Source organism: Atopobacter sp. AH10 (assembly GCF_003664595.1).
Taxonomy (GTDB): Bacteria; Bacillota; Bacilli; order Lactobacillales; family Aerococcaceae; genus Atopobacter.
On the sequence record NZ_QXPZ01000032.1, the window covers coordinates 1 to 57,671 of the forward strand.

The window sequence follows — 57,671 nt, forward strand, 5'->3', positions numbered from 1 at the left end:
CAAACACCATAAAATTAGGATTTGTACGACTTAAGCTCGTTATTGGTTGGGGAATTCAGGATTAGAACAAGAAGGCTACTTAGACTGCTCTATTATCGATTTAAAAACATCCCAAAATTAAAGCTGACCACAGTAGCAAGTAAAAAAATATCCCCCTAATAGTGAACTACCCCCTATCCGTTCAAGATAGGGGGTAGTCCATTTATTAAGGGAAGAACCTTTCAAAGAAGTTATCTCTATTAAAATTTAGCTTCATCACCTAGTTTAATCCGCAATTTTTCGAGCATGTCAACTGTCATCTTATCGAGATCATACTTAGGAGAGAAGTCCCATTCTTCTTTAGCACAAGATACATCGAGGGAATTTGGCCAAGAGTCTGCAATCCCTTGACGAACAGGGTCTACATCATAATCCATGGTAAAGTTTGGCATCACTTTTTGAATCGATGCTTTGATTTCTTCTGGTTCGAAACTCATAGCAGAGATATTGAAAGCATTCCGATGTTTCAAGCGAGATGGATCTGCATTCAGCAAATCTACAATAGCATCAATAGCATCCGGCATGTACATCATATCCATTTTCGTTCCTTTACCAATAAAGGAATCGTAATGTCCCTTCTTCAAAGCTTCGTAGTAAATATCTACCGCATAGTCCGTCGTCCCACCACCTGGCAAGGTCTTGTAAGAAATCAAACCTGGGAAGCGAACTCCACGTGTATCTACTCCAAAACGTTTATGGTAGTAATCACAGAGCAATTCGCCAGAAACTTTGGTCACCCCATACATAGTTGTTGGGCGTTGAATGGTGTCCTGTGGCGTGTTATCAGCAGGAGTAGATGGCCCGAAAGCGCCAATTGAACTTGGAGTAAAGAAGAGCAGCTTTAATTCACGAGCAACTTCTAAAGCATTTTCTAGCCCACCCATATTTAAGTCCCAAGCAAATTTAGGTTTAGCTTCAGCTACTGCAGATAGCAAGGCTGCCAAGTGAACCAAGGTATCTACATGGTTATCTTCTGCAATCTTCTTGAATTTCTCATAATCTGTTACGTCTAAGATTTCAAAGTGCCCTTCAGTTAAAATAGGGCTCCCAGCTTCTGGTTGTCGAACATCAGTTGCAATAACATTTTCAGCGCCTAAATCTTTGCGTAAACGTTCAACTAATTCTGAACCTATTTGGCCTAGGCAGCCAGTGATCATTACTTTTTTCATGAAGAAAGCTCCCTTCTATTAAATGAGCTTCAATTCTTTACCGACTTTTTCATAAATAGCCACTGCCCGATCCAGCATTTCTTTTGTATGAGCAGCGTTAGGCATATTACGTACACGACCAGTGCCTAATGGTACAGTAGGGTAAACGATTGGTTTAACGTATACGCCTTCTTCAATCAAACGAGCCGCAAATTTTTGGGTCGCATTTTCATCTCCCAGAATAACTGGTGTGATAGGGGTTTCAGAATTTCCAATATCATACCCAATCTTCTTCAATTCTGCCTTGAAGTAGTTAGCATTATCCCATAATTTTTCAACAATAGATGGATTTTCCATCAACATTTCAATGGATTTCTTAGCTGCAGCTGCTGCCCCAGGAGTTAAAGAAGTAGAGAAGAGGAATGGACGAGCTTGGGACTTCAACCAGTCAATTAATTTTTGAGAACCAGCTACATAGCCACCAACAACCCCAACTGCTTTAGAAAGGGTACCAATTTGCATATTGATGCGTTTTTCACAGCCAAAGTGTTTAACCGTCCCATGTCCATGACCCATAACGCCTGAACCATGCGCATCATCAACATAGCTAATTAAGCCGTATTCTTCACAGATATCTGCAATTTCTGGAATCTTAGCCAAGTCCCCATCCATTGAGAATACCCCATCAGTAACATACATAATCTTCTTATATTCGCCACTTTCAATAGCAGCTTTAGCTTTTTCGCGCAAATCGTCCATATCTTGGTGTTTTACACGAATAATCTTAGCGCCAGATAGACGGCAACCATCTATGATAGAAGCGTGATTCAATTCATCAGAAAGGATAGCATCCCCCTTCTTCATCACTGCTGGAATAGCCCCCATGTTGCAGTTGAATCCAGATTGGAAGGCAATAGCCGCTTCTGTTCCTTTAAATTCTGCTAATTTCTTTTCTAAATCGATGTGAATTTGCAAGGTCCCGTTAATCGTCCGAACAGCCCCTGCACCGACCCCATATTCTTCAGTTGCTTTGTTTGCAACTTCAATGAGTTCTTCACGAGTTGCCATGCCAAGGTAATTATTGGAAGCTAAGTTCACCAACTTTTTACCTTCAATTTCAATTTCAGGTCCGTTAGCGCCACTGAGCACATCAATGGTGTTATAAAGGCCTTTTTCCTTTAAATCAGATAGACTTGTGTCTAAAAATTCTTCCAAATCCATTGCACGCATATCGATTCCTCCATTACTCATTTTATTAGCCAAGATCACCAGCAGACAGTCACTGTTAACGATCAGCTAACCATGAATAGAATACTCTAACTTGTTACCGTTTTCAAGCTATCAAATCAAAAACTTCACAATTTAATAAACTTATAAGTTTTCCGAAAAAAGTCCACTCCCTAATCTTTTATTATAGCGCTAGGAATACTAGAATACTCCTATCACATTTATGCTATTTATAGCCTTATCTTTTATGAGAAAATTAATTTTTGCTCATACTCCAATCTTAACTTTTCAACGCTTATCTTTCCTTATTTACCCTCAACTAGAATTTTTCGATATTTACTTCTATCTTTTCTTATTTTGCCTTCTTCCATGCTATAATGACAGTATATTTAGGAGGTAAATCATGCCGTTCGAAAATCCCAGACGTTTAATGGCCACAGCTATCTTGGCCGGCCGTATTTTGATGGAAAATAACGCCGAAACCTATCGTGTAGAAGAGACGATTACTCATATCCTTTCTGTTGGACATTTTGAAAGTGTCGAAGTCCTAGCAATTGGTTCAGGGCTCATTGTGACCATCGATGACCCTTCCATCTCTTCTTTAACAAAAGTCAAACGCTTGAGAAAGTTAGAAACCAATCTTTCTAAAATAAACCAAGTGAATCGCATTTCTCGCTTACTTGCAGAAGGTGAACTGACCGTTAACGAAGCCTATCTTAAACTCCTACAAACCGATATGAAATCCTTATCCGACCGTGTCAAAGACTTTGGCCTCCTTGCCATGATTGGCGGTTTCGCTATGTTCTTTAGCGGTCAAATCAACGAAGCCTTAGTCGCCGTCCCTTCTGGTTTATGGCTACTTCTCGTCAACCGCATCTCTAGGCGGCTTCATATCAATGAGTTTATCTCAAACGTTTTAGCTGTTACCTTAATGTCTACGAGCATCATTCTTCTCCGGTATTTCCTACCCTTCCAGTTCGATGAAGGATTAGCTATTGTCGGGATCATCATGCCTCTTGTCCCTGGAACAGCTATTACTAATGCTATTCGTGATACGCTAAGGCAAGATTATTTATCCGGTTCTACCCGTATGGCAGGAGCTTTTGTCACTGCACTATCTGTGGCTATTGGCGTCGCCTTGGCTTTCTTTTTAACGAAAGGAGTGGTTTAGATGACTATCGTTCTTCAAATTCTTGGCGCTTGTATCGGTTCTTTCTCGGCTTGCCTCGTCTTTGAAGCACCTAGGACTTCATGGACCATCAACGCCCTATTAGGCGGAATTGGTTGGGCTATTTATTTATACCTAGCTAACAGTTTTTCTGTAGCTGCCGCCACCTATATGGCCAGTCTCATCGTTGCTATTTGGTCCCATCTAAACGCTAGGTGGTTCAAAGCCCCAGTAACCGTCTTTTTCATCCCTGCCTTCTTTCCTTTTGTACCAGGTGCCGGCATGTACCGTACCGTTTATGCCTTTATCAACTCAACCGTTTATGCTGGATTACAAGAATTGATCCAAACTTTAGCGATTGCCATTATGATAGCTTTAGCCATCTTTACTTCCGATGCTATGTTCAAAGTTTTGAATCAATATTTTCCTATTAAATTAAGCAAATCTAAATCCTAAAGTCATTCCCATACAAGCTAAATCCCCCCAAAATTTATCCAATGCTCAAAAGGAATGGTGGACAAATTTTGGGGGAATTTAGGATACAACTAAGTCTCTACTCTAGCTAATTCAAATAAGCGAGTATAAAGGTTGTTCAATCAACCTCTATACTCGCTTTTTATTTTGTCAGAGCCGAAGAATCCAAGCTCTATCTCTTCTATTTATTCTAAAGAATAGATCCAGCTTCTTTTTGGCCGATTCTCTTTTTTTGATAAAGATAGATACCGTAACTAATCAGAAACCAAGCCAAAAGAACGATCGCATCATGCAAACAGTGCGACTTATCCCCGTAAAAAGCTGCTAACCAACCGCTTAAGGGTAAAAGTTGAGCCAGTTCTTTTAGGATAGGAGGATACTGGTCTATCGGAATAAGTGCACCACTTAAAACTAAGGCAGATCCTGACAGGAGATTGCTCATAAAATACGGATTTTCCATTCGCCAAGCTATAACAAAAGCTGCAAAACCTAGAACTAATCCGGATAACAGTAAGAAAGGTAAATACATCACTGCCTGTAGTAATAAGTCAATCCCTGCTCCAAAAAGGCCTAAAAGGGCAAGGTTAATCAAGGATAGTGCTAAGGAAACTACTGCAGAAACAAAGATCTGACTAAACCAATAATAGGAACTCCCCCCTAAACTAATCACATACCTATCTACCCCTCTAAAACGATTGTCCACCAAGAGGCCAGATAGGCTGGACATAGCCACCATACAGGCCGAAACAAGCACGGAACTAACAGCAACTTGGTAAGAAAAATCTGACGCATATTGGGCATAAATTAAGGCTAGAAGAAGAACATCTATCATCGGCAGTAGCACAAAATGGAGCAGACGACTAGCCCAAGTCTCTAAAATGTCTATAGAAGAAAACACAAGCTTCATAAGCCTATCCCTCCCAACTGACCACTTTTACGTGCTTCACGGAATAAATATCTCGATAAAATAATACTCCCTGCCCCCCATAGAAAAAGACTAAAGAAATAAGCAGCCAAATCAACGAAAGAAAATCTCCCTGAAGAAGTCAGCCATTGAATTGGTAGCGAAATAGGGATGACAAAGTGCCCAATTTTTTCAACAATCATCCACTTTCCTGGCAAATGGAATAGACCTGAGAAAAATAAGATGGGCAAGGTGACGATATCTTCATAGACCAAAGCTCGTGGCGTTAACACAAAAATACCTGCAATAGCTAAATCTAAAATTACCGCTCCTATCCATAGAGCCAAAACAGCGCCTACGAAAGCTAGAAAAGAAGCAATCGACACATTTAATCCCATTATTGAGCCCAATAGATAGGCCAATGGAAAGGGGAGCAGGCCGAAACTAGCTGCTGGAATGACTACTGCGGCTAGGGATAATTGATCACTGATCCGATTATTCAATAAATACAATAAGGTGCCTTGAGAGCGTTGAAAACCAATACTTCCACAAGCGGTCGTCCCACAAGACCATAAACCAAAAACTGCCGCACGCCTCCATAAATACGGATCATCCAAAGTCCCTCCAGCATAAGCAGCTAGATATTGGAGCAAGAGCAAGGAAACCGTAGACGTTAACATCAACCACACAAAATAGGAATTTCTAGAAAAAAGTTTTAAATGAAAAGCGACAATTTCAATAAAATTTTTCATTGGCTCACCTCTACTTCCGGCGTAGTTTTGGAGCTAAAGCCAAGTAGGACTCTTCTAAAGTCGCCGGACGATCGATATGACTAACTTGAGAAAGTCGAACAATGGAGTCAATGTCACCTTCGTGGAAAACCTCTCCCGCACCGATTAAAACAACTCGATCAGCCAAAGCTTCCACTTCTGTCATCGTGTGGCTAGTCAATAATACAGGTATTTGCTCTTCATCTGTTAAACGCCGAATAATCAGCCGTATATTTCTAGAAATCTCCACATCCAGTCCACTCGTTGGTTCATCAAGAAGCAGGACGTCAGGACGACCTAGTAGCGCTCTCGCAATATGCAAACGTTGCCTCATCCCTCTTGAAAACTCACGAACCTTCTTTTGACGAACATCTTTTAACTCCACTAATCCCAACACACGGTCTACTTCGCTGATTCGTTCCTGTTTACTTAACTGGTTTAATCTGGCAAAAAAGTGTAAATTTTCCTCTGCACTCGCATTGCCATAAAAGCCCAATTCTCCCCCTAGAACTAACCCAATTCTATGCTCTTTTCTCGACTGCTCATTCAACTTCTCATCATCAATATAAATTTCCCCTGCATCTGGAGTCAATAAGCCCGCAATCATTTGGACTGTCGTCGTTTTACCTGCCCCATTTGGACCAAGCAAAGCCACAATTTCTCCGGAGTGCACCTTTAACGAAATATCTTTAACAGCTTGGAAAAGTTCTTGCCCTTTCCCAAAACTCTTCTTTAAATGTTCTAAACTAATCCTTGTCATCTTTATCCTCTTCTCGCCATCTATAGCGACTCACTTGCTGATTTTTATAGAATCCCTTAACAGGATCTGAATAATCTTCCTCCTCTATTTCCTATAGAGAATATGGCACACAAGTTAGCAAACTTTTAACGGCTATTAGCTATTATTTATAAGAAAGACTAGAAAGTTCTTTCTATCTTCTTTTTCCTTAAAACGGCATAAATCTTAGTTAGTATTTTCTTTCATCACACGATCCTTATGTGCTTTTTTGAGCGCTTTATAGGCTTTCTTTGAGCCCCGCAGTAAATCTTTATCTTGCTTATAATCTTTATAGGCCATAAACAAGCGTTTCATATCATAATTTTCCGGATACAAGTCTTTTGCCGCAATGCTCAACTTCACCCGCTTCTTTAGGACTTCTTTTTTGTCCCCATTCACATCAACCCAAATGTAATCCTTTTTATCTGACAAGCGATAAACAAGGCCAAAGTTTTGGCTATCATTCAAATAAACCCGATCACCTGGATGAAAGTCCTCTAGATTTTCAGTCTTTATTTCTTCATCTTCACTATTGATATAATCAAAATTCTTCACTGGGGCATGATTCTCATAATCCATCAATAAATCACTGTAAGCAAACTCCTTTGCTCGATCGATAATCTCTTCTTTCAAATGCACTTTATGCGCCAGCCAAAAGGCATTACTTTCCCCTGTTTCCCCCATCATCAACTGATAACTTGGTTCAAGGGTATCCATATTAAAACCCATGGCAGCCGTTTCAAAAGCTGGATGTTTTTGAGCAAATTCCTTTATTTCCCCATAGTGGGTTGATGTTATAGAAAGGCTTCCCTTTAAATAAAAGCTCTCTAACAAGGCATTGGATAAAGCAGCGCCTTCTTTAGGATCAGTTCCGCTCCCAATTTCATCAACCACTATTAAGCTATAAGGACCGGCTTCTCTTATATACTCTGCCAACTCAGTCAGATGTGCTGAAAAAGTACTCAGAGAATTGCTAATGCTCTGCTCATCCCCAATAGAGACAAATATTTGCTGAAATACAGGCAATACCGTTTCAGATCCACATGAAATCAACAATCCAGACTGAGCCATCAGTTGAGCTAAGACTAAAGTTTTCAACACAATAGTCTTACCACCTGCATTAGGTCCTGTGACCACTAAAGCTCGATTGCTTTTCCCAATATGCAAACTCAAGGGAACTGGATTTTTTAGGTAAGGGTGACAAACACGATCTAATTGCACATAATCATCTAGGCGTATCTTTGGTTCTTTCCCATCCATCTGCTTAGCTAATTTAGACCTTGCCATAATCGTTTCAAGAACAACAATTGCTTCTAAACTTTGTTCAATCGGCTGTATATATTGATAAATCTCATCCGACAAGTCTGATAAAATTCGGTAAGTTTCTGCCTGCTCCTGTCCTCTTAAATCCGTCAACTCTTGGCTTATTTTTGAGATAGAAAGAGGTTCCATATAGACGGTTAAACCCTTATTTGATTCTTCCACTAAATGACCTGGGAATTTATTCTTAAAAGAAGCTTTTACTGGTAGGGTATATTGCTCATTTTTCTTGACAACTATAGCTTCCTGTAATAAAGATTGATAGCGAGGATCCTTAAGCATTTTCTTTAAGCGATTCTGAACGTCGTCCTCTTTTTGGCGAATAGCCAGGCGTATTTTTTTCAAGGTACGACTAGCCTCATCGTTCAATCTTCCCCCACGAATTTTGCTATACACAGCTTCTTCTAAGTTAACATATTCGCCAATGACTTGAGCATAGCGCGACAATATAGGCACTAAGGATTGATTTTTTTCAAAGAAACGTTTCCCCATACGGCAAGATCGTAAAAAATCAGCTAACTGAAGTAATTCCCCGCACTCTAACACATAGCCTTTGATCAACTTATTTAACAAATGATGGACATCAGCTAAGCTCAAAAAAGGTAAATGTTGCCCACTATTTAATAACTGTAGTCCTTCCGATGTTTCAGCTAATCTTTTTTGGACAATTTTCGGATCTGTAGATGGCTTGAGATCCTCTAGTTGGCGTTTCCCCTCTTGCGATTGGGCTAAATGAGATAAGTCGGACAAGACTCTATCAAAGTCAACTTTATGATATAAATCATTCGTGTTTTTGATATAATAATTCAACTCTTAATCTCCTTATAATATGCCATGTCAAACCCCTTAGATATTCTATCCGAAGTAGACTCTTGTAGAGATTTGAAAACACCTTGTGCGCTCTTAATATCTCCAAGGGAATAATAGCATGCCATTAATATCTTTTTCGTCTCCATCATTGCAACTAGCTCACCAATCACTTCAAATTGCTGTATATCTTTTTTTACATAAGACATCGACTGGTCATAATCTTCGCCCAAATAACATACATAAGCTAAACAAGCCAGTATTTCTGCCATATAATTAGGGCATAGTCTTTCTGTTTCATCTAAATTATTGATTAACAGTTTCTTGGCGTCGTCTATTTTCTGATCAGCTAGCAATAACTGTGCCTTATTTATAATAATTTGATTACGATATCTAGCCACCATATCAAATCTATCCGCCGGCACATCTTTATCTTTAAGTATTATATCACATAACAAAAGAGCATTGTAATTACTTAACTTTATCCCTAAATTCGTTGCGTGACTATCATCAGCATTATACAAATCATATAACCCATAAAAATTATCCAGCAATAACGCTAGAATAGCTCTATCTAGTTGCGTTAACCCATCAGAATTATTAAGTGTATCAGTTAAACTATTCTCTGTTAAATCAATTCTCCCAAATCGTTTCAAAGCTGCAACAGCCAGTCTAAAATAAGCCATTTTTTGAAAAAATAGACTCTCATTAGGGCATCTTGTCGCTACCTTAAACAAATCTAAGGCTCTCTTATCCTTCAAAACTGACAGAACTGTCGCCGAATAAATGTATAGGTCATAATCTCGCGATTGTAAAATATCATTATAACGAAGATTAATCACTTTAAACAAGCATCCATAATCTCCCAGCAGTAAGAAAGCACCATCCATAGCGTCTGCAAGCTTTTCTAGATCAATAGTCTGCAAATCTTTCTCTACTTTTTCAAGATTAAAGGGTTCAAAATATTTTCTCTTGATGATCAATTGATACATTAAACTTGGACTATTCATTTCTCTTACCCCCAAATCATTCAAATAAAAGGGGCAATCAACATCTCTCTCGATAGCACAATTTCCATTTAACAGTGCTTCAAATGTAGCTAATCTTTTCCTATATGTTATTGGTATTTTGCCTATGTCTTGACTATCTATTATTTTCTTTACACGATCAAGTAGATACATCTCTATCACCATTTAATCCAAACTATGCTATTTTTGTTTCCCTTAAAACGTTGGGGGCTTATTATTTCCCCTTTGTTTTATCTTTCCCATGATTCCATGCCATAAGCATGTGTTTAATGGTTCCTTTAACATCTTTTTGCACGGATTCAATCATTTGTTTCATTTTAGCATTTTCTTTTTCTTTCATCATAATTCACTCCTCAATTTATAATGATTACATTCTAATCCCTTCTTAAAATTATGTCAATCATTTTATCTTATCTTTCTTTTTATTCTATTAGTTTATATTAATCCATATATTATTCTTTATTGCTATAGCTAGGCTAGGGAAAAACTATTCTAGCCAAGGCGAACAATACTTTTGAATATAAACATACGTTTCGATTCCAATAAAAAAAGGGCGCCCAAACAATCAAAAGATCGTTTGACGCTCTTTTTTGTTAAGAGAGGACTATGTTAGTCTTTCCTCTCATCTTTTTCTAAGCTCTAGTCCAGTCAGCCTCTAGACTAGAGATAGACCTTTCATCTATCGAGATTACTATAGAGTCATTTGCTCATTCTTTGAAATCTTCATAAACAAGAGCAACGAAGCTACCGTCATTGCTGTGAGCGTTGTCGATAGAGCAGCCGCTATCCCATAATTCCCTCTTATAACTTCTGTATAAATCGCTACTGTCATTGTCTTTGTATGAATGTTATACAAAAGAATTGAAGTTGATAATTCTGAAATCATCGTCACCCATGAAAGAATAGCACCTGAAATGATCCCTGAAAGCATCATCGGCACCGTAATTTTCAAAAATGTATTGACCCGGCTAGAGCCTAAACTTTCAGCGGCTTCTTCAATACTTGGTGAAACTTGCCCTAAAGCAGCTACTGATGAGCGAATGGTGTATGGCAAACGACGAATAGCTAAGGAAATAACCATGATAGTTGCCGTCCCAGTGATCATCATAAAGCCTGATCCTAAGATGCCGGTATTAAAGGAAGAAATAAAGGCAATCCCTAAGACCGTCCCAGGGACAATATAAGGTACCATGCTCAAACTATCGATAGCTGTTGTTAAAGGGTTTCTCCGTCTTACTGCTAAATAAGCAATTAAAGTCGCCAAAACGACTACAACAGCTAAAGCCATTAATGGAATCCTGATGGTGTTAAAGATAGCCGAGCCCATCCGACGATAAGCTTCTTCATACGAATGAAGGGAGTAACCTGGCACAAATACCATCCCTGATGTTTTAAGGAAAGAGGTATAGATAAGATAAATTTGTGGCAGGATAGACAGGAAGACTATCCCATAAACATAAGAACAAATAGCTATTCTTTTCCCTTTTGTAACTTGTTTAGCTTGTATAGGATGCAAGGCATTCATGCTAAAACTAAAACGACGAGCGAGATAGCCTTGTAGGAAAAAAATAGTCAAGGCAATGAGAATTGAAATGATGGCTAAAGCTGAAGCAAAAGCTGCATTACCCCCTACTTCACTAACAAATTCCGTATAAACTAAAACAGGAAAAGTTCGATAACCTTCACCAATCAGCATGGGTGTCCCGAAATCAGCAAAAGCTCTCATAAAGACAAGCAAAGCGGCAGCTAACAAGGTCGGCATCAACAATGGTAACAGAACCTTAAATACACGTTTTAACCCTGTTGCTCCCATGCTTTCTGCGGCTTCTAAAATAGAATGGTCGATACTTTTAAATGCCCCCGAAACGTATAAAAATACCAAGGGAAAGAGTTGCAAAGAAAAGACCAAAACGATTCCCCAGAAGCCATAAATATTAATTTGAGGAAAGTGGAGGCTATTCATTAAAAACTTTGTTATAACGCCACTTCTCCCTAACAACAGAATCCAAGAATAAGCTCCAACAAAAGGAGCTGACATTGAAGCGATAATAATCGCTATTTGTAGCCATTTTTTCCCTTTAAATTGATACATCGCAAAAAAGTAGGCTAAGCTTGTCCCAATCACTAAAGAAAAGAGTGTAGCCGTGAGAGACACTTTAAAGGAATTCACTAGAGTGGAGAAATAATAAGGTTTTGAAAAAAATAGGGCAAAATGATGTAAGGAAAAGGAACCTTTCAGGAAAAGTGCCTGCCCTAAAATAGTCACGATAGGGTAGATCAAGAATATAGCATAAAGCAAGAAGATTATTCCAGAAGCCCCTGTCCATATAGTCAAACGTTGGCGATCAGACTTCATGAACCTCGCCTCCTAATAGATTTCTTGTCCCATCTAGTGTAAAGACATTAATCTTATCCGCATTAATACTTAAGCGGACATGATCTCCAGGTTTAAAATCTTCTTTAAAGGAGGATTCTTCACAAACTTGAACCTTCTTAGCAAAAGGAATATCCATATAATATTCTGTGTTCAAACCTAGATAGAGACTATCAATAATTTCTGCTTCAATTGGCCCATCAGGAGACCGAACAAATTCTTCTGGTCGAATGCTTACACACACTTTTTGATCTATCTCGTGATCTAAATCTGGGAAAGCTAATAAATAGCTATCAGAGAATTTCAAATAAGCCTTTCCTCCCTTATGAACTAATTCAGCACTTAAAATATTCGTCCTCCCAATAAAGGTTGCCACAAAAACATTGCTAGGCCGGTGATAGAGTTCTTTCGGCCGTCCGACTTGCTGGATTTTCCCATGATTCATGACAGCAATTTGGTCAGATATCGCCATAGCTTCCTCTTGATCGTGAGTCACATAGATCGTCGTAATTCCCACTTCATGTTGAATTTCACGAATGGCTTGTCGCATATCCACCCGCAATTTAGCATCCAAATTAGACAAGGGTTCATCCATTAATAAGACATCTGGATGAACGGCTAAAGCCCTTGCTAAAGCGACCCGTTGTTGCTGTCCACCGCTCAATTGATCGGGTTTACGGTCACGATAACTATCAATTTGCATTAATTTAAGGTACTTATTCGTTTCTTGCTCTAGTTCTGTTTTAGAAACCTTTTTTTGCTTTAAACCAAAAGCCACATTGTCCCTAACAGTTAAATGAGGGAAAATCGCATAGTTTTGAAAAACCATGCCAATATTTCTTTTCGACGGTTCCATTTCATTGATCCTTTTCCCTGCAAAGTAAAAATCCCCAGCTTCGATCGAGTTAAAACCTGCAATCATCCGAAGCAAGGTCGTTTTACCACAACCAGAGGGGCCCAGTAAAGTAAAGAGGGCCCCATCAGCTACATGCAGGTTGAGATCTTCAATGACCGTTTGCCCATTATAAATTTTCTTGGCATGGTCTATCTTGATATCACTCATTTTACCTGCCTCCTATTTGTTGGATATAGATGTAAAGATATCATTATAGTGAGATAAGATTTCTTCCTTGTGTTGGATCACATAGTCATAATCTTCATTAATTGTATTGATCTTATCCATCGGCTTCATGTTCTTAGATGTCTTGGCATCCTTTCTAACTGGACGGTTAGTCGTTGATGTCCCTAATGTGTCTTGGATTTGCTTAGACACAATAAAGTCGATAAACTTCTTAGCATTTTCTTTGTGTTTGCAATCTTTAATGATAGCTGCACTTGCTGGTAGGAAAACCGCTCCTTCTTTAGGGTAGATAATTTTAACATTAGCCCCATCATTGAGCAATTTTACACTCGGATCTTCATAAGATAGACCAACAGCCATTTCTCCATCAGCTACTGTCTTATACACATTAGAAGAACTAGAAGAAATCTTCCCATCGATTAAAGTAAAGAGATCTTTGACATACTTCCAAGCCTCATCCTTGTCATATCCACCTTTAGCCGCAAGAATATTGGTGAGTTGGGCAAAAGCACTAGAAGAATTGGCTGGGTCAGCTGTAGCAATCTTTCCTTTCAAATCTTTGTTTAAAAGATCTTCATAAGAGTTAATCTTCATCCCCTTGGTCAAGTCAGGATTAACAATTAAAACAGACCCATCTAGGCAGTAAGGCGTCGAATACCCTGATTTATTTTGGAAATCTGGCAAAATATTCTTATCTTCTTTAGAAACATACTTTTCAAACAAATCTTTACTTTGGGCATATTGCGTATAAGAGCCACCGAAAATAACATCCGCGACAGGTTTCCCTTTTTCACTTTCAATTTTCTTAAAGAGTTCCCCTGTACCTGCTTGAATTAACTCTACCTTAATCCCATATTTTTCTTCAAAAGCTGGAATAGTTGCATTAATTAGCCCTTCCGAATTTGGCGAATAAACCACTAAAGTATCTTCACCTTTTTTCGCTTCAGGAGTTTTTGCTTCTTTAGTTGATTGACCAGAGCAAGCTGTTAAACCAAGTAAAGCTACACTCGCTAGTAACATATGACGCCATTTGAATGACATAAATTTCCCCTCCTTCATCATTGTGCCTTTATCATACGACAATAAAAGCGTTTCCATAATAGATTATTCTCTACTAAATAGGTAATATTCTCTACAAAAAAAGAACTTGCTCTTAGCTAGCCTAACTAGGCCTAAATCTCTTTCCTAGTAGGCCTATTCTAACTAACAAGTCCCTTTTCCCATCTGTTTATAGTCAGATCATTAATTCCTCTTACAAACGCTCACTAACAAGTAGTATTTTTCTTAAAACTAGAGACCGATACATGCGTGTAGCGTTTAAAGACTTTATTGAAATAATTTTCGTCGCTAAATCCGACCGCCTCTGCTAACTCGTAAACCAAAAGATCAGGATTTTTCCACAACAAATCTATCGCTTTGCAAATTCTATACCGATTCAAATAGTCATTGACGGTAAGCTTTAAATCCTCTTTAAAGCATTTATAGATATAGCTTTCTGAATAACCTAATTCCTCTGCCATATGTGCTATTGATGCCCGTCGACCATAATTGGATTGGATCCAGTCCAATACCAAACGACTAATTTCTCTCTCTTGATTCAATGACTCGACTGTGGGCAAAATTTCCGATAAAAGATCATCTCCTATCCGTCCATTTTCTGTAGATTCTTCTTCCCCCTTAAATTGAGCCACTAGATCTAGTAAACTAGCCACTACTTCCTCCATTTGGATCGGTTTGCTAATAAACTCTCTCACCCCATAATGCATCGCTTTTTTAGCATGCTCAAAATCACTAAAACCAGATAAAATAATCTTTTCATAAGAGCAATCCTTGGTAGCTTCAAACATGGCAAAAGCATCCATTCTCGGCATACAAATATCCGTTAAGACAACATCTGGTTCTACTTTCCGAATTGCCCGTGCCCCATCCTCACCATCCTCGGCAAGATAGACCAGTTCAAATCCTAAATGTTGATAATCGATCGCCCGACTGAGCCATAAACGAATTAAGTGTTCATCTTCAACGATGATCAATTTTTTCATCATAAGTCAATCCTCTTTTCACCTTACTCCGCTTAGGCAGACTTGCACTAAGCCTCACCATCGTCCACTCATTCTCTTTTTTAATCTGCCACTCGGCTCCCTCAAAAGCGAGTTGGAATCGTTTAATCGTATTCACTAAACCATGGTGTGTTTCTTTTTCGTATAAATGCTCTTTAAGTTTCTCCACCGCTTGTTTAGAGAAGCCGGGTCCATTGTCTAGGACTTCAACATATAAACGATTCTCTCTTTGATAAATATTTATATCAATCTCTAAATCATTTCGACTAGCCAGCCCATATTTTAGGGCATTTTCAATAAGTGGTAATAAGAAGAGTCTAGGGACAAGTAAACTATTCAACTCCTCTTCCAGCGACAAACGACTCTTTAAATGGTCAAAACGTACGTGATAGATCGATAAATAATCCTCTATGATTTCTAAATCTTCACTCAAAGGCGTATCTGTTCCTTCAGCACTGACACTGTAACGCATTATTCTATTTAAGGCAAAAATCAGCTTTTCTGCAATTTCCGGAGCAAAAGTCATCGTAACCCGAATAGTTTCTAAAGTGTTATATAAAAAATGAGGATTAAATTGCGCCTCTAGCATTTTCTTTTCAAACAAGAGGGATTGCCTCTCAACTGCCAGTAAGCCCTTATATAATTTATTGATCGCCTCTATCATCTTATTCAGTTGATCCGCCAAATATTCAAATTCATCCCCACTTGTCATCTGAATACTATTTTTACGTCCTGATGTTACCAATTGGGCTTCTTCTACCAAAGCTGCCATTGAAGTAGACTGCCTGAGAGCTAATCTTTTCGATAGACTTGCTGATTTAATCTTCATAATTCCAAAAGTCAACAAGGTCAGTAAACTCATCCAGAAGAGGAGTAAGGGTAAATCATAACACCGCCAATAGGTATAAGCCAGCAACCCCTCTTTCAGAGCGGTCACTTGACTCAGCATTAAAGGCTCTCTCAAGTTTATTTTGATGGAACTCGAAAAAGCATCCGCTTTCACTTTTCCAAGTGGTTCCTTGATAAATTCATCCGAACTTTTGCTATAGACATGATCTAATTGATCCGCGATGATAAATTGGCTCACCTCAGTTGGTCTATGGGACAAAAAATCGTTTCCATTTAAAAAAAGGAATGTATAACCCAAAAGTTTACTCTTATATTGCACGGGGCTCGCTAAGACTAAGTAAGGGCGATCCTTTCCTAAATGCGTCACTCGCATCAATCTACCCTTCCCACTAGCTTGTTCTACCAAGGCATTCAGATAGCTAGAAGGAACCACCGCATCGGCCCAGCTATTATTGCTCGACCACTTTCGTTCGCCTTTCTCATCCACTAATATCAGCTCACCACGCTGATCCTGCCGCATCAACTCTTCGTAAAACCTAGAAAATAATTCTCTTTCAGCCCTTTTACCCAAGAGAAATTGTGGCATAATTTTCTCATTCAAATCGTCCACTAAACGCCAAGATTGTTCCTCTACTCTATTGAAGGTTTGGATTAAGTGGTCTGTTTCTTTGCTTAGTTGATAGTTTTGAATAGCAAAAACAAAAACGGCCAGTGCCAACAAAATGCCACTGGTAAACCACAAGGTCAGCCTACTTAAAACAGCAGTTAAATCTTCTTGAAGTTCTTGTCGAAATGTCCGTCGCATATGATCACCTTTCTAAAGAGATGTTATGCCTATTTACCCAATTGTCGCTTCATCCACCATCTGTATACCTTTCATCTAAAACTCTCCAGCAACTCTAGTTTGATCCTTTTTTTATGGCCTAGTTTCCTTTTGGACGATGAGATAAAACATACTAGACATTGGATCCCGTCAAAATCATGCACTAGATTCCCTTAAATTAGACTAGTTCGCTTGCTCTGCACTCAGTTTTTCAACCCTTTCCATAAAAAAAATTCCCCTTTACAGGAGAATTTTTTTAGCAGTTATCCGCTAGTTTTAGCTAGGCGCATCAAAGCGATGTGCTTCAACGGCCCCAGCAGGAATTGAACCTGCGACACCACGTTTAGGAAACGTGTGCTCTATCCGCTGAGCTATGGGGTCATTTCTTTTGAGAAGATAACTACTGTCTTATCTTACCACATTTCCCCCAAGCTTGTCACCTAAGCTTATAACTTAGTTGAGCACATCCAATTCCAAATGGTCTTTATGCGTCTCCAAATCCAGCAAAATAACCTCTATACGATGGCGCAATGAAAATAGTTTATCTAAGACACTATCTGTTGGCTGATTATTCTTCAAATCTAGCTCCATAGCATAAAATAAAGGCCAAAACTCATCTCGATGGTGGATGTCTGTGATGAGATTGATTCCCAAATCAGCAATATCCTCCACTTCAACACTAAAAATTCTTAAGTGTAACTTCAACAGCTCAAATGGATGATCTTCATCAAAAACTTCTTGACTAGGTAGATCATTTAGATGACGATGTCTTCCAAAAAAACGCTCTGGTTTACTTGGCAAAGCCTTAGCCAAAAGATTTTCTATTTCATCTAGTGCGTCTTCTCCCTTACGTAAAGCTTCGTAAAAATTTTTAAGCAATAGGAGTTCCTCTGACCGTCCATCCCCTTCTTCAATCGCTGGATTGATATCTCTGGCAATAAGCTTTTCTTTTTCGGCTTGTTGCAAATTTTCCAATTCTTCCCGATCATCTACTAACATCTTATAATGACCAGCTAAACGATTCAGCTTTAATCGAATTTCATTGACTCGTTCCTTCTGACTTTTAGAATTTTCCCTTTTCGCCTTCGCTCGAGCCACACGATAGTGTTGTTCTTCTTCGCTCAATTTCGCCCTATAGTGAGCCAGCCTGCGATTGAGCTTTTGAATGGAGTAAACTATCTCTTGATATTTTGCAAGTAGTTCGTCCATTAGCCTAGGCTTTGAGCGCTGTGGCTAATTCTTGCGCTAAGTTTTCGAGTTCTTGGCGGGCTATATCATCGGGGTTCAAGTTTACTTTCACAACATTTCCCCCACGTTGTGCTCCTGTTTGCGCCAAACGTTCATCGAAATCTTCCACAGCTTTGCAGAAATGGTCATAGAAAGTATCTCCAGAGCCAACCACTCCATAAATTTTCCCAGAAAGGTCTGCTTCTTCCAAATCTTCATATAAATCCAGCATTTCATCCGGAATTTCCCCATCACCATATGTATAAGTTCCCACAATACAAATATCTGCATCATTGAAATCTTCTACATCTGCCTGAGTAGAATTCTTCATCTCCACCTCAATACCTTGTTCTTCTAAGGCATCGGATAGAATGTCGCAAATTTCCTCTGTATTTCCTGTCAAACTAGTATAAATAATCAAAGCTTTGGCCATTGTTAGTTCTCCTTTTCCTTTAATACTTGAATTTCTTTTTCAAGTTCTCTCATTTTTATCTCTTGTTCCTTCGTTTTCTCTTCCAAATTTTTGAGTCGGCGATACATTTTGGGGTAGCCCGCTAAGTCTGAAGTAGGCTTATCCTTATTTAAGCCATTCATCGCCCCCATTAAACAATAAAGGAGCAACACAATGACTAAAATGGTTAACCAAGTGTTCCCTCTCAGTTGTTTTGCCAAGCGTTCTTTTAGTTCTTTAATTTCTTCCTGGCTTAACAAAGGCGTTTGAGGCGACTTATCTTGCATTGCCTAACCTCCTTCATACAAAGTTTCTACAACTATTCTATCATATTATAGAGTAACTAGAACTAGTCGATCCATCTTCTCCTAAAAACTTCTTTCTCGCTCTCTTTCCCAGAAATTACGCTTTAACTCCCCTTAACACCTTTAGACATCTAGTCTTTTTATAAAAAATCACTCTAATTTGGAAGGGGAAATTGCAGCTGGATCTTTAGGCAACTAGTCTTTTTATAAAAAATCAGTCGTTAGGCAAGAAAAAAGAAGCCTAATATTCCCCAACAAGCTCCTATGAAAATAGTGGAAACTACTGGGGATAGACTTCTCTTCGTCCTTATTAAGATCCTTTTCTACAGGACATTGACTCCTCTATTGGCATGCATTTTACTTCTTCAATCCACTCATCTCTAAAACTAATTCCAAAAGACTTACTCTCCGTCTCCCTTTTCTAGAATGTGGAAGAGATCGTCAACTGTCAACTTTGCCTTCTCTTCTTCAGAGAAATGACGGATCAATTTTCCTTGACTCAAGACGAATAATCGGTTGCCATAACTCACCGCATCTGACAAGCTATGGGTGATCATTAAAGTTGTTAATTGGTGACGTTTCACCAAACGATCTGTCAAAGTCATTACCAAACGCTGGGTTGGCGGATCCAAAGCTGCCGTATGCTCATCTAGAAGTAGTAAATCACTTTTAGCTAGAGTCGCCATCACTAAAGCCACCGCCTGACGTTGCCCACCAGATAGATGCTCCATTGGGACGCTCAACCGTTCCTCAAGCCCTAAGCCCAATTCTTTCAAGCGTTCTTTATAAATAGGGAGATCTTCTTCTTTGACCGAAGCCCTTAAACCACGTTCTTGCCCTCTCTTATGAGCGATTGCCATATTTTGAGCCATCGTCATCCTTGGTGCCGTTCCTAAAGCAGGATCTTGGTGCACACGACTCATCAATTTAGCCCGTTCAAATTCTTTAAGACGGGAAACATCTTTGCCAGCCACTTTAATTTTCCCTTGATCTGCTTGCAATTTACCTGCTATGACATTCATTAAAGTAGACTTCCCAGCCCCGTTCCCTCCAACGATGACAGCAAAATCGCCTTTGTTAAGCGTCAAATTCACATCGATCAGGCTTTTACGCTCTTGAGGTGTATTCGGGAAAAAAGTTTTTGAAATGTGTTCGAGTTGCAATAGAACTTCGCCCAATTTTAATGCCCCCCTTTCTTTTCAAATTCTTTTCGAATAACTGGTAAGGCTAAACATAAGGCAATTATCGCTGCAGAAAAAAGCTTGAAATCATTCGCATCGATGACCTGTAAAGCAATAATCAAAGCTAGAAGGAAGCGATAGACAATAGATCCAATAACAATACAGACTAGGCGAACACCAAAAGTGACATAAGGGAATAATACATCCCCAATAATAATCGAAGCTAATGCCACAACGATCACACCAATACCCATATTTACGTCAGCAAAACTACTCTTTTGCGCCATCAAGCCTCCGCCAAGAGCAATAATCCCATTAGCTAACATCACGCCAAATATCTTCATTCGATCGACAGGAATCCCCTGTGATAGCGCCATTTGAGGGTTATCCCCCGCCGCAATCAAGCCTTGTCCTAACTCGGTTTGGAAGAAGAAATACAGAGCCAACAAAATCAACGCTACCGTCACAAAACCTAACCACAAAGTAGCATACGGCAACAAGGATTGATGCTGGGTCAAATATTGAATCAATGTCTTTTTGCCCAAAACATTCACATTCGGCCTTTGCATCACTTTCAAATTGATCGAATACAAAGCGCTCATGGTCAAAATTCCCGCTAAGAGACTAGGGATTTTCAGACGAGTCATTAAAATACCCGTTACTCCCCCAGCTAAGAGGCCAAAAAAGAAACTAGCCAGGAGAGCCAGCAAAGGATGGATATTGTTCACAATACAAACCACCGAAATAGCTGCTCCAAGTGGAAAGCTCCCCTCTGTTGTCATATCTGCCATATTTAAGATTCTAAAACTAATATAGAGGCCGATCGCAATAACACTCCAAAAGATTCCTTCCGTCAGAGCAGATAAGATGATCTGTTCCATAATGAACTCCTTCCTTACTTGACTTATTCGTTCACCATTACCGCATCCTTAGCGATGGATTCTGGAATTTCAATGCCAAGTTCCTTAACTTTCTTTTTGTTGATATAAGTTGTACCCTTGTCCGCAACTTGAATAGGGTAATCCGCAACATTCTTTCCTTTTAAAACATCTACTACTACTTTAGCAGTTAAACGACCAATTTGGTATTGGTCTACACCCATCCCCATTAAACCACCATCTTTAACCATGGTATCCGCAGAAGGGAAAACTGGTATTTTCGCTTGGTCTGTTACTTGAACCAAAGTAGCCATGGCAGAAGCAATCCCATTATCAATTGGCACGTAGATTGCATCAACTTCAGAGGCCAATTGAGTAGCTACTTGATGAATATCTGTCGTATTCGTCACAGATTTAACGACTGGCAACAAACCCAATGCTTTCACTTCTTTTTCTGCTGTTTTAGCTTGTGCCACAGCATTGTCTTCAGAGGATGTGTATAAAATCCCAATTTTCTTAGCTTTCGGAAGGACTTCGTGGATTTGACTGATTTGTGCTTTAATATTCACCCGATCGCTAACCCCTGTCACGTTTTTCCCTGGATGGTCTTCAGACTCAACCAATCCAGCTTGCTCTGGGTAAGTTACCCCTGATAGAATAATTGGTCTTTCTGTTTCTTTACCTGCTAATTGTTGAGCAGCTGGTGTAGTAATCCCCACCACCAATTTTTTATCCTTAGTTAACAATTGTTGAGCCATGGTTGACAAGTTTCCTTGATCTCCTTGGGCATTTTGAAAGTCAATCTTGATCGTCTTCCCTTCTTTATAACCCGCATCAGCCAATCCATCAACAATACCTTTCTTTATAGCATCCAAAGCTGGGTGAGAAACTAATTGCAAAATCCCAATAGTTGGGATATTCTCTTTCTTTGCCGTCTCCTCTTGTTTTGCGTTTGTCTTTGTCATGGATCGATCCGCTAATTTAAGGCCAAAAAGCGAAACAAGTAAAATAAGAACGACAACAATAATTCCTAATACATTAGATCTTTTCTTCATTTGATTTTCCTCCATTATTACGCTTAAACTCAGCAACTTTTTCATTCATTTAGCCTTTGAGGGGCGATACAAAAAAAGACCGCTTGTGCGGCCTAAGAAAAAAGACCGCCATCTATGCGGCCTTACAACTTGTCGCATAGAAACCACCCTCAAATAGGTTGTTTCTATGCCATATATCATGGTGAAACAACCCGGTTCTATGCGCTTTGCCAGTATTGAGATGTCATTGCTTGCAATTGTGGCATTGTGGGTTGCTCCTCTCCTTAAAAGTTATTTACATGATATACCTTTGATCCCTTAAAAGCAAGAGGCTTTTTTATTTTTGTAAAAAAGATCGTTTTTTCTGCAAATACCTATTCTTTCTATCAAGGGATTTCCCATCCGTCACTTCTTCCTTTTATCCATCAAAAGCTTTCCCATCCGTCACTTCTTCCCTAACTGCTCACTTAGCTTTATTTAGCCACTTTATCTGGGACTAATTCTTTATCCATTAACCATATAAAAAAGATCACAAAAAAGTGGACGCAGGCAAACATGAGACTTAACTGAAAGTATGGCGCTAGAAAAATCTTTTGGATCATCGCTAAGAAACGATGAGGCTCTAAAAGAAGATCCCAAGAATTAAAACGGAAAAATCTTCCTAAGGTGACTGCCCAACCTGTTAACATACTTACCGCTGTTAGGAAGGTCAGGGAAGCCAATAGGGATTTGACTCGCTTAAAGAACCACTCATGAACAGTGTTAAGCGAATAGTAACTCAACATCATCCCAATAAAAACAGCTGAAACAAGTACTAATAACCTACTCCAAATCAAAGGACTAGTGACATACACAATCTTGCCAGCTTGATCAGTGTAGTAAAAGACATCATTTTGCAAATGAATCAAATCGGTTACCAGATAGAAGGCATTAGGATAAAAAGCTAACCAAGCAAAAAAGAAGGCTCCTTTATGCCAGCCACTAAAGCGATCAGATGTCGCTAACCTTGCCAGTAGGTAAGGCATAAACGCTAAGAAGAGATTCCAAATCAAATAGCGTTGACTCACTCCAGTCGAATAACCTATCCACAAAATCCCCACTGTCAAAAGCAGCATATAGGCCATCAATATCCGTCTTCCTATCATTTTCCGTACTTCCCTTCAACCCCCACAAAATACTTTATCTATTCTTAGGTCTAACGAGATTATAGGGTTACTTATCCCGTATACACTTTTCTCATTCACTCTAGTTTTATATGAAGTATTCTGCACGCTTTTCAACTATCTATTTATTTTATCAAAAGATCCTTCATTTTCCTCCCTTTCCCTTTTAAAAATCCAAAGTTTTTTTCTCAAGCTTCTCTTCCACTAAAAAAAAGAACCCGCTATCATTTCCTAGACTTTATCCTCTGTCAGAAACTTGATTTTCCCCTTATTTTCGCTATAATTATTCTTATGTGGAGAATTACCCAAGTCCGGCTGAAGGGGACGCACTCGAAATGCGTTAGGCGTTGAATAAACGTGCAGGGGTTCAAATCCCCTATTCTCCTTATACTATCTCACTTACGGTCAGATCTTTCTGATCGTTTTTTTGTAAACTCAAAAACACCCCTAAAATCTCCCTAAGCTCACTAAAGAGTGCTTCCAGATTTTGGAGGTGTTTTTTCTACCTTGATTCCCTAAACTTCACATATAGGCATACTTTTCAAAAATTCCATACAGTAGCCCAACATGATAAGTGTTCAGTAATCAAGCTTCTTCTCGTCATACGATATGGTGGACTTGCCATGAGATAACCCTTAAGCAATCCCTTACTTACCTTGAATCTCTCCATCTTTCAAAAAATGGTAAATAGGTTCCTTACATTCTTTATCAAATTCCACAGACAGATCGTAATCCTCAAAAAACCACTCGTCCCCACTTTCGATGAAGAAGGGAATGCCATCACGTTCAATCAAAGCGACTGGATCCTTAGCTTGATCAACTACCACTGCTAAAGAAAATCCTTCATGTACCGGACTAGTCCCATACACTTTTCCTAAAAAGCGGACACCATATCCTTCTACTAAACCCATTTCTTCCTTATAAAATTCAACCGCTTCCTGTGCAATACTCAATTTCATCTATTCACTTCCTTTTTGACTCTTCTTCATTTTAATCATAGAGGATAAAGAGATACTTTACCACTTGTTCGCTCATTCTTATGTGAATGAGCTGACTCTTAACTTCTGGCTCATTGATCAGCAAATGATCCCGCTTCACTCATCCATCCTTTTTTCGGAACAACTTGTCGCTTTAGCTTTTCCATTTCCCAATCTCCTACTCACACTTTCCCTCTCAGCCCCTCTTAAAAAGGATAAAAGTTTTTCACTTATTTTAATTGAGAACCGTTCTCTTTTCGTTTTGCTTAAGCTTTATTCATTTCTCTTACAAACGTAAATTATATTCTTTATCTCATCTCTTTTTTATGTATAAAACTCCTATTTTTTTAAATGAATACTCATTCATTAACCCTGCTTAATTTCTTTATTTAGAAAAAAGTCTTGATTCTATGCGGTTTTTCTTGCTTATTTAACATGTTCTATTGAGAATCGTTATTATTCTTTTTAGAATTAAGTTGACTTAATTAAAAAGTTTAGTTATGCTAATCAAGGAAATTCTCCTAATTCAGGTTTTACGACAAAGGAAGTGAAAAAATGATTGAGTGTCAAAATGTCTCCGTTCGTTACGGTAACGACGTCAAGGCATTGGACAGTGTGTCCTTTAAATTAGAAGGTCCTAGCATTACCGGTATTATAGGGCCAAATGGTGCGGGTAAATCTACCCTCTTGAAAGCCATTTTACACATCATCCCGTCAACTGGCAGTAGCCAAATCGACGGTCAGCCATCTAACAGTCAGTTAAAAAACGTTGCCTATGTTGAGCAAAAAAGTGCTATTGACTACACTTTCCCCATTACAGTGGAAGAATGTGTTTCTCTAGGAACCTACCCACAAGTAGGCTTGTTCAAAAGGTTAAGCCGGAACGAATGGCATGAAGTTCACGACGCCTTAGAAGCAGTCGGTCTAGAAAAAATGGCTAGTCGTCAAATCAGCGAATTATCAGGCGGACAATTTCAACGGGTATTGATCGCTCGTTGCTTGGTTCAAGATGCCTCTCTGATTTTTCTTGATGAACCTTTTGTTGGTATCGATTCAGTCAGCGAAGGAATTATCATGGACATTTTGCGCAAACTGAGAGATGCTGGCAAAACGATTTTAATTGTTCACCACGATTTAAATAAAGTACCTGATTATTTCGACCAAGTATTGATCCTAAATCGCGAATTGATCGCTATTGGTTCGACAGAAGAAACCTTCACCAAGGAAAATCTTCGTGCGGCTTATGGTAATCAATTATTATCCATTGGAGGTGAAGCTAGTGATCGCTAATTTTATCCAAGGCTTACACGACTTCCATTTCTTACAAAATGCATTGATCACCGCCTTAGTGATCGGAGTGGTTTCAGGTGTCGTCGGATGTTTTATCATTTTAAGAGGTATGTCCTTAATGGGAGATGCAATTTCCCATGCCGTCTTACCAGGTGTAGCTATTTCCTACATTTTAGGGATCAACTTCTTTATCGGAGCTATCGCTTTTGGTTTATTAGCTTCTATATTGATTACCTTTATTAAAGGGAACTCCACCATAAAAGGCGATACGGCTATCGGGATAACATTCTCGTCATTCTTGGCACTTGGTGTTATTCTGATCGGGATAGCTAATAGTTCAACCGACCTTTTCCACATTTTGTTTGGGAATATCTTAGCCGTTCAAGACCAAGATAAATGGATTACTATCGGCGTATCCATCGTCGTTATCCTCGTTATTGTTCTTTTCTTTAAAGAACTCTTGTTGACAAGTTTCGACCCTTTAATGGCCAAAGCTCTAGGGATGCGCGTAAATTTCTATCACTACTTGTTGATGATTCTTTTAACATTAGTTTCTGTGACAGCAATGCAAAGTGTAGGGACTATCTTGATTGTGGCTATGCTCATTACACCAGCTGCAACAGCGTTTCTCTATTGCAATAGCTTAAAGAGCATGATGATCTTATCAGCTTGCTTAGGAGCCTTTAGCTCATTTGTTGGTTTATTCCTAGGCTACAGCTATAATATCGCCGCTGGATCAAGTATTGTCTTAACTTCTGCTGTACTTTTCTTAATCAGTTTCTTTATTTCACCAAAACAAGGCTTCTTAACAAAATGGAAAGGTAGAGAATAATATGTCAAAAAATAGTTTCAAGAAAACATTGTTGAGTATCTTATCTGTCTTTGCTTTAGTCTTCTTCTTGGGCGCTTGCGGTAAATCAACCGCCACAAGCACTGATAGTAAAGATGCTAAAACGGAAGAACAAGGGAAAAAGCTAAAAGTTGTAACCACTAACTCCATCCTAGCTGACATCACTAAAAATATTGCTGGGGACAAAATTGATCTTCATAGTATCGTACCAGTTGGGAAAGACCCACATGAATACGAACCTCTCCCAGAGGACGTGAAGAAAACTTCCCAAGCTGATGCCATCTTCTATAACGGGATCAACTTGGAAACAGGTGGTAATGCTTGGTTTAATAAACTCGTAAAGAACGCTAACAAGGAAGCTAACAAAGACTATTTCGCTGTTTCTGACGGTGTTGAAGTTCTTCACTTAGAAGGGAAAGAAGAAGCTGGTAAAGAAGACCCACACGCTTGGTTAAACCTTGAAAATGGGATCATCTATGCTAAAAACATTTGCAAACAATTAATCGCTAAAGATCCAGAAAATAAAGACTTCTACCAAAAGAACTTAGACGCTTATGTCAATAAATTGTCTGAATTGGATAAAACAGCCAAAGAAAAATTCAATAATATTCCAGCAGAAAAGAAATTGATCGTCACTTCAGAAGGTTGCTTCAAGTACTTCTCTAAGGCTTATGGTGTGCCAAGTGCCTATATCTGGGAAATTAACACTGAAGAAGAAGGGACACCTGATCAAATTAAAAACTTAGTAGAAAAACTACGCAAGTCTAAATGCCCATCCCTCTTCGTGGAATCTTCTGTTGACGACCGTCCAATGAAGACCGTTTCTAAAGACGCCAATATCCCAATCTATGCCAAAATCTTTACAGACTCTGTTGCAGAACCTGGTAAAGACGGTGACAGCTACTACGCTATGATGAAGTGGAACTTAGATAAGATCGCTGAAGGTCTTGCTAAATAATTGGCACTATTCCGTTAGTTTCCTCATAAGTTCAGAGCTTCTGTACCTTACTCCTTTTAAAGCTATAACTCCACAAAATGCCCAAATCTAATGCAGGAGCTCTAACCGACTTACCCCCTCTATCCCACAATAGAGGGGGGTTTCATTTTGCTTCGGCTAAGTAGGAAGACCATCAGGCACTTTGTATAAACAATCCTTCTAAAGAAGAGGAGCGACTTTTTCGTAAGCAATCGATAACCAGCTACATTTAATCTGTAATATAAAAAAACACTCCCCGGAAGGAGAGCGATTTTTTCTTCAAATTTTACCCACAACAACATTTGACGAAGTACTAAATTTTACCAACAACAAAATTGGACAAAGTGCCCAAATTTACCCACAACAGCATTTGATAAATTGCCAAAAAAAGACCCCCTAAGTTGGATATTCTATTCCAAGATTAGGGGGTCAACTCATCTCTAGAGAGCTATAGATAAGTGTTTACTTATTTATTCTTTTTAGGAAGTAGGACGTTCAACATTAATGCCCCAACAACACCGCCGACTAACCAAGCAATGATGTATTGCAATGGATTAGTTACACCACCAACGGCAACAGCGAACAAACCACCGTGAGGAACTTTAGAGACACAGTTAAACATCATGCTCAATGCCCCAGCTACACCAGCACCAAGAGCTAAAGATGGAATAACTCGTACTGGGTTAGAAGCAGCGAATGGAATAGCCCCTTCTGTGATAAAGGCAGCGCCCATTACATAGTTCACAAAAGCTGAAGAACGTTGTTGTTCATCCCATAAGTTCTTATTGAAAGTAGCTGCTAAAGCAATAGCTAGAGGTGGTACCATCCCACCGACCATAACAGCTGCCATCACATTACTACCAGCACCATTAGCTGCAGTAACTAAAGCTGTACCAGTAACATAAGCGGCTTTGTTAATAGGACCACCCATATCGATAGACATCATCCCACCAACAACAAAACCAAGCAAGAAGGTATATTCTTGTGGAATAGCAGAGATAGCACCTGTCAAACCGTTCATAACGGCACCCATTGGCCCATTCACAACAAAGAGCATCAAAGCCCCCATGATAGCCACACCAAGAACTGGGTAAATAAAGATTGGTTTCAACCCTTCAAGAGATTTTGGCAACCAGCTAAAAGCTTTTTGCAAGAATTTAACAATAGCCCCAGCTAAGAAACCTGCAACCAAAGCGCCAAGGAAGCCAGAAGAAACAGCATCTTTAAAGACACCTGTCCCGCCTGCATAAGCAGCCATTACACCTGGGTTAGCAAACACACCACCCATGAAACCAATAACCAAACCTGGACGGTCAGCAATAGATTGTCCGATAAACCCAGCTAAGATTGGTAGCATCATCGCAAAGGACAAACCACCCATCAAATTAATGGTTTGAGCAATTGGGTTGTAACTTGCATGATCAGGGTTTGCTGAGTTAATCCCCCAGATGAAGGAAACAGCGATTAAAATCCCACCAGCTACAACAAATGGTAACATGTGAGAAACACCATTCATCAAGTGTTTGTAGAATTGGCGTCCTAGAGATTCGTTCGCTTCATCAGATTCTTCAACACTTTCGCTCGCACCTTGATGGTGGTAAATATGAGCATCTGCTTTTGCTGCACGTTCCACTAATTCATCAGCCTTGTTGATCCCATCAGCAACTTTGGTGATGATAGTTGGACGTCCATCAAAGCGAGCCATTTCAACTTGTTTGTCAGCAGCAACGATAATAGCAGTAGCTTCTTCGATATCTTTCTTGGTCAATTTGTTGTTAATACCGCCTTGACCATTTGTTTCAACTTTAATTTTGTAACCCGCTTTAGCTGCGGCTTGTTTCAATTTTTCTTCTGCCATAAAAGTATGAGCAATACCAGTTGGGCAAGCAGTTACAGCCAAGATATATACATCATCTTTAGTATCAGCAGTTTCTTCTACAGTAGCTTTAGTTTCTTCTTTTTCTTCTTCATAAGAAGCGAAGATAGCTACCACTTCTTCAGGCGTTGTAGCCTTCAGTAAAGCAGCCTTTGCTTCAGGCTTCATCAATATGCTAGATAAACCTGCTAGAGCTTGTAAATGTTCATTACCACCACCAGTTGGTGCTGCAATCATAAAGATTAATTTAGCATCTTGTCCATCAAAAGAAGCCCAATCAATCCCTGCTTCACTTTTACCAAAAATAATGGCTGCTTTTTCAATCGATTCATGTTGTGCGTGAGGAATGGCAATTTCATCCCCAACACCAGTTGTAGATTGAGCTTCACGTGCTTGCAAAGCTTTCACATAAGCTTCTGTATCGCTAACGCCTCCTGTTTGATGGAAGCTATTAGCCAAGGCTTGCAAAGTTTCATCTTTGCTAGTGGTCGTCAAATTCATGATCATAGCATCTTTGACGAATAATTCAGATAATTTCATTTTTCTCTTCCTTTCGGATTGTTTCTGTTCTCCACTTTATTTTACTCGTTGAACAATGATTTCTTCTTTTAGTTGATCAATCAAGCTCCTTTCTGCGATACCTACCGAAAAGGCTGTCGCTGAGCCACTAGCTGTACCCATCCGCAAACTTTCAGCAAAATCTTTGCTCTTTTGATAAGTAGCCATGAAGCCAGCCAGCATAGAATCCCCTGCCCCTGCTGAGTTGATGACCTTCCCTTTCGGAACATTGGAGGTATAGACCTCACCATCTTCTGTCAAGAGGAGGGCTCCATCACCCCCACGAGAAACAAGAACATGGCGTGCACCCTTGTCTTGTAACTTCTTTGCATATGTCACGATGTCATCTTCAGTATCCACCGGAGCTTGGAAGATTTCTGCTAGCTCGTGATGGTTTGGTTTTATCAAAAATGGACGAACCGCTAAACATGTAGTCAGTAGATCCTTGTTCGTATCTAATACGAAGCGAGCGCCTTTTTCTTGGCAAAGACGACCTATAGCCAAATAAGCTTCTTCATCTAGACCTGGTGCGGAATTTCCTGCCAAAAAGACCACATCTTCATCAGTCAATCGTTCTTCAAAGTAACGATACAAATCTTGAAAATTTTCTTTGGAAACAAGTGGCCCTGCCCCATTAATTTCTGTTTCTTCATCAGATTTTAACTTGATATTGATCCGTGTGGTTCCATCGACTTCTACAAAGTGTGGGGTTACCCCTTCTTTTAAAACTTTTTGTTGGATGAAAACTCCACTAAAGCCACCTAGAAAACCAGTAGCCGTATTTTCAATACCTAATCGGTTGAGAATAAAGGATACGTTAATCCCCTTCCCACCTGCAACATATTCTTCACCGCTAGAACGGTTCAAATCACCTAACTGACAGTTTTCGACTTGAATAACCATGTCCACCGCTGGATTAAATGTGATGGTATAATACATGGATTAAACCTCCTTAATAGTTGTTCGTTTAGCTAAGGCGCGTAAAGATTCATCTGCTCTTAGGTCTGTAATGATCGTGACGTCTTCAACATCTGCGACATGGCAAAAACTTACACAATCAAACTTACTCTTGTCCGCTAACACATAGCTTCTTGCTGCTTGACGAATCGCTAACTTTTTAATGCTGGCTTCCTCAACATCTGGTGTCGTCAGACCATAATTTTCATCGACTCCATTCATCCCCATAAAGGCTTTATCAAAACGGTAGTCCGATAATTGCCTAATTGCCTGAGAGCCTATAATCGCCTGAGTGCCCTTTTTAATCCATCCTCCAATTAGAACAGTTTCGAAGCCACGCCGACTCAGCTCATCTGCTTGGGCTAATCCATTGGTGACGACCTTTAAATTTTCTGGAAGATAAGGAATCATTTCTAAAGTCGTTGTCCCAGCATCGAGATAGATCACATCATTATCCTGGACCAATTGCGCTGCAGCCTGGGCGATACGTTGCTTTTCTTGACGATAGTGACTTGCTTTTTCCCCCATCGTCGGTTCGTCGGTTAAGCCAAACAGTCGCTTGGCTCCACCGTGAACACGTATCAACTGCCCCTTACTTTCTAAGATGGACAGATCACGACGAATAGTGGATTCCGAAACACGCAAACGATCTACTAGCTCTTGAACTTGTACTGTGGGAAAATGTTTCAATTCTTCAAGAATTTGCTGGTGCCTTTCTTCTGTAAGCACTCCCATCACCCTTTCTATGGACAGTTTACACGATCCTATTGACCATTTCAATCACATACGCTCATTTTCAGTCATTTTCATTCATTTTCAGTCATTTTCATTCATAGGGCTTTTATTTTTCACCTATCTTCATTCGTTTTAGGCCCTGATAAATTAGCATTTTCGAGCTATGCAATCCTTTTCCCTTCGCCGAGAGTGATTTGCTTGTTATCTTCTTTTTCAATCAAAAAAAGCATCCTAAGCCCTCACCATCCAGTTGGTCAGATCCCGCTTACGATGCCTTTAAAGGCTAATATTCCCTTTTCATTTCTATCAACTATCTAATTTACTCTCTTTTTAGTGACTACAGCCAAGCCATCTCCTAAAGGAAGTAAACTCACATTCAACTCTTTATTACTGGTTAATTCATCCAAGAGGAGATTGAGTTTTCGATGGATTGTTTTTACCCGATGTGGAATAGTCGTGATCGGATCAACCACTGTTCCACCTTGGAATATATCATCGATCAAAAGAATGCCATCCTCAGATAAAAGGCGTAAACAATCTGGCAAAAAACTAATATATTTTGCTTTAGCTGAGTCCATAAAAATCAAGTCATATGGGCCTTCTAGCTTAGGAAGGATTTCTTCTGCTTGGCCTTCCAGCAATTCAATTGGATACTTATCTCCGCCGATGTTTTTCCGGGCTTCTTCACTCATCATAGGATTACGTTCAATAGTAGTTACTGGCGCATACTGAGCCATTAGCTTGGCTGAAAAAGCTATCGCTGTCCCCACTTCTAAAATATTTTTTGGTTGTTCGTGCTCTACCAATTGATTGAGATAGGCTACAGTTTCATGTGGAATAATCGGCACTCGTCTTTCATTGGCATTCCTTTCCATTCGATCCAAATCTGGCGCCAAACGAGCTAACTTATCTCGCATATAATGGACGACCTTTTCCATCACGATTGGTCTATCTAACATTTCGTTTAATTTTCTTACCAAACAAGTCTTCCTTTCTTCTATGAAAAAACTGCCAGGGAGGACAGACCTCTAAACTGACAGTTCTCTATTATTCGTCGGCTTTTGTAGAGGATGGGCTTTCTTCCCCATTTATCCCTACTTCCATTTTGGCCACAGATATTTTTTTAATCCGACCATTTTCCATCACCATTGGCGTCAAACTATAATCCCCAACCTGAACTTCTGCCGGTTCATCTTCATCAGGAAAATAGCCTAATCCTTCCAACATATAACCTGCCATAGTATCCACTTCATCACTATCAATCTTCACTTCAAAGTAGCGTGCAAAGTCTTCAATGGTCATGCGCCCATCAATAACATAGTGATTCTCATCAATTTCACGGCATTCGTCCGATTCTTGGTCATACTCATCTTCAATATCCCCGACAATTTCTTCGAGAAGATCTTCTAAAGTCACCAAGCCCTCTACTCCACCATATTCATCACGAAGGATAGCCATGTGTTGGTGTTCTTTTCGAAACTCAATCATCAAGTCATCGATGTAAATCATCGATGGGACAAACAATGGCTCATTCATAATCTCTTTGATATTAATCGCATCAAAGCCTTTTTCTCGTCCTGCTTTAAGAATATCTTTTGTATGAATAACCCCGATCACATTATCTTTATCCTCTTCAAACACTGGCAAGCGAGAGTAAGGACAATTCAAAATAATTTCCATATTTTCCTGAATGCTGTCTTCACAATCAAGCATCAAGGCATCTGTCCTTGGCACCATAACTTCCCGTGCTAGTTTCGCATCTAAAGATAATACCCCTTGCATCATGGTAAATTCTTCAAGGTCAATAGCTCCATCATTTCGACTATTCGCCAATAGAGCTTTCATTTCATTTCGCGTTAATTTTTCTTCCTTCTGGCTAAACTCAATTGGCGTAATTTTCTTTAAAAGTCCTGTCGATACCGATAGTAACCAAACAAAAGGCCGGAATAGCTTTTGAACCACAAGGATTACCCCAGAAGCCGATAAGGCAATCTTTTCTGGCATCTGTAAAGCTAACTGCTTCGGATACAATTCTCCAAACACCAAAGATACATAGGATAATACCATGGTGACAATCACAGTAGCTACTTGCGAAGCAGCCGGAATATCCTTTAAGAGTGGTGTTAATCGGTGGACAAAGGTCGTCGCTGCGGCAGCACTAGAGAAGAATCCTGCAAAAGTAATGGCCACTTGAATGGTGGCTAAAAAGTCATCCGCTGCCCCTAGTAATTTCATCACACGTTTAGCCTTCTTATCCCCCTCTTGGGCTAATCGACTCATGCGAGGTTGATTCAAGGATACAAAGGCTATTTCACTCGCCGCGAAAAAAGCATTTAACAAAGTCAAAATAGCAATAATTAGCAATTGCATACTCAGGGAACTGGCCCCAGGATCATGCTCCATATAAAGTACTCTCCTTTAGAATAAAACCGATCCCTATCAACAAATGTAAAACAGGGATCCTATTTCCATATTATCGAAAAATAGGAAAAAAGCAAGCTAAACCCCCGAAAGATTTTAACCTTTTTAATAGCTTTTCTCCTTTTTTAATGTTAATATAATTTATGAAAGATTATTAAGAGAACTATCTCGTACTTATCATTAAAGGGGTGGATAAAATATGTTAATTCGCGCTTTAGCCGTTCCAAAGTCTCAATTGACTACTGTTTCTGAAAATTGTACGCTCGAAGAAGCTTTGCACATTTTAGAAGAATCAGGATACCGCTGCGTGCCAATTCTGGATGAAACTGGGTCTATTTTCCGAGGTAACATCTATAAAATGCATATCTACCGCCATAAAGCAAATGGCTTAGACATGAAACTACCCGTTACCTATTTGCTAAAAAATGCTACCAAGTTTATCCGGACAGACTCTTCCTTCTTCAAAGTTTTCTTCACCATTAAAGAACTTCCTTATATCGCTGTCCTCGATGCCAGCAATAAATTTTATGGCATACTTACTCACAGCCGTATGCTCAGCATGCTTCAATCCTCTTGGAACGTCGATAACGCTAGCTTTGTCCTAAGCATTCTTTCTTCTGGTGACAAGGGAGAATTGGTCAACATCTGTAAAATCGTCAATAAATACTCTAACATCGCTAGCTGTATTACTTTAGACTCTGCAGAAAACTCTAGAACTATTCGCCGTGCTATCATCACCTTGCCACCTGATGTAGACGAAGAATTGCTGGATAATATTGTTAAAGCTCTTGAAAAGAAAGAGTACTCTGTATCCGAAATAGAAGACTTGCGGAATTAATTGAATCTTTCAAGAAAGAAAAGCTCAGGAGAAAATTTCCTGGGCTTTTTCCTTTAGCTATAAAATCCAATCGTCATACTATTCGCCTAACGACCCCTTTTACATTCCATCTAGAATTCTTGGTGTTTAAACCAATCCTTGTCTGGATGTTCGACCCAAACAAATTTACCATGCTTAAATTGAATATGTCCATTTAAGAAGGAATTTTCTTTCTTCTCTTCTCCAATAGTGGTCAACTCAGCATGTCCTGGCATCAAAATAAAGTCATCAGGGAGCGGTGAAAGATAGCGCTCAATTCCTCGCATTAAAGTTTCAAAATCTCCATCTTCAAAATCGGTACGTCCAACAGATCCCTTAAAAATAACATCCCCACAAATAGCAAAGTTTTCATCGTCAAAGAAATAAATGACCGACCCTGCTGAATGCCCAGGTACATGTTCCATCCTGACTTTAAATCCATCAATAGCGTACACTTTCCCCGTTTCTTCTATCAAGATATCCGGTTCCCTTTGACCAGCTAGAGCTAACTTTGGAACATCTAAAGGATGCATATAGACTGGTACTCGATAATAGTCTCTCACTTCCTCTAGGCCTGAGATATGATCATGATGACCGTGAGTAATTAAAATAGCTACTGGTTTCAAGCCATTATTGTCAATATAATCAATGATTTCATCCGGATGACCTCCTGGATCAAAAATCAAGGCACGTCCTTTTTCCTCTTCTGACACGATATAGCAATATTCTCCGTAGTCTCCGACTTTTAAACGCATCATTTCCATCGAAAAGCCCCCTTTATCCGACTATTTTTTTTAAGTCTAGTCTTTTCTTCTAGCAAGAAATTTGAAGCTATTGACCAGACGCTAAACCTAGTCTTCTTCATCTCTCTATCTATCCATTTCATTCACTAATCAAGATGACATTTTTTAGTTCTATCTTTCTAGCTTTAGTCTATACCCAAAAAAGTCTGACTTCAATCCTCTAAAGCAGCTAGTCGCTGGGCAAAAAATTTGCCTCAATAGTTTGGCTAACAAAGGCTCCTCCTTTCTTTAGCTGTTCCCTATTAAAAAAGTCCAACAAAAAAAGCGTACCCCTCCCCTCATCTTTAGACCTGCTTTCAAGTTTGACATTTTAGTCTTAAGTACTTGACCATCAGTCCTAAAGGTAAGCTAGCGATACGCTTATTTTATTATTCACTTTTCCAAAAGCTAAGGATTTCCTCCTAAATATGCCTTAGTTTAAAAGACGGGCAAAAGAAATTTTACGATCCAAGATTGGCATAATAAAGGCTCCGACACCCATCGTCACTACTTCCCCTACTGCTACAAAGAAATAGCTTTCCCAGAAAGGTAAATGCAGAGCTAAATGCAATTCTAAGCCGATCATAAAGCTACAAAGCCCAAAACTTAGTGCATTCAATAATAATTGGTCTCTTGTCTTATCTCTCAGTTTTATCAAGACGGTCGTTAAAGCTAAAGATAAAGCAGAATGGCCTACCCCGAAAATGAGATCATACCAACCAAGTCCACTTGAAAACATAAATAAGGCATTTGAAAGGAAAACTCCCCCTAAAATTCCATAAGCATATTTACGATCCCAGATGATCAAATGATTTAAAATTTCTGCTAAGCGAAATTGTACAGGCCCAAATGACATAAAGCTGAACACTGAAGTCATAACGACATATAAAGTTGCCACAAGGGCATTGATAGTTAATTGTTTAGTTGATTTTGACATATAATCCTCCTAGTTTTTTTACGTGGGATGGTTGATGAACCACGGTCTTTCGACAGATTTTAGATCTATCCCTATGTATTCTTAAGGAAACCATTCTTAATTTTTTTGGAAAAGTAGTCGCTACTTCTCTCCTAACTACACTAGTTAGAAAAGAAGTTGCTATTCCAGCCGATTAGATATAGCGGTGTGGCAATCGTGGGCCAAAGAGGGTCAGTACTTCATAAGAAATCGTTCCAGATGCCTTTGCTAAATCTTCTGCTGTTACCTCTTCTTGCCCGTTTCGTCCCATCAAAGTAACTTTTGTGCCAACAGGGTAATAGTCTGGCAAGCGAACCATCATTTGATCCATGCATATACGTCCTGCCACCGGACATTTCTTCCCATCAATGATAACTGGGACATTCTTATAAGCACGCTGCCATCCATCTGCATAACCAATAGGTAGGGTTGCTAACCATTCATCTTCTTCAGCTACATATTCTGCTCCATAGCCGACAGATTCACCTTGATGCAGTTTTTTCACCATGACAATTTCTGTCGCTAAAGACATCACAGGAGAAATTCCCTCTAAGGCATTTATATCCTCTCCTGCTGGGCTATAGCCATACATGGCAATACCCAAACGAACAGCATCTGTTTCAAATTCAGGGTACCACATCCCTGCTGCAGAATTATCAATATGAATGCGTTCTACCCTTTCACGATAAGGGGCTACCAAATCACAAAAACGCCTATATTGTTTTTCTGTAAAGGAGCGATCCTTGGTATCTGCCTTGGCTAAATGAGTAAACAAGCCTTCCCATTTCACATATGTTTGCTCTTTTAGTAAATCGCTAATTTCTGCTAATTCTGTTTGAGTGCGCACACCGATTCGCCCCATACCAGTGTCTAAAGCTACATGCACTAAAAGTTTATGCCTAGCATCTTTATCGACCTCTTTGATGGCCTTTTTCAGCCATTCAACATCTGGAACAGTTAAACGAATTCCCCATTTTTGGGCTAAAGGAATGGCAGACGTATCTGTCACACCAAGAACAAGAACCGGCAGATCGATCCCAGCCTTATGCAGCTGAACGCCTTCATCCAAGGTGGCCACACAGAACAAAGTCACCCCCGCTTCTTGCGCAGCTTTTGCGATCTGTACAGCTCCGTGTCCATAAGCATTCGCCTTAACAACTGCATAAATTTCCCTTTTAGGATCTACAGTTTCTTGCAATGCTTTGACCACTTGGATGTTTTGTCGCACTTTACCGAGATCTACCGTTAACTCAGCCGGGCGGTGTTTTGATTCCATTTTGTCACTCCTTATCCTTTTTCAGAAGCTATCCCTACTTGCGTTTTTGGATCGTAAAACCTAGGCCTTTTCGTTTTGGAGATTGATTTTTTCCCTTAGTCGAACGTTGGCTTCTTCCTTCATTCAACCTAGCCTTAGTATCTTTCTGACCTTTTTCATGATATTGGCGCCGATTCTTTTGGCGTCTTGATCGTTCCCGATCTCCCTTTTGGGCAAAATTTCTAGGACCTTTTTTCCCGTGTCTTCTAGGCAATGGCTTTTCAGGCGTAATCGTCACCTTCACAGCTGTCTTATCTTTTGCCATAGTTCGTAATAAGGCAGAAGCCAATTCTTCTTGTGTATATTGCTCGCAAAGGGCTCTTATTTCTTCTTGGTAATAATGTGGCACTTGGTCGTCCATCAATTGACTAATTTCTTCACGTGCACTTGCTAATTGTCCCTTAAAGGCATCCTTATCCGTTGGTGGTCGCATTGGCGTCATACGTGTTTTAGTTAGGTCTTCAATGACTCTCAAGTATTCCATTTCATTAGGATTAACAAAAGTAATGGACATACCTTCTTGTCCTGCTCTACCCGTTCGGCCAATCCGATGAACATAACTTTCTGGATCTTGAGGGATATCGTAATTATAGACATGCGTCACCCCAGATATATCCAAGCCACGAGCCGCTACATCAGTAGCTACTAAAATATCTATAGCCCCTTCTTTAAAATCTTTTAGGACTTCTAAGCGACGATTTTGTGGCAGATCTCCATGGATTCCCTTGGATTGGTAGCCTCTCATCGCTAAGCCTCTCGCTAATTCGTCAACCCGGCGTTTCGTCCGGCCAAAAACAATGGTCAAGTCTGGTGTTTGGGCATCCAGCAAGCGAGTCATTATATCAAACTTTTCGTATTCTTTAGCCTTAATGAAGTATTGGTCAATCAAGTTAGCCGTTAATTGTTTCGTTTTGATCGCCACATGTGTTGGATCCTTCATGAAATGAGTCCCAATCCTTTTGATTTCATCTGGCATGGTGGCAGAGAACATTAAGGTTTGGCGTTCGCTAGGGAGGGCTTTGATAATGGCTTCAATATCTTCTAAAAAGCCCATGTTCAACATTTCATCTGCTTCATCTAATACCAAGGTATGCAAATGATCCAGTTTGATGGTTCCTCTACGGATATGATCCAATAAACGGCCTGGCGTTCCCACTATAACTTGTGGGCCTTTTTTCAAGAGTCGAATTTGCCGTTGAATATCTGCCCCACCATAAACGACTTGAACTTCCACCTTAGCTTCTTGACCTAAACGATAGAGTTCTTCTTGGGTTTGGACAGCCAATTCGCGTGTTGGCGAAATCACTAAGCCTTGCACTTGCCTTTGCCCACTAACGATGTGTTCTAATAATGGTAGTCCAAAAGCTGCAGTTTTACCTGTCCCCGTTTGAGCTTGACCGATAACATCTTTGCCCTCTAAGGCTAAGGGAATTGTTTTTTCTTGAATCGGTGTAGCTTCTTCAAAACCCATCTCCTGTACAGCCTTTAACAAGGCCTCTTTTAAATGTAAGTCTTCAAATTTCAATCAATTTACTCCTTTATCTATACTGTCTTTCTTTAAGAGAGTGAAAAAGTATCCCCTAGCCTTTACAAAAAGAGCTAGTGATCTGTCACATCTCCTTCGACCCTTCCTATTAAAAGGGCTTCATTAGTGATAAAAGAGGCCACCCAATCGTGGCCTCGAAAAATCTTACCTTGATCTTATTCATCTATTGCTCTTAAGGATTCCACAACAGGTAACAAGCCTGTTCCAAAACTTGCTTTAAAAAGAATATCGTCTCCAGCTTGTAGATCTTCTTTTAATAAGCGGATCAATGCAGAATGGTCATTTTCTATATAGCTGATCCGATTCTCTGGCCATGTTTCCACTAAAGCCTGACGGAGGTTATCCATTAATGGGCCAAAAAGGTAAACATGGTCAATTAATTCAGGATCCAATACTTTAGCCATATCCCGATGATATTGTGCCGCGCCTTCACCGAGTTCTCTCATATCTCCTAAGACAACCATCCGACGCCCTTTATGGTCATTTGCCTCAGTTTCTTGGAAGCCTTTTAAAATAGCAGTCATAGAGGTTGGACTAGCATTATAAGCATCGTTCAACAAATTAGCGCCATTAACTCCCTTGAGCCATTCATTTCTATTTTTGGTCAAATCAAAACCGGCCAATCCTTTACGAATCGCTTCAGTAGATAAATTCAAACACTTCCCTAGCAAAATAACGGCAGAGGCATTTGACACATTATGGCGTCCAAGGACCGGCAAGCTGAATTCTTCTCCATCCACGGTAAAACGCGTTTCATGCTTCTTCAATTGTATATTTTCTGCCCAAAGGCTTGCTTTTTCAACACTTGCCCCTTCTAAAGCGAAGGTGAGTTGCTTCAAACGGGATGGAATAAAAGGAGGAATTAAGGGCTCATTTGCAGGATAAATGATCGTCCCCTCTTCCATCGAATCGGTAATGCTCGCCTTTTCTTTAGCAATTCCTTCTCTAGTTTTCAGCTGCTCTATATGACTTTCCCCAATCAGGGTAATCACGGCAAAGTTGGGTTGAGCTATTTCTGTCAGAACGTGCATTTCGCCTGCTTCACTAGTGCCCATTTCAATCACTAAGACTTCTGTGTCTTCAGGCATATCTAAAATGGTTTGTGGCAAGCCGATTTCATTGTTGTAGTTTCCTTGTGTCTTATGAACTTTATAGCTGGTTCCTAGAACACTTGCGATCATATCTTTCGTCGTTGTTTTACCATTGCTGCCCGTAATACCGACTACGAGTGGATGAATTAATTGACGGTAATACCGCGCTAGATCTTGCATGGCCAATAATGTGTCATCCACAATTATCGAGCAAGCCCCTTCAGGAGCATCAGCTACTTTACGACTCCAGAAATAGGCACTCGCCCCATTCTTAATCGCTTCTTCAACATAATCATGCCCATCAGTCCGTCCCCCAATTAAAGGGACAAACAAACTTCCCGGACGGCATAAACGAGAATCAAAAGTAACATGATTAATCCAGTCAAAGCAATGGGCAGATTGATAATCAATCGCTTTAACTGCTTTCACAATTTGGTTGATCTGTAAAGCTTTCACTCTTTATTCACCTTCACTCACATCTGAACGTGTTTGGTGCAAGGCATTCTTTTGTTTGAAACGTTTGATCGCTAATTCAATCAAGTTTTCGATCAAGTCATGGTATTGCAAACCTGTCACTTCCCAAAGTTTTGGATACATTGAAAATTTCGTGAAACCAGGGAATGTGTTCACTTCATTGATATATATTTCATCATTAGCTGTTAGGAAGAAGTCGCAACGTGCTAAGCCTGATCCATCAATCACCTCAAAAGCTTCTTTGGCGTATTGGCGGATCTTTTGACTGATTTCTTCAGAAATAGGAGCAGGGATGATCAATTTAACATCGTTGTTAATATATTTTTCATCATAGTCATAGAAGCCTTTTTCTTTACCTAATTCCCCCACAACGGAAGTATGGATATCTTCATGACCTAAAACAGCACACTCTACTTCCCGAGCTTCGATCCCTAATTCAATGACAATACGGCTATCAAATTGGAAGGCCAAGTTAATGGCTGCCGTTAGTTCGTCACGATCATTTGCTTTAGAAATCCCCACTGAAGAACCTAAGTTAGCTGGTTTAACAAACATAGGGTAGACCAAACTACCTTCACACTTCCCATAAACAGAAGTTGGGTAATTATCCCATTCCCACTTAGTAATTGGCACAAAAGGCAATTGAGGTAAGCCAACTTGTTGGAAAAGGTACTTCGTCACAATCTTGTCCATCCCACAAGCACTAGCCAATACCCCACAGCCAACATAAGGAATACCTAAGACTTCAAGCAAGCCTTGAATAGTCCCATCTTCCCCATAAGGGCCATGTAAGCATGGAATAGCCACTGCATCCTCTTCTTGTAGAACAGCTGGAGAAACGACTTGGCCACGACCTTCTTTACTCAAAACCATTTCTTCTGAACTAGCAAATGGAGCCGTCCGTTCTTCCCCTTTAAACCAGGTTCCAGCTTGGTCAATAAAAATAGGAACCATCACGTGCCGTTCATAGTACAACTCGTTTTGAATAGAAAATGCAGAAAGGACAGAGATGTCTCGTTCTGCGCTTCGTCCACCGTAAATTAAGAAAATTTTCATACTTACTTCCCTCCAACTTATCTCCTACATCATCATTAATAAGGCGAGCGTATTTCTTCTACCGTCCAAGTTAGTCTTTGCCGATCATATTGCAAGAAGAACTCGGGGTCTCGGTCATGTGACAACTGTTGAAAATCTTCGGTAAAGAAAATTGGAACAGTCACTTTGCTCTTATCAGCTGTTAACTTGTTAAAGTCTAATAAGACACCTTCACGAAAAAGATCCGCAAATTGAGAAAAAACCTCTCTAGACATTAATGGAATCTCTTCTTCAGAAAAAGTAAATGGCCAAGGTCGTCGCACTAAACGACGAACTTCTGACACGACATACTCATTAACCAAGCTATTGAACTCTTCTGGTTGCCGTTGATAGATTTTGTAACAATCATCCGCTAAAACCAATAAAGTCCAATTATTCTGTAATTTGTAAAAAAATGGTGAGCGATACGGTTGCCCCACATGATTCATGTACAATATTTCAGAAATTTCCAAAGGGGTCAATTGTTCCAATAACTCTCGAGATTGGTAATCAATCCAACTAACCGGATGAATCTTTTTGCTCGCCACATCTTGAAGGAAGCTTTTCGTCGCTTCTACTGAGTCCAATATCGTAAACTTAGTGTAAGGGTCTATCACCCCTATGTTGCGAACTTTTTCCAGCAACATTATCTTTTGAGGAAGTAAGACTTCATGCTCTAACAATACATTGTGTAAAGGCAACCCTTTTACCAAAGTTTGGTGGCTTACCATATCATAATGTACGTATAGCGTTAACATTCGTCTCCCTCCTTTTAATTAATTTTACACCTATACCCTACAAGGAAGTCCTTCTTCCATGTAGATGAACTCTTCATATCAAGATGTCAACTCATATATTGTACCAAAAACTTATTGCTATCTAAAGATTTTTAAGAAAAAAGAGACAGGTCACTGTCTCTTCGCTACTAACAAAGGAAGCTCACCCACGAAGACTAGAGTCAACTTCTTTCACTGATTCCTTAGAATAAAAAAGTATATCCATCTAGGATTTTCTATCTTACATTTGTTCTAAACGCTTAATTCGGTTGGCTGTTGATGGGTGAGTGGAAAAGAGATGATCTCTTTCCTCTCCGCGCCCTTTCGCTCCAGGAAACATAATATACATCCCTTCAGAACCCGCTGGCACTTGTTGCATCGGTTCCGATTGAGAAATTTTCTTCAGAGCCGAAATCAACCCTTGAGGATTTCTTGTCAACTCCACAGCACTTGCATCCGCTAGATACTCACGGTTTCTAGAAATAGCCATTTGCATAATCGCTGTCATTAACGGAGTCAGTATGAGCAAGAGGATGGATAGGATTAAGACAATAGCTCCACCCCCATCTTCCCGATCATCTGATCTTCGTGACCGTCCTCCACCAAAATAAGCCATTCTTAAACTGAACTGACTGAGGAATCCAAGGACTGCCCCCAAAGCAACTGCCACTGTTTGTAACCTGATATCATAGTTTTTAATATGAGAAAATTCATGAGCGATAACCCCTTCTAATTCCTCACGATTCAAACGTTCGAGCAAGCCTGTTGTGACAGCAACAGCTGATTTTTCTGGAGACATACCAGTCGCAAAAGCATTTGGAGAAGGATCATTAATCACAAACATCCTTGGCATCGGTAGATGTGAAACAATGGCCATATCCGAGACGATATTATAGTACATAGGGAAATCGTCCTTTTCTTTTACTTCTCTTGCCCCATTCATCGCCATAACAATAGCTGTTGAGTTGGCCACCATTACTAGTGTATAGGCCAAGCCAGCAATGACCGCTAGAGCAATACCTGAAAGAGCGTTATCCATATACAGACGCCCTACTGCTCCACCTACTAATACAAAAAAGACCAAATACATGGCAACGACAGCAAATGTCTTCCGCTTATTCATAGCAATTTGTTGCCTAAACATGGTCTTCCCTCCTTCTCTCTTGACAACTTATTCCACTTCCTATTTTTACTAGACACAAAAATTCCTAAGCTAGAGAGGATAGCCTTTATATAACTATCCGAGTATACGCCTATAAAAGCCTATCGTCTCAAAGGATAAAGCTACTTGTGACTTAAAACTTAAAATTGTACTTTTGGCACTTGCCGTTCTGCTTCTTGTGCTTCCAATTGTTTTTCTTCTTTAAAATTAAATAGACTAGCAATCAGATTAGATGGCACTGTTTCCCGTTTAATATTGTATTCTGCTACGCTTGAATTGTACAATTGGCGAGAATAGGCAATCTTATTTTCTGTATTGGCTAATTCTTCTTGCAGACGTAAATAATTGGCATTTGCCTTCAAATCTGGATAGGATTCAGCCACAGCAAATAAACTCTTCAAACTGCTTGATAGTTGATTGGCTGCTGCCATAATTTGACTAGGATCAGCATCCCCTACACGTAACTCTTGAATTTGTTGACGTTGTGCAATCACCTTTTCAAGAGTTTCCGATTCATGCTTCGTATAGCCTTTTACAGTTTCGACTAGGTTAGGTATTAGATCATTACGTCTGATCAATTGCACATCAATTTGACTCCAGGCTTCCTTCACCCATTGCCGTAATTTAATCAAACGGTTGTATGCAGAAATCCCCCAAACAAGGGCCAAAAGAATAACGACTAGGATGACTAATTTAGTCGAAAAAAAGTTTGTCGCAACCATAGTGATTCCTCCTTTTTCATCTCTATGTTAAGATTAGTGTACCATAAGTAAGGAAAAATCTACTACTACTTAAGACCTACTTTACTTTTTCCTCTCACTTTTTTAACTTTTCAGCTGAAAGGAGTAGCCATGTTAGAATTTATCGATTTATCCAGCCTCTATTCTCACAATTGGCTTGTCACAAACGAGCCCACACGAGATGGATTAGATGGAGTAGAATGGGCCCATCTTCTACCAACATCCAAGGCTAAACTGGCTCTAAAAGAGCTACAAAAGCTTCACCCAAATGTTCCAAATAACTATACTGTTCTCGGATGCGATCAACCAAAATATTTCCTTGCTGATCCAAAAGGAGCTATCCTTTATATTGATGCCGAAACTGAACAATGGTTAAAATTATCCGATTCTCTACAAGATCTAAATGAGAAGCGACAAGTCCTTTTAGATCCTCCAAACGACAGTCTAGACTATTCCTTCAGTCAACTCCATCATCGCTTAGCTTTTTGCCCAGAAAATCAAATAGAAGCTTGGTTAGATCATTTACGTGAAAAAGAGCTCCCTGATACTAGCTTGCTTTTATTTACAGATCTCTTACGACGCAAGACAACTAGCCCTTCCCGTGCTCAAGCCCTATATGCCGAATATGAATTCTTAAACGATTTTTTCTCTAAGCAAATAACCTCAGTCAACAGGCAAAAGTTCCTTTCTGCTTGGTCTACAAGGTCAAGCCATTAATCGCAGTAAACTTGCCCATTCAGCTCAAAAGTCCAACTTAAAGCGATATTCTAAAATAGATCTATCGCCTATAAGTTGGACTTTCCCATTTATTCTCTTTTTTATTTCACCGTGTTATTAGCTATTTCAAAAGCTTTTTTCATTTCTGGGCTTGCCTTAGTCATTGACACTTTCTTGACATATGTTCCTTGAGCGATTTCCCGCTTAGACCCGTCAATATTACATGTAATCAAGGTCACTTGTTTAGCTCCATTAGGATCGTCTTCAATCAAATCCGTCCGAGTCGGTTCTACTTCCATTAAGTTTTCCGTTTTGTAGACATAAATATACTGCAAATCCGTTAGATAAATCAAATCACCCTTCTGTAAGTGTATCAGAGGAGTAAATAATAAAGACTCATCTTTCATCCGATGACTGGCTAAGGGATAATTGCCCTTCCCCATTTCTTGTTCTGGACGAAGGGTTCCAGCTCCTGATATCAACTGAGCATTTTCAACCCCTTTATAGATTGGAAGATTTAGCTTCACAGCTGGTATAGCTATCCCTCCAATAACTGGTAGAGGCTTTCCCTTCAACGAATTCTTTATCACTCCAGTAGCATCTACATTTTCGACAGTAGAAAAGTCAAAGTTTGCCACCTTATTTTTGTTTTCTTTCAGGTCTTTGGCTGTTAGGTGACTAAGCGCGTATTTATTTTGGTTTCTACCAATTAAATAATACTTAATCGGTTGTGCGGCTAACATAGCCAACCCGGCCACTATTAACAAGAAACTGATCACATTAATGCATTTATTCCACGTATTATTTTTCCCTCTTCTGCGTCGAGCGCTTCTAGATGGAAGTCGATTATTTCTACTGGTCATTTGGTCACCCCATCTCTGAAGTAAAAGCATTCACTCTATCAGTATAGGCAATCAAATACAGAATGTAAAGGACTCCACAGTGAACGAGCTGTTCAAGATTTTCTTTCCTTTACCCTTTTTCTATCAAAAAAATTTGCTTAAGTCAGCGTATAAAAAAAGGACATCTACTGATGCCCCTTGGTCTGTGGTTATCCCCACTAATCGCCCAATTATTTGTTGGAATCGGTAAAACCGTACTTCTTGTTGAAGCGGTCCACACGTCCATCTGCTTGAGTGAATTTTTGACGTCCCGTATAGAATGGATGGGAGTCTGACGAAATTTCAACACGAATCAATGGATAAGTGTTGCCGTCTTCCCATTCAACTGTTTCGCTAGACCCTTTAGTAGAACCAGACAAGAATTTATATCCGGTTGATGAGTCCATGAAGACAACGGGATGGTAATCTGGATGGATGTCTTTTTTCATGTGTCTTCTCTCCTTTGCCCTAGTCTATTTGCTAAACTAGAGTTGATCTCTCTAGCGTAATCAACAATGTTGATGATACCATGTGTTTCCTAGAATAGCAAGACTTGTCATCACTTTTTATCGACTTCTTTTTCAATCAAAGAAGGAGAACGCTTATTCTTCCTCTACATCGATCATTTCAATATCCGCTCCAATACCGCGAAGTTTTTCCACGATATGCGAATAACCCCTCAAAATATGGTCAATATTGGAAATATAGGTAGTTCCTTCTGCCATCAACCCAGCAATAATTAAGCAAGCTCCCGCCCGCAAATCACTGGCAGCTACTTCTGCGCCAGAAAGTTTAATCGGGCCATCGACAAGAATCATATCGTCCTCTACACGCATTTTTGCCCCCATTCGAACTAATTCTGGGACATGGTTCACCCGTTTAGGATAGATCGTATCGACAATAGTACCCGATCCCTTCGCTTTCAACAATAGCGGTGTTAGAGGTTGTTGCAAGTCCGTAGCAAAGCCTGGATAAGGTAAGGTTTTAATATTCACCATTTTCAAATCATGACTTGGTCCCACATAGATAGCATCTTCAGAAATATCCATATGAACGCCCATTTCGTTCATCTTAGCTATTAAGCCATCTAAATGTTCAAAAATGACATTTCTGACCGTTACGCCTTCTCCCATTGCTGCTGCAAGAGAAAGAAATGTTCCAGCCTCTATCCTGTCTGGAATAATCATGTGATTACAGCCGTGAAGCTCCTCCACCCCATCAATTCGAATCACAGAAGTCCCAGCCCCTCTAATTTGCGCCCCCATTTTATTGAGCAAAGTCACCAAATCAATAATTTCAGGTTCACGAGCAGCATTTTCAATTACAGTTCGCCCTTTTGCTTTAACACTCGCTAGAATAGCATTAACAGTAGCCCCTATAGAGACGATATCCATATAGATTTTGGTTCCAGTCAATCCTTCTTTAGGAGCCTTCAGAGCAATCGCTCCATTATCATTATCTACTTTTGCTCCCAAGGCTTCAAAGGCTTTGATGTGTTGATCAATTGGACGTGGCCCTAAAAAGCAACCTCCAGGCATACCAATAACGCCTTCCCCAAATTTACTTAAGGTCGCCCCCATAAAGTAATAAGAGGCTCGCATACTTTTAATTTTCCCCTCTGGCATTGGAATAGACTGCATGAGACGAGGATCAATGGTCAATCGACCCTCTTTAAATTCAGTTGCCACATGAAAGTCCGCCAAAATATCCAAGAGTGTGTGGACATCTTCAATATCCGGTACACCTTCTAAAACAACTGGACTATCCGCTAAAATAGCCGCTGGAATAAGGGCAACGGTCGAATTTTTCGCTCCACTTACCACAATTTCTCCAGAAAGTGGCTTCCCGCCTCGAATAACAAATTTTTGCATAAATATCTCCTTCATCGAGCTCTTTACTTTATTCATTAAGGGTCTCCAATCATTATAAAAGACCGTTTCAAAAGTCTGCACGTCGCACAAAAAAAAGAAAGGCAGACGGCAATATCTTGCCCTTATTTTACCATATTCTTCGAATAGATAAAGACTAAGTGCTTCCTTGTAAAAATGAAAGCACAGCAGAAAACACGATCTATACTGGACTGTATCTCTAAATTCATCCAAAACTTTCATATATTATTTTAAAAGATAGCCACGTTCAATCCAGTCATTTCCTTATTGAATCGCTAGCGATGAGTCCACCTAGCCACATGTTCGTCTTTCAAGCTCATAACTTCAACTAAAAAAAGCAGGCCGAAGCCTGCTTTTGGTCGTTTCTTTACGCTTTGTCTTTGCAGCCAAACAATTCGATGATTTCTTTTGTCTTAGCTACCATTGCATCTTTACCTGGTTTGATGACTTTACGTGGATCATAAACTTCAGCGTCAGATGATAATTTTTCGCGAACAGCTTTAGTCCAAACTTGTTGCAATTCTGTGTTCACATTGATCTTCGCATGACCACATTCAATAGCTTTCTTGATTTGGTAATCAGGAATACCAGAACCCCCGTGAAGAACTAATGGAGAATGAGTTGCATTTGAAATAGCTACCATTTCGTCAAAACCTAAAACTGGTTCACCAATGTAAGTTCCGTGAACAGAACCTAGAGCAGCAGCTAAGGCGTCGATACCTGCTTCAGATACCATGCGTTTGCATTCTTCAAGATCAGCGTATTGAACCCCACCAGTTACGCCATCTTCAGTACCACCAACAGTACCAACTTCAGCTTCTACAGAGCAACCACGAGCGTGAGCGTACTCTACAACTTCCTTAGTCTTAGCGATGTTTTCATCGATTGGGAAATGTGAATGGTCGTACATTACAGATGTGAAACCAGCATCGATATATTCTTTACAACCTTCTACGCTTGAACCATGATCTAAATGCAAAGCAACTGGAACAGTGATATCCATTGATTCCACCAAAGCATCTACCATATCGTGAACCACTTTAGGGCCACCCATGTATTTACCAGCGCCTTCAGAAACCCCTAAAATTACTGGAGCGTTGCTTTCTTGAGCAGCTTGTAAAATAGCTTGAGTCCATTCCAAGTTGTTAATGTTAAAATGGCCTACTGCATATTTCCCTTCTCTAGCTTTTGTTAACATGTCAGTCATAGAAACTAAGCGTGTCATTCAATTTCCTCCTAAAAAGTATGTTGTGCAATTTTGCGCCCTTATTATAACAGAAGTCATCCATTTATTAAAGCACGAAGCCAGTAAAATCCTTGAGATACCGCTTACTTTCTAAATTTTGTCCCCTTCACTTATCCCTAACTACTTGTAGATCAATACTTGCCTATCTGACCTTGCCAATCTTCCTATAATAAATGTTCTAAGCTAGTCTAGCTAAGCTTTCTTCCTTAAGCATCTACTAATGGTCTTCTTTAAACGGCCTGATCAAGTTTTTCACCCGTAAGCTAGCCCACTTCTCCTCTAGCCTACTCTTTAGAATTTCCCTCGTCATCTTCTGAAGACGAGATAATTTCATAAATCACATAAATCTCCCAATCAGATATTTTAATTCGATAAAACTGTTCTAATTCAAATAAAATACTTTTTATGTTCGGATAAAACATCTTGTCATTGATGTAGACTTGATCCAATGGAAGGGGTACCTCATAATCCTCAGCCCCCAAAATGGTCCGTTCAACCAAAACGGCAGTATGCATAATGAGGACATATTTAATTTGACTGTTGAGTGTATAGTTAAAACGCATCTCAAATTTATTAATCACATTCTCAACTTGGGTAATAATGATATCTGGATTCAAGAATTCCAAGCGATCGCTGAGGCCTTCTTTAGAGAAAAAGTAGATTAACTCATTTAATAAGTCTAATCTCGAATGGATTGGCACCAAGGATTTAAATTGCTCTAGATACGAAAAGTCTTGTCGATGTTGCATTATTTCCGTCAGATTAATCACTTTGATATTCCCTGGAACATTCATAGGTGTAGTGGTAATAATTGCCACCGTAGAAGAAAAATAATTTTGGTTTTCATGATGTCGGTTGAGGATATCCACTAATTCTGTATAATCCATTTCAATGAGTTTGATATCCGTCTGAATATATTTCTTCAATAACTGACTGATACTGGCATTAATTTCAGGCCCGGATATGCTGGTAATAATCACATTAGGCTGATTATCAAAACCTTCAAAATATTGAATATCTGTGGATGAATTCTTCTTAAAATGCTCAATCAAGTTATTAAAAGGTTCCTTATTCAAAATCAACTGCCCTATTTCTAAAGCATAGGCTGTCGTTAAATTATTAACAACTAATAGTTCACCATTAATTTGTGGTTTCAAAGCCTTATAGATTTGAGTCAAGGAACCCATATCTACAATCATGATGACACCTTTTTCCGTATCTCGTTCAATCAACCACTCTTTTACTTCTTCTATAATATCTTCTGGAGAAGAATCTAGTGGGACATTGATGGCATCAAAAATGTACTGATGTAACATACGGTTGGCAACACTCTGAATACTGGTAGCCGTAGATTCCCCATGAGCAACCAAAAGAGCATTATATTCTATACGTTCATCTACCTCTCCCGCGAGCACCAGCATCAAACAAGTTAGCTGATAGGGGGAGGGTTTACCTGGCAATAATTGATAAGCTAAGGACTCTGCACGTGGGAAATATTCTCTGATTTCTCCTAAAAGGTAGTCATATAAGCCAGCTGTTTCTGGGTGAACATACCACAAGAGCATTAATTCATAAAAAAGCAAATCATCTTTGGGATAAGCGCCCAGCATCCGGCAAAAGCGTTCTTTGATCGCTTTTATTTCCTTCCGATATAAGACTGCCAAATACTCTCCTGAAAAAAGCTCCCGAAAACGATGAGCAAAGCTATGAATAGCTACTCGCATATCTGTCATCGCTGTACTTGTCAAAATCCTCTCCAGATCTTCTTTAGCCACTTGAATATGCTGAGTCGATTGAACAAGCGTCTGGTTTACATCCACCCATTTCACCTGATCACTGCGCTCAGCTAAGGTAATTTTCAACAAAGAGTCATTGGGGTCTGCCTGCCGCAAAGCTTGAGCACAAACAATTTTTATTTCATTACTGAGTGTCCCAATATTCCCTGTATACTGTTGGTTGACCAATTTATCTAAAAGACTTTCATCAATCATTATGGCCTTTTGAATACGTTCCGCTTCTTTTTTAAATAAAGCAGATACCAAAGTAATTCGCTCATATCGTGGCCGATCATGAAAATCCTTCAAGTCAACCACTAGGGGAATCCGCCGATAAAAAGTTGGTAAAAGGACTTTTTTTGGATCCTCAGTCGTAGCTAAAATAAGTCTCGCCCTTGAATGCGTCAGATGATTTTCTTCTCCTAACCGTCTAAAATAACCCTTGTCTAAAAACTGAAAGAGTTTTTCTTGATTTTCCATTGATAGGCGATGCACTTCATCCAAAAAAAGAATGCCATTATTCGCCTTTTCAATAAGACCTGCTTTGTCCATGTTAGCTCCAGTAAAAGCTCCCTTGACATAGCCAAACAAGACAGAAGATAGGAGTTCAGGATTATTCGCATAATCCGCGCAATTAAAGACAATCAAATTCTCTGAACAAGCTAGGCCTTCTTCCTTTAAATAAGTTGCAATGACATGCGCTAGGTAACTTTTCCCCACCCCGCTATTTCCATGCAGTAAAAGAGGTAAGCCAATTGGAGGATAAGACAAGACTGCCTTAATTTCTTCAATTTGATCAGAAAAACTTGCTTCCGCTCCAATAAATTGATCGAAAGCCTGACTAGTTTCTTTGCTTTTACCTTGTAAGCCCAACTCTTTATCCGCCTCTTTCTCTAAAGGCGCTATCCCTTTATCCTGATGCATCAGCCAATACACCGGACGGGTATTCGTTTTTTCAATTAAACCGTCTCTTTCCAATTCATTGAGGTATAAGCTTGTAACAGAACGACTTCTATCGATAGCCTGACTCAAGTCGGAGGTAGTCAGAGATTTATCTGCACTCTCTATCAAATCGACCAAGATCTTTTTCAAATCTTTACTCACAACGCTTCCTCCTCATCCAAAAAGGCCCACATTAAGAAATGTGGGTCTCCCATCTTATACCACACCAAGCAAGCCTAGAACAACACCTAAGCCAATGATTCCTACCATGATCCAGTTGATGCTAACGTTCTTATATTTTACCAAATAAAAAGTTAAAAGGGTAACACTAAGAGGTACCAAGCCAATCAAGAGTTGATCCAAATAAGTTTGAATCATAATTGGATCCTTGCTCCCTTTTACAGCGACTTGTAGGGCTGTTTTAAACTTGACATTAGAAGCCGTCATCGATCCAACCATCAACAAACCGAGCATACTAGAAACCTTGGTCACAATATTCATCATACCACTTTCATAAATTTGACGAATAAAGTTATCCCCCAAGGAATAGCCTGCAACTAAGGCATAGTAATGCACAATCATAGCCGGAATGTTATAGAGAAGCAAGAAAACCAAGGCCCCTAATGGAGAACCAGAACTTGCTAAGGAGATCCCTATCCCTGCAGCAATAACCCGAAGAATCCCCCAGAAGAAAGAATCTCCAATACCTGAAATAGGTCCCATCATAGAGGCTTTCACAGCGGTAATGGTGTTCGCATCAAAAGTCTCATCTTCACTATTTGAGCGTTCCATAGCCGCAACAATCCCCATGATCAAATTATTCAAGTGCAAGGTAGCATTAAACCATGTGGTATGACGAACCAAAGCTTCTCTTTTTTCTTCATCTGTTTTGTAAAAACGATTGATGACGGGTAAAAGAGTGTACATTACCCCTAAGGCATGGTATTGAGTCGCACCTGTCCTAGAAATATTCATCGTATAGGATCTCCAGAACATGGAACGCAACATTTTTTTATCATCTTTTGTTAAATCAGCTGTCATCTTCATGCGAAAAAGTCCTCCTCTTCATCCGTTTGACTGTCATGACCAGCACTAACTGGACCAGCTTTCATCAATTCAACGAGTTCAGCATCACGCATACCTACTGCAACACACAAGACGATCCCCAAGCAAGCAACAGCTACAGCCGGCAGATTGAGATAAGCAGTTAAGATAAAACCGAGTAGATAGTAAATAGCTAAACGGTTATCCCACAATAATTTCATCAACATAGCAAAACCAACAGCAGGTAGTAAGCCCCCTGCACAATTCAAGCCATTCATTAATACTTTTGGAATATTGTTCACTAAAGTATTAACAGGTCCTGACCCAGCTAGAACCCCAATAAAGGAGATAGCCGCAATAATAGCGTAATAAATAATCCATGAGCCATAGTGCAAGGCAACAATTTTCTTTTCTGATCCTTCTCTGGCGTACTTATCCAAAACAGGTGCGAAAATATTCATAAAGACGTTCTTCATAAACATAACGACAATAGCGGATAACATCCCAATTGGAATGGCCAAAGTTATCGCAGCTTGTTGATCCACATGGGAAATAATGACAAAAGTCGTTGCCAGTACAGTAGCAGTGACTGGTTCCGCTGCAATTACCCCACCAATATTGACATTTCCAAGGAAAACAGCTTCTAAAGCTGCCCCCATCAAAATTCCTGATTTCATGTCCCCCATCAAGAGACCAGTGACTAATCCGACAACTAAAGGGCGCTCCATCATGCTTTGCCCTGTTAAATAATTCCCAGCAAAGCAGAAAAATACGGAAATGAAGGCCATTGTTGCATAAAACAGCATAAATCTTCCTCCAATCAACTGATTAATTAATAGCGTCTAAAGCTTCTTTCAAATCTTTGCGACCATTACTTGGTAAAACTTGGTTATAGGCATTGATATGTTCGAGATTGGCCAATTCTTTGGCTGCTTGAAGTTCAACTGGATTCAATTGAACACTAGAGAATAACTTCAATTTTTCTTTTGGATCTGAGTTGTCAAAACGTCCAGCATTAGCGACATTGACCGTCTCTAAAGATGGGACAGCCTTAGCGATTTTCAAAGCATCCGACACACTGTTCACAATAACAAAAATCCGTTTGTCTTTTCCTCGTGGGTCATTAAATACTTTAATGGCATCCTCAACATTTCTAATCAAGAGTTTGCAACCAGATGGGACAGCCATCTTTAAAGTCATTTGTGTCACTTCGTTATTAGCGGCATCATCATTAGCTACAACTAATAAGGGAGAGTTCAACTCCTTTGTCCATACAACAGCAACCTGACCATGAATCAAACGGTCGTCTACACGAATTTGCGTAATCATTAGAAAACATCCTTTCTCCTATTGGCTTCTTTATTCCTTTACTTTCCTAATCAAAGAAATCGTCTGTCGTTTCTTCTTTTGCCTCGAGTTCCACTAAACAAACTTGAGATTCCTCTAGCAAGCCTTGTATCGCTTCTTTTGTCAGATTACCCGTCATCACTATAGAAAGAATAACGGCTAAATTAGCATTTGAAACAACGCTTACCTGTTCTTGTTTGCCCGCATCAAGCACTTGGCGAACAACTCTTTGATTCACACTCCCTCCATAAAGGTCCGTAAAAATAACCGCTCGATCATCCGCTTGTAGACTTTTCAGAAAATCCTGAATAATTGCGGTATAATCAGAATCATCTACATAAGCATCAATGGTCTTAATTTCGTCACCTTTATTTGCTAAAGTATGAATAGAACTTTTAATGCCACTTGCCATCTTTCCGTGCGAAGCGACTAAGAACTTATTTGCCATCTTTTTTCCCCCTTCAGCTATATACATGCAAGTCGCGTGCCAACTTAAGCCTATCAACTTAACGATTTTTTCCAGCTAGTGTTTAAACACTAGTTGTAGGCTAAACACTAGAGAAAGGATGTTCCCATGTGCCCTTAAAAACTAAGCAAAAACTTCAACAAAAGCAGCAATTAAAATTATCAGCAGATCTCACTCAAGCCATTGAATTGCTTCAATACAACGTGATGGATCTCAAAGATTTCTTAACAGATAAATCCTTGGACAACCCCTTCCTTCAAGTAGAAAATACCCACTTTTTAGAGAGTTCTTACGATTCTTCTTATTTAAGCGACCAGCATCAGGCAATGATTCAAAATATTCCTGACAAGGGCTTTACCACTTTAAAAAGCTATTTAACTCAGCAAGCAAAACTGAATTATAGAGACACTCCTATCCGTGACAAAGTTTTTTTCCTCATCGATCAATTAGATGATTCAGGTCGCCTTCACTTCGATATTAAAGCTTACTGCTCACAAGAAAGGGAAGACCCCACGCTTTACCAAGATGCCCTAGCTCTCCTACAAGAATTGGATCCAGCTGGAGTAGGCGCAAAAGATTTAAAAGAATGCCTTGAACTTCAAATAAATCGAGACCCTTACGCCCCCAAAAGCGCACTTACCCTCTTATCCCTTCCCAGCGAGCAATTACAAAAAGACCATCTGATAAAGATTACCGAAAACACTGGCTTAGAGTTAGAAGAAGTTCAAAGCGCCCTTTCCTATCTTCAACAACTAGATCCCTATCCCGGTCATCAAATACAAAAAGAGGCCACCCAATTCACCTACCCTGATCTGACTATTCACGTTCAGGGTAATACATTAGAATGGCAAATCAACCAAGATATTCTACCTAAAATAAAATTTGATCTCACTAGTTTCAATCAGATCAAGCAGGCTTGCGATCAAGATACTCTCGTCTATTTAAACAAACAGGCTAAAGATTTCGATTGGCTCATACAAGCTCTCTCTAAAAGAGAAGCTACCCTAGGCCGTTTAGCCCAAGCCTTAATCCATTTCCAAGCCCCCTTCTTTCTCAAGCAGCAAAGTTATCCCTTGGGCCTTAATATGAAAGATTTAGCTAACTATATAGACGTTCATGAATCGACCGTTTCTCGTATTGTTCAAGGTAAATATTTGCAATTTAACGGTCGCAATTTCCCCTTAAAATATTTCTTCCCTCAAAAGTTGGCTCATACAGAAGGCGTCTCTATTGACGAGGTAAAAGCAATGATTAAAGATCTCATTACAAAAGAAAACCCTCATTTCCCCCTATCTGACCAAGCTATTTCAGATATCTTAAAAGATGAAGGACTCCCTGTCGCAAGAAGAACGGTCGCTAAATACCGTAAATCTTTGAACTATCCGTCTGCTAGCCACCGCAAAGCTCTTGACTAAAGATCTACTTTCATCTGCCTCCAACCCAGCAAAGCCCCATCCTTTATAAGACGGGGCTTTTTAGACTTTTTTTCTTCGCTCAAAAGAATCTTCCTCAATGCTTTCTTCTCATCTCTTTTAGTCTACTAGATGCAAGGAGCATATTAAAAACCTCGTCCATCATTATGGACGAGGTTTTTAAATATTTTGCTTATTTTTGTTCTTTTGCTTCCAAACTAGCCCCAACAAAACCTTCAAATAATTTATGCGGACGGTTTGGACGTGATAAGAATTCTGGATGGAATTGGCTAGCAATAAAGAATGGATGATTAGGCAATTCAACAATTTCCACCAAGCGTTTGTCTGGAGACAAACCAGAGAAGCTTAGACCTTTATTGGCTAACAATTCACGGTAGTCGTTATTAAATTCATAACGGTGACGGTGACGTTCATGGATAATATCTTCGCCATATAAACGATGGGCTAAAGAATTTTCTGCCAAATGACATGGATACAAGCCTAAGCGCAAGGTACCACCTTTTTGATCCACATCCAATTGATCGTTCATCAAGTCGATGATATTGTGCTTAGCCCGTGGATTTTCTTCCGCAGAATCTGCACCTTCCAATCCAGCTACATGACGAGCAAATTCGATACAAGCCAGTTGCATCCCCAAGCAAATGCCCAAGAAAGGAATATTGTTCTCACGAGCATATTGAATAGCAGCAATCTTTCCTTCGATACCACGATGGCCAAAACCACCCGGCACCAAGATCCCATCTGCATCATGAAGAATCTCATCTGCATTTTCACTTGTCACATCTTCTGCTGCAACCCATTTTAAATCAATAGAAGAACTGTAGGTATAACCAGCATGGTGAAGAGCTTCTACAACTGAAATATAGGCATCAGGTAATTGCACATATTTCCCAACAATAGCAATCTTCACTGTTTTTTGAAGGTTCATTACCCTTTGCTCTAACGCTTTCCATTCAGTCATGTCTGCTTCTGGTAAGTCTGTCAAACCAAAGTGCTTGCAAACAAAGTCATCCATCCCTTGTTCTTGTAAAGCTAATGGAATAGTGTAAAGCGTTTCAACGTCACGAGATTCAATGACAGCCTTTTTATCCACATCACAGAATAAAGCTAGTTTTTCTCGCATAGATTCCGTTAGAGGCTTTTCAGTTCGCACAACTAAAAGATTAGGTTGAATTCCCATACTACGTAATTCTTTCACACTATGTTGGGTTGGTTTAGTTTTCATTTCACCAGCCGCTTTTAAGTAAGGAATAAGCGTCGTATGAATATAACATACATTTTCCGGTCCAACTTCTGAACGCATTTGGCGCAAAGCTTCCACAAATGGTAGAGATTCTATATCTCCTACAGTACCGCCAACTTCCGTGATCACCACATCGCTATCTGTCGTTTCCCCAGCACGCATAATTTTCGCTTTGATCGCATCAGTGA

Annotated in this window: 53 protein-coding genes, 2 tRNA genes and 1 riboswitch (1 of these 56 running past the window's edge); of the genes, 9 read left to right on the top strand and 46 right to left on the bottom strand. The window is 39.7% G+C overall.

Features of this window, described 5'->3' with window-relative positions:
- Window positions 1-239: 239 nt before the first annotated feature.
- Window positions 240-1,208 carry an L-threonine 3-dehydrogenase gene (locus D3H64_RS07200; protein ID WP_121565578.1) on the bottom strand — a complete coding sequence of 323 codons (969 nt, stop codon included), beginning with the start codon at window positions 1,206-1,208 and terminating at the stop codon, window positions 240-242.
- Window positions 1,209-1,226: 18 nt separating this feature from the next.
- Entirely contained in the window at window positions 1,227-2,417 is a 1,191-nt protein-coding gene (locus D3H64_RS07205) for a glycine C-acetyltransferase (protein ID WP_121565579.1), read from the bottom strand.
- Between the two features lie 400 nt (window positions 2,418-2,817).
- On the opposite strand from D3H64_RS07205, the gene D3H64_RS07210 reads away from it, so the two are divergent.
- Together D3H64_RS07210 and D3H64_RS07215 are read left to right on the top strand one after the other, a co-directional pair.
- The gene (locus D3H64_RS07210; RefSeq protein ID WP_121565580.1) at window positions 2,818-3,585 is read left to right on the top strand and encodes a threonine/serine exporter family protein; all 768 of its coding nucleotides are present in this window, start codon (window positions 2,818-2,820) and stop codon (window positions 3,583-3,585) included.
- Window positions 3,586-4,038 (top strand): threonine/serine exporter family protein, encoded by a 453-nt coding sequence (locus tag D3H64_RS07215; protein WP_233554915.1) that lies wholly within the window; start codon window positions 3,586-3,588, stop codon window positions 4,036-4,038.
- Window positions 4,039-4,246: 208 nt separating this feature from the next.
- Here the strand turns inward: D3H64_RS07215 and D3H64_RS07220 are convergent, their stop codons facing one another.
- The 19 genes from D3H64_RS07220 to D3H64_RS07305 all read right to left on the bottom strand — a co-directional run bounded on the left by D3H64_RS07220 (window position 4,247) and on the right by D3H64_RS07305 (window position 23,071).
- A complete protein-coding gene (locus tag D3H64_RS07220; protein ID WP_121565581.1) occupies window positions 4,247-4,963 on the bottom strand; it encodes an ABC transporter permease in 717 nt (238 codons plus the stop codon).
- Window positions 4,960-5,712, bottom strand: coding sequence for a multidrug ABC transporter permease (locus D3H64_RS07225; protein WP_121565582.1), 753 nt, complete (start codon window positions 5,710-5,712; stop codon window positions 4,960-4,962). Before D3H64_RS07225 ends, D3H64_RS07220 begins: the two co-directional genes overlap by 4 nt.
- 10 nt (window positions 5,713-5,722) lie before the next feature.
- Window positions 5,723-6,490 carry an ABC transporter ATP-binding protein gene (locus D3H64_RS07230; RefSeq protein ID WP_121565583.1) on the bottom strand — a complete coding sequence of 256 codons (768 nt, stop codon included), beginning with the start codon at window positions 6,488-6,490 and terminating at the stop codon, window positions 5,723-5,725.
- A 204-nt stretch (window positions 6,491-6,694) separates the two neighbouring features.
- Entirely contained in the window at window positions 6,695-8,638 is a 1,944-nt protein-coding gene (locus D3H64_RS07235) for an endonuclease MutS2 (RefSeq protein ID WP_121565584.1), read from the bottom strand.
- Complete coding sequence (locus D3H64_RS07240) at window positions 8,635-9,816, bottom strand: hypothetical protein (protein WP_147429904.1); 1,182 nt, start codon at window positions 9,814-9,816, stop codon at window positions 8,635-8,637. Before D3H64_RS07240 ends, D3H64_RS07235 begins: the two co-directional genes overlap by 4 nt.
- A gap of 61 nt (window positions 9,817-9,877) precedes the next feature.
- Window positions 9,878-10,003: a hypothetical protein gene (locus tag D3H64_RS10525; RefSeq protein WP_255421006.1), complete on the bottom strand. Its 126-nt coding sequence runs from the start codon at window positions 10,001-10,003 to the stop codon at window positions 9,878-9,880.
- 351 nt (window positions 10,004-10,354) lie between these two features.
- Window positions 10,355-12,019: an iron ABC transporter permease gene (locus D3H64_RS07245; RefSeq protein ID WP_121565586.1), complete on the bottom strand. Its 1,665-nt coding sequence runs from the start codon at window positions 12,017-12,019 to the stop codon at window positions 10,355-10,357.
- Entirely contained in the window at window positions 12,009-13,100 is a 1,092-nt protein-coding gene (locus tag D3H64_RS07250; protein WP_121565587.1) for an ABC transporter ATP-binding protein, read from the bottom strand. Before D3H64_RS07250 ends, D3H64_RS07245 begins: the two co-directional genes overlap by 11 nt.
- A gap of 12 nt (window positions 13,101-13,112) precedes the next feature.
- Complete coding sequence (locus tag D3H64_RS07255) at window positions 13,113-14,159, bottom strand: ABC transporter substrate-binding protein (RefSeq protein ID WP_121565588.1); 1,047 nt, start codon at window positions 14,157-14,159, stop codon at window positions 13,113-13,115.
- A gap of 224 nt (window positions 14,160-14,383) precedes the next feature.
- Window positions 14,384-15,163: a helix-turn-helix domain-containing protein gene (locus D3H64_RS07260; RefSeq protein ID WP_233554916.1), complete on the bottom strand. Its 780-nt coding sequence runs from the start codon at window positions 15,161-15,163 to the stop codon at window positions 14,384-14,386.
- Window positions 15,138-16,832, bottom strand: coding sequence for a sensor histidine kinase (locus tag D3H64_RS07265; RefSeq protein WP_121565589.1), 1,695 nt, complete (start codon window positions 16,830-16,832; stop codon window positions 15,138-15,140). Before D3H64_RS07265 ends, D3H64_RS07260 begins: the two co-directional genes overlap by 26 nt.
- Window positions 16,833-17,158: 326 nt before the next feature.
- Window positions 17,159-17,231: transfer RNA gene (locus tag D3H64_RS07270), tRNA-Arg, on the bottom strand.
- 72 nt (window positions 17,232-17,303) lie between these two features.
- On the bottom strand, window positions 17,304-18,059 hold the full coding sequence (locus tag D3H64_RS07275) for an OmpH family outer membrane protein (protein ID WP_121565590.1): 756 nt from the start codon (window positions 18,057-18,059) through the stop codon (window positions 17,304-17,306).
- A gap of 4 nt (window positions 18,060-18,063) precedes the next feature.
- The gene (locus tag D3H64_RS07280; protein WP_121565591.1) at window positions 18,064-18,510 is read right to left on the bottom strand and encodes a flavodoxin; all 447 of its coding nucleotides are present in this window, start codon (window positions 18,508-18,510) and stop codon (window positions 18,064-18,066) included.
- 2 nt (window positions 18,511-18,512) lie between these two features.
- The gene (locus D3H64_RS07285; RefSeq protein ID WP_121565592.1) at window positions 18,513-18,815 is read right to left on the bottom strand and encodes a hypothetical protein; all 303 of its coding nucleotides are present in this window, start codon (window positions 18,813-18,815) and stop codon (window positions 18,513-18,515) included.
- 419 nt (window positions 18,816-19,234) lie between these two features.
- Window positions 19,235-20,011, bottom strand: a complete 777-nt coding sequence (locus tag D3H64_RS07290; RefSeq protein ID WP_121565593.1) for an ABC transporter ATP-binding protein — start codon at window positions 20,009-20,011, stop codon at window positions 19,235-19,237.
- A 2-nt stretch (window positions 20,012-20,013) separates the two neighbouring features.
- Window positions 20,014-20,895 (bottom strand): ABC transporter permease, encoded by an 882-nt coding sequence (locus tag D3H64_RS07295; protein WP_121565594.1) that lies wholly within the window; start codon window positions 20,893-20,895, stop codon window positions 20,014-20,016.
- 23 nt (window positions 20,896-20,918) lie between these two features.
- Window positions 20,919-21,947 (bottom strand): tryptophan ABC transporter substrate-binding protein, encoded by a 1,029-nt coding sequence (gene trpX / locus D3H64_RS07300; RefSeq protein ID WP_121565595.1) that lies wholly within the window; start codon window positions 21,945-21,947, stop codon window positions 20,919-20,921.
- A gap of 452 nt (window positions 21,948-22,399) precedes the next feature.
- A complete protein-coding gene (locus tag D3H64_RS07305) occupies window positions 22,400-23,071 on the bottom strand; it encodes a DUF1361 domain-containing protein (protein ID WP_121565596.1) in 672 nt (223 codons plus the stop codon).
- A 313-nt stretch (window positions 23,072-23,384) separates the two neighbouring features.
- Here D3H64_RS07305 and D3H64_RS07310 point away from each other — a divergent pair.
- Window positions 23,385-23,475, top strand: a tRNA-Ser gene (locus D3H64_RS07310).
- A 261-nt stretch (window positions 23,476-23,736) separates the two neighbouring features.
- Here D3H64_RS07310 and D3H64_RS07315 read toward each other — a convergent pair.
- A complete protein-coding gene (locus tag D3H64_RS07315) occupies window positions 23,737-24,048 on the bottom strand; it encodes a HesB/YadR/YfhF family protein (RefSeq protein WP_121565597.1) in 312 nt (103 codons plus the stop codon).
- A 573-nt stretch (window positions 24,049-24,621) separates the two neighbouring features.
- Here D3H64_RS07315 and D3H64_RS07320 point away from each other — a divergent pair.
- Genes D3H64_RS07320 through D3H64_RS07330 form a run of 3 tightly spaced genes read left to right on the top strand, consistent with a single transcriptional unit; the run spans window position 24,622 to window position 27,164 of the window.
- A complete protein-coding gene (locus D3H64_RS07320) occupies window positions 24,622-25,356 on the top strand; it encodes a metal ABC transporter ATP-binding protein (protein WP_121565598.1) in 735 nt (244 codons plus the stop codon).
- A complete protein-coding gene (locus tag D3H64_RS07325; protein ID WP_121565599.1) occupies window positions 25,346-26,188 on the top strand; it encodes a metal ABC transporter permease in 843 nt (280 codons plus the stop codon). The genes D3H64_RS07320 and D3H64_RS07325 overlap by 11 nt, the downstream gene beginning before the upstream one ends.
- Before the next feature lies 1 nt (window position 26,189).
- On the top strand, window positions 26,190-27,164 hold the full coding sequence (locus D3H64_RS07330) for a metal ABC transporter substrate-binding protein (protein WP_121565600.1): 975 nt from the start codon (window positions 26,190-26,192) through the stop codon (window positions 27,162-27,164).
- 484 nt (window positions 27,165-27,648) lie between these two features.
- Here D3H64_RS07330 and D3H64_RS07335 read toward each other — a convergent pair whose 3' ends face one another.
- The 5 genes from D3H64_RS07335 to D3H64_RS07355 form a co-directional block, all read right to left on the bottom strand.
- Window positions 27,649-29,598: a fructose-specific PTS transporter subunit EIIC gene (locus tag D3H64_RS07335; RefSeq protein WP_121565601.1), complete on the bottom strand. Its 1,950-nt coding sequence runs from the start codon at window positions 29,596-29,598 to the stop codon at window positions 27,649-27,651.
- Between the two features lie 36 nt (window positions 29,599-29,634).
- Window positions 29,635-30,555 (bottom strand): 1-phosphofructokinase, encoded by a 921-nt coding sequence (gene pfkB / locus D3H64_RS07340; protein ID WP_121565602.1) that lies wholly within the window; start codon window positions 30,553-30,555, stop codon window positions 29,635-29,637.
- A gap of 3 nt (window positions 30,556-30,558) precedes the next feature.
- Window positions 30,559-31,302: a DeoR/GlpR family DNA-binding transcription regulator gene (locus D3H64_RS07345; protein WP_121565631.1), complete on the bottom strand. Its 744-nt coding sequence runs from the start codon at window positions 31,300-31,302 to the stop codon at window positions 30,559-30,561.
- A 320-nt stretch (window positions 31,303-31,622) separates the two neighbouring features.
- Window positions 31,623-32,267 (bottom strand): O-methyltransferase, encoded by a 645-nt coding sequence (locus tag D3H64_RS07350; protein ID WP_121565632.1) that lies wholly within the window; start codon window positions 32,265-32,267, stop codon window positions 31,623-31,625.
- 88 nt (window positions 32,268-32,355) lie between these two features.
- Window positions 32,356-33,711: a hemolysin family protein gene (locus tag D3H64_RS07355; RefSeq protein ID WP_121565603.1), complete on the bottom strand. Its 1,356-nt coding sequence runs from the start codon at window positions 33,709-33,711 to the stop codon at window positions 32,356-32,358.
- A gap of 217 nt (window positions 33,712-33,928) precedes the next feature.
- Here D3H64_RS07355 and cbpA point away from each other — a divergent pair, with 217 nt between their 5' ends.
- Entirely contained in the window at window positions 33,929-34,567 is a 639-nt protein-coding gene (gene cbpA / locus D3H64_RS07360; protein ID WP_121565604.1) for a cyclic di-AMP binding protein CbpA, read from the top strand.
- Window positions 34,568-34,677: 110 nt separating this feature from the next.
- Here cbpA and D3H64_RS07365 read toward each other — a convergent pair whose 3' ends face one another.
- From D3H64_RS07365 to D3H64_RS07405, 9 genes are all read right to left on the bottom strand, one after another.
- Complete coding sequence (locus D3H64_RS07365; protein ID WP_121565605.1) at window positions 34,678-35,349, bottom strand: MBL fold metallo-hydrolase; 672 nt, start codon at window positions 35,347-35,349, stop codon at window positions 34,678-34,680.
- Window positions 35,350-35,800: 451 nt separating this feature from the next.
- Window positions 35,801-36,304 (bottom strand): QueT transporter family protein, encoded by a 504-nt coding sequence (locus D3H64_RS07370; RefSeq protein WP_121565606.1) that lies wholly within the window; start codon window positions 36,302-36,304, stop codon window positions 35,801-35,803.
- Window positions 36,305-36,307: 3 nt separating this feature from the next.
- Window positions 36,308-36,353: riboswitch (PreQ1 riboswitch) on the bottom strand.
- 123 nt (window positions 36,354-36,476) lie between these two features.
- Entirely contained in the window at window positions 36,477-37,598 is a 1,122-nt protein-coding gene (gene alr / locus D3H64_RS07375) for an alanine racemase (RefSeq protein WP_121565607.1), read from the bottom strand.
- A gap of 34 nt (window positions 37,599-37,632) precedes the next feature.
- Window positions 37,633-39,162 carry a DEAD/DEAH box helicase gene (locus tag D3H64_RS07380; protein WP_121565608.1) on the bottom strand — a complete coding sequence of 510 codons (1,530 nt, stop codon included), beginning with the start codon at window positions 39,160-39,162 and terminating at the stop codon, window positions 37,633-37,635.
- Window positions 39,163-39,338: 176 nt separating this feature from the next.
- Window positions 39,339-40,730, bottom strand: a complete 1,392-nt coding sequence (murF, locus tag D3H64_RS07385; protein ID WP_121565609.1) for a UDP-N-acetylmuramoyl-tripeptide--D-alanyl-D-alanine ligase — start codon at window positions 40,728-40,730, stop codon at window positions 39,339-39,341.
- 3 nt (window positions 40,731-40,733) lie between these two features.
- Window positions 40,734-41,804 (bottom strand): D-alanine--D-alanine ligase family protein, encoded by a 1,071-nt coding sequence (locus D3H64_RS07390; protein WP_121565610.1) that lies wholly within the window; start codon window positions 41,802-41,804, stop codon window positions 40,734-40,736.
- Window positions 41,805-41,839: 35 nt separating this feature from the next.
- On the bottom strand, window positions 41,840-42,580 hold the full coding sequence (locus tag D3H64_RS07395) for a hypothetical protein (RefSeq protein WP_121565611.1): 741 nt from the start codon (window positions 42,578-42,580) through the stop codon (window positions 41,840-41,842).
- 259 nt (window positions 42,581-42,839) lie between these two features.
- A complete protein-coding gene (gene htpX / locus D3H64_RS07400; protein ID WP_121565612.1) occupies window positions 42,840-43,742 on the bottom strand; it encodes a zinc metalloprotease HtpX in 903 nt (300 codons plus the stop codon).
- 158 nt (window positions 43,743-43,900) lie between these two features.
- Window positions 43,901-44,482 carry a LemA family protein gene (locus D3H64_RS07405; protein ID WP_121565613.1) on the bottom strand — a complete coding sequence of 194 codons (582 nt, stop codon included), beginning with the start codon at window positions 44,480-44,482 and terminating at the stop codon, window positions 43,901-43,903.
- A gap of 129 nt (window positions 44,483-44,611) precedes the next feature.
- Between D3H64_RS07405 and D3H64_RS07410 the strand changes: the two genes are divergently transcribed.
- Window positions 44,612-45,217, top strand: a complete 606-nt coding sequence (locus D3H64_RS07410) for a hypothetical protein (RefSeq protein WP_121565614.1) — start codon at window positions 44,612-44,614, stop codon at window positions 45,215-45,217.
- 101 nt (window positions 45,218-45,318) lie between these two features.
- On the opposite strand, the gene D3H64_RS07415 is transcribed toward D3H64_RS07410, so the two are convergent.
- The 9 genes from D3H64_RS07415 to D3H64_RS07455 all read right to left on the bottom strand — a co-directional run bounded on the left by D3H64_RS07415 (window position 45,319) and on the right by D3H64_RS07455 (window position 54,789).
- On the bottom strand, window positions 45,319-46,080 hold the full coding sequence (locus D3H64_RS07415; protein WP_233554917.1) for a class A sortase: 762 nt from the start codon (window positions 46,078-46,080) through the stop codon (window positions 45,319-45,321).
- Between the two features lie 209 nt (window positions 46,081-46,289).
- The gene (locus D3H64_RS07420; protein WP_121565615.1) at window positions 46,290-46,547 is read right to left on the bottom strand and encodes a type B 50S ribosomal protein L31; all 258 of its coding nucleotides are present in this window, start codon (window positions 46,545-46,547) and stop codon (window positions 46,290-46,292) included.
- Window positions 46,548-46,700: 153 nt separating this feature from the next.
- Window positions 46,701-47,969, bottom strand: a complete 1,269-nt coding sequence (locus D3H64_RS07425; protein ID WP_121565616.1) for a UDP-N-acetylglucosamine 1-carboxyvinyltransferase — start codon at window positions 47,967-47,969, stop codon at window positions 46,701-46,703.
- A 385-nt stretch (window positions 47,970-48,354) separates the two neighbouring features.
- Complete coding sequence (gene fba / locus D3H64_RS07430; protein WP_121565617.1) at window positions 48,355-49,212, bottom strand: class II fructose-1,6-bisphosphate aldolase; 858 nt, start codon at window positions 49,210-49,212, stop codon at window positions 48,355-48,357.
- Window positions 49,213-49,517: 305 nt separating this feature from the next.
- A complete protein-coding gene (locus tag D3H64_RS07435; protein ID WP_121565618.1) occupies window positions 49,518-52,112 on the bottom strand; it encodes a sigma 54-interacting transcriptional regulator in 2,595 nt (864 codons plus the stop codon).
- A gap of 54 nt (window positions 52,113-52,166) precedes the next feature.
- Entirely contained in the window at window positions 52,167-52,997 is an 831-nt protein-coding gene (locus D3H64_RS07440) for a PTS system mannose/fructose/sorbose family transporter subunit IID (RefSeq protein ID WP_121565619.1), read from the bottom strand.
- Window positions 52,994-53,800 (bottom strand): PTS mannose/fructose/sorbose/N-acetylgalactosamine transporter subunit IIC, encoded by an 807-nt coding sequence (locus tag D3H64_RS07445; RefSeq protein ID WP_121565620.1) that lies wholly within the window; start codon window positions 53,798-53,800, stop codon window positions 52,994-52,996. The genes D3H64_RS07440 and D3H64_RS07445 overlap by 4 nt, the downstream gene beginning before the upstream one ends.
- Window positions 53,801-53,822: 22 nt before the next feature.
- Complete coding sequence (locus D3H64_RS07450; protein ID WP_121565621.1) at window positions 53,823-54,323, bottom strand: PTS sugar transporter subunit IIB; 501 nt, start codon at window positions 54,321-54,323, stop codon at window positions 53,823-53,825.
- Between the two features lie 46 nt (window positions 54,324-54,369).
- Window positions 54,370-54,789 carry a PTS sugar transporter subunit IIA gene (locus D3H64_RS07455; protein ID WP_121565622.1) on the bottom strand — a complete coding sequence of 140 codons (420 nt, stop codon included), beginning with the start codon at window positions 54,787-54,789 and terminating at the stop codon, window positions 54,370-54,372.
- 128 nt (window positions 54,790-54,917) lie between these two features.
- Between D3H64_RS07455 and rpoN the strand changes: the two genes are divergently transcribed.
- Window positions 54,918-56,222: an RNA polymerase factor sigma-54 gene (gene rpoN / locus D3H64_RS07460; RefSeq protein WP_121565623.1), complete on the top strand. Its 1,305-nt coding sequence runs from the start codon at window positions 54,918-54,920 to the stop codon at window positions 56,220-56,222.
- Between the two features lie 190 nt (window positions 56,223-56,412).
- On the opposite strand, the gene D3H64_RS07465 is transcribed toward rpoN, so the two are convergent.
- A protein-coding gene (locus D3H64_RS07465) for a CTP synthase (protein ID WP_121565634.1) crosses the window boundary here: on the bottom strand, window positions 56,413-57,671 show its 3' portion. 352 nt of this gene lie beyond the right edge of the window; 1,259 of the gene's 1,611 nt are visible here — the last part of the coding sequence; the start codon falls outside the window, past its right edge — the gene reads right to left on this strand; it ends in the stop codon at window positions 56,413-56,415.

Bases quoted from the DNA above. Each gene is read 5' to 3' on its own strand.
- D3H64_RS07305 (WP_121565596.1), bottom strand. From the start codon at position 23,071: ATGATAGGAAGACGGATATTGATGGCCTATATGCTGCTTTTGACAGTG.
- D3H64_RS07330 (WP_121565600.1), top strand. From the start codon at position 26,190: ATGTCAAAAAATAGTTTCAAGAAAACATTGTTGAGTATCTTATCTGTC.
- htpX (WP_121565612.1), bottom strand. From the start codon at position 43,742: ATGTTTAGGCAACAAATTGCTATGAATAAGCGGAAGACATTTGCTGTC.
- D3H64_RS07455 (WP_121565622.1), bottom strand. From the start codon at position 54,789: ATGGCAAATAAGTTCTTAGTCGCTTCGCACGGAAAGATGGCAAGTGGC.
- cbpA (WP_121565604.1), top strand. From the start codon at position 33,929: ATGTTAATTCGCGCTTTAGCCGTTCCAAAGTCTCAATTGACTACTGTT.
- D3H64_RS07240 (WP_147429904.1), bottom strand. From the start codon at position 9,816: ATGTATCTACTTGATCGTGTAAAGAAAATAATAGATAGTCAAGACATA.
- D3H64_RS07335 (WP_121565601.1), bottom strand. From the start codon at position 29,598: ATGAAATTATCTGAATTATTCGTCAAAGATGCTATGATCATGAATTTG.
- D3H64_RS07285 (WP_121565592.1), bottom strand. From the start codon at position 18,815: ATGCAAGATAAGTCGCCTCAAACGCCTTTGTTAAGCCAGGAAGAAATT.
- D3H64_RS07200 (WP_121565578.1), bottom strand. From the start codon at position 1,208: ATGAAAAAAGTAATGATCACTGGCTGCCTAGGCCAAATAGGTTCAGAA.
- pfkB (WP_121565602.1), bottom strand. From the start codon at position 30,555: ATGTATTATACCATCACATTTAATCCAGCGGTGGACATGGTTATTCAA.
- D3H64_RS07220 (WP_121565581.1), bottom strand. From the start codon at position 4,963: ATGAAGCTTGTGTTTTCTTCTATAGACATTTTAGAGACTTGGGCTAGT.
- D3H64_RS07420 (WP_121565615.1), bottom strand. From the start codon at position 46,547: ATGAAAAAAGACATCCATCCAGATTACCATCCCGTTGTCTTCATGGAC.
- D3H64_RS07355 (WP_121565603.1), bottom strand. From the start codon at position 33,711: ATGGAGCATGATCCTGGGGCCAGTTCCCTGAGTATGCAATTGCTAATT.
- D3H64_RS07415 (WP_233554917.1), bottom strand. From the start codon at position 46,080: ATGACCAGTAGAAATAATCGACTTCCATCTAGAAGCGCTCGACGCAGA.
- D3H64_RS07315 (WP_121565597.1), bottom strand. From the start codon at position 24,048: ATGAAATTGAGTATTGCACAGGAAGCGGTTGAATTTTATAAGGAAGAA.
- D3H64_RS07275 (WP_121565590.1), bottom strand. From the start codon at position 18,059: ATGGACGAACTACTTGCAAAATATCAAGAGATAGTTTACTCCATTCAA.
- D3H64_RS07250 (WP_121565587.1), bottom strand. From the start codon at position 13,100: ATGAGTGATATCAAGATAGACCATGCCAAGAAAATTTATAATGGGCAA.
- fba (WP_121565617.1), bottom strand. From the start codon at position 49,212: ATGACACGCTTAGTTTCTATGACTGACATGTTAACAAAAGCTAGAGAA.
- trpX (WP_121565595.1), bottom strand. From the start codon at position 21,947: ATGAAGAAAAGATCTAATGTATTAGGAATTATTGTTGTCGTTCTTATT.
- D3H64_RS07370 (WP_121565606.1), bottom strand. From the start codon at position 36,304: ATGTCAAAATCAACTAAACAATTAACTATCAATGCCCTTGTGGCAACT.
- D3H64_RS07395 (WP_121565611.1), bottom strand. From the start codon at position 42,580: ATGTTAACGCTATACGTACATTATGATATGGTAAGCCACCAAACTTTG.
- D3H64_RS10525 (WP_255421006.1), bottom strand. From the start codon at position 10,003: ATGAAAGAAAAAGAAAATGCTAAAATGAAACAAATGATTGAATCCGTG.
- D3H64_RS07265 (WP_121565589.1), bottom strand. From the start codon at position 16,832: ATGCGACGGACATTTCGACAAGAACTTCAAGAAGATTTAACTGCTGTT.
- D3H64_RS07405 (WP_121565613.1), bottom strand. From the start codon at position 44,482: ATGGTTGCGACAAACTTTTTTTCGACTAAATTAGTCATCCTAGTCGTT.
- D3H64_RS07255 (WP_121565588.1), bottom strand. From the start codon at position 14,159: ATGTCATTCAAATGGCGTCATATGTTACTAGCGAGTGTAGCTTTACTT.
- D3H64_RS07260 (WP_233554916.1), bottom strand. From the start codon at position 15,163: ATGATGAAAAAATTGATCATCGTTGAAGATGAACACTTAATTCGTTTA.
- D3H64_RS07410 (WP_121565614.1), top strand. From the start codon at position 44,612: ATGTTAGAATTTATCGATTTATCCAGCCTCTATTCTCACAATTGGCTT.
- D3H64_RS07440 (WP_121565619.1), bottom strand. From the start codon at position 52,997: ATGAAGATGACAGCTGATTTAACAAAAGATGATAAAAAAATGTTGCGT.
- D3H64_RS07210 (WP_121565580.1), top strand. From the start codon at position 2,818: ATGCCGTTCGAAAATCCCAGACGTTTAATGGCCACAGCTATCTTGGCC.
- D3H64_RS07295 (WP_121565594.1), bottom strand. From the start codon at position 20,895: ATGGAACAGATCATCTTATCTGCTCTGACGGAAGGAATCTTTTGGAGT.
- D3H64_RS07280 (WP_121565591.1), bottom strand. From the start codon at position 18,510: ATGGCCAAAGCTTTGATTATTTATACTAGTTTGACAGGAAATACAGAG.
- alr (WP_121565607.1), bottom strand. From the start codon at position 37,598: ATGGAATCAAAACACCGCCCGGCTGAGTTAACGGTAGATCTCGGTAAA.
- D3H64_RS07215 (WP_233554915.1), top strand. From the start codon at position 3,586: ATGACTATCGTTCTTCAAATTCTTGGCGCTTGTATCGGTTCTTTCTCG.
- D3H64_RS07205 (WP_121565579.1), bottom strand. From the start codon at position 2,417: ATGCGTGCAATGGATTTGGAAGAATTTTTAGACACAAGTCTATCTGAT.
- D3H64_RS07445 (WP_121565620.1), bottom strand. From the start codon at position 53,800: ATGCTGTTTTATGCAACAATGGCCTTCATTTCCGTATTTTTCTGCTTT.
- D3H64_RS07245 (WP_121565586.1), bottom strand. From the start codon at position 12,019: ATGAAGTCTGATCGCCAACGTTTGACTATATGGACAGGGGCTTCTGGA.
- D3H64_RS07365 (WP_121565605.1), bottom strand. From the start codon at position 35,349: ATGGAAATGATGCGTTTAAAAGTCGGAGACTACGGAGAATATTGCTAT.
- D3H64_RS07390 (WP_121565610.1), bottom strand. From the start codon at position 41,804: ATGAAAATTTTCTTAATTTACGGTGGACGAAGCGCAGAACGAGACATC.
- D3H64_RS07450 (WP_121565621.1), bottom strand. From the start codon at position 54,323: ATGATTACGCAAATTCGTGTAGACGACCGTTTGATTCATGGTCAGGTT.
- D3H64_RS07320 (WP_121565598.1), top strand. From the start codon at position 24,622: ATGATTGAGTGTCAAAATGTCTCCGTTCGTTACGGTAACGACGTCAAG.
- D3H64_RS07230 (WP_121565583.1), bottom strand. From the start codon at position 6,490: ATGACAAGGATTAGTTTAGAACATTTAAAGAAGAGTTTTGGGAAAGGG.
- D3H64_RS07225 (WP_121565582.1), bottom strand. From the start codon at position 5,712: ATGAAAAATTTTATTGAAATTGTCGCTTTTCATTTAAAACTTTTTTCT.
- D3H64_RS07350 (WP_121565632.1), bottom strand. From the start codon at position 32,267: ATGTTAGATAGACCAATCGTGATGGAAAAGGTCGTCCATTATATGCGA.
- D3H64_RS07425 (WP_121565616.1), bottom strand. From the start codon at position 47,969: ATGCAAAAATTTGTTATTCGAGGCGGGAAGCCACTTTCTGGAGAAATT.